General features: G+C 36.3%; 51 protein-coding genes (1 of these 51 running past the window's edge). 33 read left to right on the top strand and 18 right to left on the bottom strand.

Annotated elements, in window-relative coordinates; genetic code table 11:
- From DET49_RS12730 to DET49_RS12665, 14 genes are all read left to right on the top strand, one after another.
- Positions 1–637, top strand: partial view of an NAD(P)/FAD-dependent oxidoreductase gene (locus DET49_RS12730; RefSeq protein ID WP_133548480.1) — the 3' portion only. 719 nt of this gene lie to the left of the window's left edge; only the last 637 of its 1,356 coding nucleotides appear in the window; the start codon falls outside the window, past its left edge; the stop codon is at positions 635–637.
- A gap of 7 nt (positions 638–644) precedes the next feature.
- Complete coding sequence (locus DET49_RS12725) at positions 645–1,991, top strand: APC family permease (protein ID WP_133548479.1); 1,347 nt, start codon at positions 645–647, stop codon at positions 1,989–1,991.
- A 19-nt stretch (positions 1,992–2,010) separates the two neighbouring features.
- Complete coding sequence (locus tag DET49_RS12720; RefSeq protein WP_133548478.1) at positions 2,011–3,024, top strand: type II glyceraldehyde-3-phosphate dehydrogenase; 1,014 nt, start codon at positions 2,011–2,013, stop codon at positions 3,022–3,024.
- A gap of 11 nt (positions 3,025–3,035) precedes the next feature.
- Entirely contained in the window at positions 3,036–4,097 is a 1,062-nt protein-coding gene (locus DET49_RS12715) for a class I fructose-bisphosphate aldolase (RefSeq protein ID WP_133548477.1), read from the top strand.
- Positions 4,098–4,129: 32 nt separating this feature from the next.
- Entirely contained in the window at positions 4,130–4,960 is an 831-nt protein-coding gene (locus DET49_RS12710) for a universal stress protein (protein ID WP_027884447.1), read from the top strand.
- A 2-nt stretch (positions 4,961–4,962) separates the two neighbouring features.
- Positions 4,963–5,805: an ATP cone domain-containing protein gene (locus tag DET49_RS12705; protein WP_013072812.1), complete on the top strand. Its 843-nt coding sequence runs from the start codon at positions 4,963–4,965 to the stop codon at positions 5,803–5,805.
- Between the two features lie 101 nt (positions 5,806–5,906).
- Complete coding sequence (locus tag DET49_RS12700) at positions 5,907–6,122, top strand: hypothetical protein (RefSeq protein WP_223825836.1); 216 nt, start codon at positions 5,907–5,909, stop codon at positions 6,120–6,122.
- Between the two features lie 32 nt (positions 6,123–6,154).
- Positions 6,155–7,531 (top strand): MBL fold metallo-hydrolase RNA specificity domain-containing protein, encoded by a 1,377-nt coding sequence (locus DET49_RS12695; protein WP_133548476.1) that lies wholly within the window; start codon positions 6,155–6,157, stop codon positions 7,529–7,531.
- 28 nt (positions 7,532–7,559) lie between these two features.
- Positions 7,560–9,062 (top strand): thymidine phosphorylase family protein, encoded by a 1,503-nt coding sequence (locus tag DET49_RS12690; protein ID WP_008616398.1) that lies wholly within the window; start codon positions 7,560–7,562, stop codon positions 9,060–9,062.
- Between the two features lie 10 nt (positions 9,063–9,072).
- A complete protein-coding gene (locus DET49_RS12685; protein WP_008616396.1) occupies positions 9,073–9,966 on the top strand; it encodes a ribose-phosphate pyrophosphokinase in 894 nt (297 codons plus the stop codon).
- Entirely contained in the window at positions 9,963–10,607 is a 645-nt protein-coding gene (locus DET49_RS12680; protein WP_041579017.1) for a hypothetical protein, read from the top strand. Before DET49_RS12685 ends, DET49_RS12680 begins: the two co-directional genes overlap by 4 nt.
- Before the next feature lie 6 nt (positions 10,608–10,613).
- A complete protein-coding gene (locus DET49_RS12675) occupies positions 10,614–10,907 on the top strand; it encodes a hypothetical protein (RefSeq protein ID WP_008616393.1) in 294 nt (97 codons plus the stop codon).
- An 18-nt stretch (positions 10,908–10,925) separates the two neighbouring features.
- Positions 10,926–13,043 carry a copper-translocating P-type ATPase gene (locus DET49_RS12670; RefSeq protein ID WP_133548475.1) on the top strand — a complete coding sequence of 706 codons (2,118 nt, stop codon included), beginning with the start codon at positions 10,926–10,928 and terminating at the stop codon, positions 13,041–13,043.
- Positions 13,044–14,297 (top strand): MFS transporter, encoded by a 1,254-nt coding sequence (locus DET49_RS12665; protein WP_133548474.1) that lies wholly within the window; start codon positions 13,044–13,046, stop codon positions 14,295–14,297.
- A gap of 267 nt (positions 14,298–14,564) precedes the next feature.
- On the opposite strand, the gene DET49_RS18495 is transcribed toward DET49_RS12665, so the two are convergent.
- On the bottom strand, positions 14,565–14,777 hold the full coding sequence (locus DET49_RS18495) for a hypothetical protein (protein ID WP_156101176.1): 213 nt from the start codon (positions 14,775–14,777) through the stop codon (positions 14,565–14,567).
- Positions 14,778–15,122: 345 nt separating this feature from the next.
- Positions 15,123–16,454: a site-specific integrase gene (locus DET49_RS12660; protein WP_075327075.1), complete on the bottom strand. Its 1,332-nt coding sequence runs from the start codon at positions 16,452–16,454 to the stop codon at positions 15,123–15,125.
- Positions 16,455–17,344: 890 nt separating this feature from the next.
- Here DET49_RS12660 and rlmF point away from each other — a divergent pair.
- Together rlmF and DET49_RS12650 are read left to right on the top strand one after the other, a co-directional pair.
- A complete protein-coding gene (gene rlmF, locus DET49_RS12655) occupies positions 17,345–18,295 on the top strand; it encodes a 23S rRNA (adenine(1618)-N(6))-methyltransferase RlmF (protein WP_133548473.1) in 951 nt (316 codons plus the stop codon).
- A gap of 698 nt (positions 18,296–18,993) precedes the next feature.
- Positions 18,994–19,413, top strand: coding sequence for a hypothetical protein (locus DET49_RS12650; protein WP_133548472.1), 420 nt, complete (start codon positions 18,994–18,996; stop codon positions 19,411–19,413).
- 71 nt (positions 19,414–19,484) lie between these two features.
- Here the strand turns inward: DET49_RS12650 and DET49_RS12645 are convergent, their stop codons facing one another.
- Both DET49_RS12645 and DET49_RS12640 read right to left on the bottom strand, forming a co-directional pair.
- Positions 19,485–19,928 (bottom strand): hypothetical protein, encoded by a 444-nt coding sequence (locus tag DET49_RS12645; RefSeq protein ID WP_133548471.1) that lies wholly within the window; start codon positions 19,926–19,928, stop codon positions 19,485–19,487.
- Between the two features lie 156 nt (positions 19,929–20,084).
- Positions 20,085–20,507, bottom strand: coding sequence for a CHY zinc finger protein (locus tag DET49_RS12640; protein ID WP_133548470.1), 423 nt, complete (start codon positions 20,505–20,507; stop codon positions 20,085–20,087).
- Between the two features lie 779 nt (positions 20,508–21,286).
- Here DET49_RS12640 and DET49_RS12635 point away from each other — a divergent pair.
- The 9 genes from DET49_RS12635 (at position 21,287) to DET49_RS12595 (ending at position 35,313) form a co-directional block, all read left to right on the top strand.
- A complete protein-coding gene (locus tag DET49_RS12635) occupies positions 21,287–22,741 on the top strand; it encodes a peroxidase family protein (protein ID WP_133548469.1) in 1,455 nt (484 codons plus the stop codon).
- Positions 22,742–23,451: 710 nt separating this feature from the next.
- Entirely contained in the window at positions 23,452–25,743 is a 2,292-nt protein-coding gene (locus DET49_RS12630) for a PAS domain-containing sensor histidine kinase (protein ID WP_133548468.1), read from the top strand.
- A gap of 208 nt (positions 25,744–25,951) precedes the next feature.
- Positions 25,952–27,661: a gamma-glutamyltransferase gene (gene ggt / locus DET49_RS12625; RefSeq protein WP_133548467.1), complete on the top strand. Its 1,710-nt coding sequence runs from the start codon at positions 25,952–25,954 to the stop codon at positions 27,659–27,661.
- A 94-nt stretch (positions 27,662–27,755) separates the two neighbouring features.
- Entirely contained in the window at positions 27,756–30,629 is a 2,874-nt protein-coding gene (locus DET49_RS12620; protein WP_133548466.1) for a TonB-dependent receptor, read from the top strand.
- Between the two features lie 153 nt (positions 30,630–30,782).
- Positions 30,783–31,328 carry an HPP family protein gene (locus DET49_RS12615; RefSeq protein WP_133548465.1) on the top strand — a complete coding sequence of 182 codons (546 nt, stop codon included), beginning with the start codon at positions 30,783–30,785 and terminating at the stop codon, positions 31,326–31,328.
- 15 nt (positions 31,329–31,343) lie between these two features.
- Positions 31,344–32,609 carry a chloride channel protein gene (locus DET49_RS12610; protein WP_133548464.1) on the top strand — a complete coding sequence of 422 codons (1,266 nt, stop codon included), beginning with the start codon at positions 31,344–31,346 and terminating at the stop codon, positions 32,607–32,609.
- 298 nt (positions 32,610–32,907) lie between these two features.
- Positions 32,908–33,570 (top strand): haloacid dehalogenase type II, encoded by a 663-nt coding sequence (locus tag DET49_RS12605; RefSeq protein WP_133548463.1) that lies wholly within the window; start codon positions 32,908–32,910, stop codon positions 33,568–33,570.
- A gap of 440 nt (positions 33,571–34,010) precedes the next feature.
- On the top strand, positions 34,011–34,220 hold the full coding sequence (locus DET49_RS12600) for a hypothetical protein (RefSeq protein ID WP_133548462.1): 210 nt from the start codon (positions 34,011–34,013) through the stop codon (positions 34,218–34,220).
- 121 nt (positions 34,221–34,341) lie between these two features.
- Positions 34,342–35,313, top strand: a complete 972-nt coding sequence (locus tag DET49_RS12595) for an aldo/keto reductase (protein ID WP_133548461.1) — start codon at positions 34,342–34,344, stop codon at positions 35,311–35,313.
- A gap of 144 nt (positions 35,314–35,457) precedes the next feature.
- On the opposite strand, the gene hisS is transcribed toward DET49_RS12595, so the two are convergent.
- A complete protein-coding gene (gene hisS / locus DET49_RS12590) occupies positions 35,458–36,828 on the bottom strand; it encodes a histidine--tRNA ligase (protein ID WP_133548460.1) in 1,371 nt (456 codons plus the stop codon).
- 168 nt (positions 36,829–36,996) lie between these two features.
- Between hisS and DET49_RS12585 the strand changes: the two genes are divergently transcribed.
- Positions 36,997–38,244 carry an ABC transporter permease gene (locus DET49_RS12585; RefSeq protein WP_133548459.1) on the top strand — a complete coding sequence of 416 codons (1,248 nt, stop codon included), beginning with the start codon at positions 36,997–36,999 and terminating at the stop codon, positions 38,242–38,244.
- A gap of 299 nt (positions 38,245–38,543) precedes the next feature.
- On the opposite strand, the gene DET49_RS12580 is transcribed toward DET49_RS12585, so the two are convergent.
- The 4 genes from DET49_RS12580 to rpsF all read right to left on the bottom strand — a co-directional run bounded on the left by DET49_RS12580 (position 38,544) and on the right by rpsF (position 40,273).
- Complete coding sequence (locus DET49_RS12580; protein ID WP_133548458.1) at positions 38,544–39,020, bottom strand: DUF6495 family protein; 477 nt, start codon at positions 39,018–39,020, stop codon at positions 38,544–38,546.
- 147 nt (positions 39,021–39,167) lie between these two features.
- Positions 39,168–39,617: a 50S ribosomal protein L9 gene (gene rplI / locus DET49_RS12575; protein WP_133548457.1), complete on the bottom strand. Its 450-nt coding sequence runs from the start codon at positions 39,615–39,617 to the stop codon at positions 39,168–39,170.
- A gap of 12 nt (positions 39,618–39,629) precedes the next feature.
- Positions 39,630–39,929, bottom strand: a complete 300-nt coding sequence (gene rpsR, locus DET49_RS12570; protein WP_075327082.1) for a 30S ribosomal protein S18 — start codon at positions 39,927–39,929, stop codon at positions 39,630–39,632.
- Between the two features lie 2 nt (positions 39,930–39,931).
- A complete protein-coding gene (gene rpsF, locus DET49_RS12565; RefSeq protein WP_133548456.1) occupies positions 39,932–40,273 on the bottom strand; it encodes a 30S ribosomal protein S6 in 342 nt (113 codons plus the stop codon).
- A 257-nt stretch (positions 40,274–40,530) separates the two neighbouring features.
- On the opposite strand from rpsF, the gene DET49_RS12560 reads away from it, so the two are divergent.
- Positions 40,531–41,244, top strand: coding sequence for a LytR/AlgR family response regulator transcription factor (locus DET49_RS12560; RefSeq protein WP_133548455.1), 714 nt, complete (start codon positions 40,531–40,533; stop codon positions 41,242–41,244).
- A gap of 64 nt (positions 41,245–41,308) precedes the next feature.
- Here DET49_RS12560 and priA read toward each other — a convergent pair whose 3' ends face one another.
- The 5 genes from priA to nadC all read right to left on the bottom strand — a co-directional run bounded on the left by priA (position 41,309) and on the right by nadC (position 46,723).
- Positions 41,309–43,762, bottom strand: a complete 2,454-nt coding sequence (priA, locus tag DET49_RS12555; protein ID WP_133548454.1) for a primosomal protein N' — start codon at positions 43,760–43,762, stop codon at positions 41,309–41,311.
- 140 nt (positions 43,763–43,902) lie between these two features.
- Entirely contained in the window at positions 43,903–44,340 is a 438-nt protein-coding gene (locus DET49_RS12550; protein ID WP_133548453.1) for a DUF2147 domain-containing protein, read from the bottom strand.
- A gap of 12 nt (positions 44,341–44,352) precedes the next feature.
- On the bottom strand, positions 44,353–44,916 hold the full coding sequence (locus tag DET49_RS12545; RefSeq protein WP_133548452.1) for a chalcone isomerase family protein: 564 nt from the start codon (positions 44,914–44,916) through the stop codon (positions 44,353–44,355).
- A 25-nt stretch (positions 44,917–44,941) separates the two neighbouring features.
- Positions 44,942–45,862: a YihY/virulence factor BrkB family protein gene (locus DET49_RS12540; RefSeq protein ID WP_133548451.1), complete on the bottom strand. Its 921-nt coding sequence runs from the start codon at positions 45,860–45,862 to the stop codon at positions 44,942–44,944.
- Between the two features lie 3 nt (positions 45,863–45,865).
- Positions 45,866–46,723: a carboxylating nicotinate-nucleotide diphosphorylase gene (gene nadC / locus DET49_RS12535; RefSeq protein ID WP_133548450.1), complete on the bottom strand. Its 858-nt coding sequence runs from the start codon at positions 46,721–46,723 to the stop codon at positions 45,866–45,868.
- 51 nt (positions 46,724–46,774) lie between these two features.
- Here nadC and rlmH point away from each other — a divergent pair, with 51 nt between their 5' ends.
- From rlmH to DET49_RS12515, 4 genes are all read left to right on the top strand, one after another.
- Entirely contained in the window at positions 46,775–47,248 is a 474-nt protein-coding gene (gene rlmH, locus DET49_RS12530) for a 23S rRNA (pseudouridine(1915)-N(3))-methyltransferase RlmH (protein ID WP_133548449.1), read from the top strand.
- Between the two features lie 10 nt (positions 47,249–47,258).
- Positions 47,259–47,831 (top strand): non-canonical purine NTP diphosphatase, encoded by a 573-nt coding sequence (locus DET49_RS12525; protein ID WP_133548448.1) that lies wholly within the window; start codon positions 47,259–47,261, stop codon positions 47,829–47,831.
- 62 nt (positions 47,832–47,893) lie between these two features.
- Positions 47,894–49,678, top strand: a complete 1,785-nt coding sequence (locus DET49_RS12520) for a DEAD/DEAH box helicase (RefSeq protein WP_133548447.1) — start codon at positions 47,894–47,896, stop codon at positions 49,676–49,678.
- A 76-nt stretch (positions 49,679–49,754) separates the two neighbouring features.
- A complete protein-coding gene (locus DET49_RS12515) occupies positions 49,755–50,510 on the top strand; it encodes a carboxypeptidase-like regulatory domain-containing protein (protein WP_166636576.1) in 756 nt (251 codons plus the stop codon).
- Here DET49_RS12515 and DET49_RS12510 read toward each other — a convergent pair.
- The 4 genes from DET49_RS12510 to DET49_RS12495 all read right to left on the bottom strand — a co-directional run bounded on the left by DET49_RS12510 (position 50,507) and on the right by DET49_RS12495 (position 55,246).
- Positions 50,507–51,049, bottom strand: a complete 543-nt coding sequence (locus DET49_RS12510) for an SRPBCC family protein (RefSeq protein WP_133548446.1) — start codon at positions 51,047–51,049, stop codon at positions 50,507–50,509. The two genes, DET49_RS12515 and DET49_RS12510, sit on opposite strands and share 4 nt — an antisense overlap.
- Positions 51,050–51,074: 25 nt before the next feature.
- Positions 51,075–51,734 (bottom strand): TrmH family RNA methyltransferase, encoded by a 660-nt coding sequence (locus tag DET49_RS12505; RefSeq protein ID WP_133548445.1) that lies wholly within the window; start codon positions 51,732–51,734, stop codon positions 51,075–51,077.
- Between the two features lie 176 nt (positions 51,735–51,910).
- Positions 51,911–53,869, bottom strand: a complete 1,959-nt coding sequence (locus tag DET49_RS18590) for a CHRD domain-containing protein (RefSeq protein ID WP_208109647.1) — start codon at positions 53,867–53,869, stop codon at positions 51,911–51,913.
- A gap of 531 nt (positions 53,870–54,400) precedes the next feature.
- Positions 54,401–55,246 carry a hypothetical protein gene (locus DET49_RS12495; RefSeq protein ID WP_133548444.1) on the bottom strand — a complete coding sequence of 282 codons (846 nt, stop codon included), beginning with the start codon at positions 55,244–55,246 and terminating at the stop codon, positions 54,401–54,403.
- A gap of 210 nt (positions 55,247–55,456) precedes the next feature.
- On the opposite strand from DET49_RS12495, the gene DET49_RS12490 reads away from it, so the two are divergent.
- Together DET49_RS12490 and purB are read left to right on the top strand one after the other, a co-directional pair.
- Complete coding sequence (locus DET49_RS12490) at positions 55,457–56,143, top strand: SIR2 family NAD-dependent protein deacylase (RefSeq protein WP_133548443.1); 687 nt, start codon at positions 55,457–55,459, stop codon at positions 56,141–56,143.
- A 96-nt stretch (positions 56,144–56,239) separates the two neighbouring features.
- On the top strand, positions 56,240–57,577 hold the full coding sequence (purB, locus tag DET49_RS12485) for an adenylosuccinate lyase (RefSeq protein ID WP_133548442.1): 1,338 nt from the start codon (positions 56,240–56,242) through the stop codon (positions 57,575–57,577).
- Positions 57,578–57,671: the final 94 nt, after the last annotated feature.

The raw sequence follows: 57,671 nt of genomic DNA, 5'->3' as shown, positions 1-57,671 counted from the left end.
GAAAACCCTCAAATATTTAGAGGATTTGAATGTAAAGGTATTATTAAATGAAGCTGTAAGCAATTATGACGGCAACGAAGTCACTACCAAAAGTGGTAAGACCATTTTGGCTAAAAATCTTATCTGGACGGCTGGCGTAAAAGGACAATTCCCAAATGGTATTGATGAAAAACACATAGTCAGGGGCAACCGGATTAAAACCGATGCTAATTTAAAAGTAGAAGGCTACGAAAACATTTTTGCCATAGGCGATATAGCTGCGCTTATTTCTGAAGAAAGACCCAAAGGGCATCCACAGGTGGCGCAGGCAGCAATTCAACAAGGAAAATATCTGGGTAATTCTATATTAAACCTCATAAATAATAAACCCACACAACCTTTCGAATATAAAGACAAGGGTTCTTTGGCAACCGTAGGAAAACGTAAAGCAGTAGCCGACTTGGGAAAAATGAAGTTTGCTGGCTATTTCGCCTGGTTACTATGGTCCATAGTACACTTGATGTCCATAAGCGGATTTAGAAATAGATTGATGGTTGGTTTTAATTGGGCGGTTAGTTATTTCACTTATGAAAAGAGCAACCGACTGATTATTAGAAATTTTAATCCGAAATCTTCGATTAAAAACAGGGGAAAATAATTTAAAAATGAAGAATAACAGTGAGAATAAAGATAAGCTTTCCCTAATAGGTTCCATATCCCTTGGTACAGGCGTAATGATTGGTGCTGGCATATTTGTCCTAATGGGTCAAATAGCTGAATTAGTGGGAGATCTATTTCCAATAGCATTTATTGCGGGAGCTATTGTGGTAGGTTTTAGTTCGTATTCTTATGTAAAGTTTTCAAACGCTTTTCCATCGTCTGGAGGTGTGGTTAAATTCCTTAACAAATCCTATGGACCTGGAACAACAACAGGGTTTTATTCTTTGCTGATGTACGTATCAATGGTAGTTTCCGAAAGTCTGGTGGCCGGCACTTTTGGAGCTTATACACTTAGGCTATTTCCCGAGTCTTATGCAGGTTATGCCTCTACCCTGGGTGTTGGGCTAATTGTTGTTGCCTATATAGTGAACATCCTGGGCAATAAGGTTATTGGGGTCACCGCAACATTTACCGCTATTATAAAGGTAGTGGGAATAGCAATTTTAGCTATTGCCGGCCTTGCAATTTCAGGTTTTGCCGATATTACGGGAAACTATATTCCCAAAAATACTGAGACATTACCACAAGGCTTCGGATTTGTGGCCGCTTTGGCGTTATCTATCCTTGCTTATAAAGGCTTTACCACTATCACGAACCAAGGGGCCGATATTAAAAATCCGCATAAAAATCTTGGTAGGTCTATCGTGTTTTCCATACTTATCTGCACACTGATATATGTAGCCTTGGCATTAGCTGTTGCGGGAGGTTTAAGCATTCCTGAAATAATCGAAGCTAAAGATTATGCCCTTGCAGCCGCCGCAAAACCTGTTTTTGGGGAATGGGGTTCCTGGATTACCATTGGCATTGCCATTATTGCCACGGTTTCTGGGGTCATTGCCAGTATCTTTTCCTCTTCACGCTTGTTGGCAATGCTCAGCAATATGAAACAGGTGCCTTCTTTAACCAAACTTGGTAGCTTAAAAAATCCAGCACTAATATTCACGTCTTCCCTCGCCATTTTACTGACCGTGCTTTTCGATTTGACAAGGATAGCATCCATTGGGGCTATTTTTTACCTTATTATGGATATCGCTATCCATTGGGGGCTGTTCCGTCACCTTAAAAACAAAGTGGTTTTTCAGCCTATCATCCCATTAATAGCCATCGTATTGGACATTGCGGTATTGGCAGCTTTTCTTTATATAAAATATCTGAACGATCCTTTGGTGCTTATCGTAGCAGCGATTGGGATTGTTCTAATACTTGTTGCAGAACGCCTTTTTATGATTTCACACACAGACGATGAAGGTAATATGCCAATGGGAATGGAAACTACGAACAATAAAACATAATTAATAAAAATCAATTTATATGAAAAATATAGCAGTTATAGGATACGGAGTCATTGGAAAAAGGGTGGCAGATGCCATCAACTTACAAAACGATATGAAGCTTTCGGGAGTATGTGATATCATTAGCGACTGGCGAATTCAAAATGCCGTAAGAAAGGAATACGACATTTATGCAGCAACTAAAGATGCTGCTGATAAAATGAAATCTGAAGGGATTTCGGTAAAAGGCGATATGCAGGAACTTTTAAAGAAATCAGATCTTGTTGTGGACTGTACACCCAAAAAAATTGCCGCTCAGAATGTCGTTATCTACAAGGAGCAAAACATCAAATTTATTCTACACGGTGGCGAAAAACACGAAACCACAGGGCATTCCTTTAGTGCAGAAAATAATTATGAATCAGCTTTAAATCTAAATGCGACAAGAGTAGTTTCCTGTAATACTACGTCTATTTTAAGAACCTTGACCGCTTTAAAAAGAGCTGACTTACTTGATTATGCCAGAGGTACACTTTTAAGAAGAGCTACAGACCCTTGGGAAAGTCATTTAGGTGGTATTATGAATACAATGGTTCCCGAAAAAGATATCCCAAGCCATCAAGGCCCAGATGCTAAAAGTGTTGACCCAGAACTGGATGTCATCACCGCAGCGGTAAAAGTACCCGAAACATTGAGCCATATGCACTACTGGAATGTGAAATTGAAAAAGCAGGCGACAAAGGAAGAAGTGCTAAATGCTTTCAAAACTTCAAGTCGTATTAAATTAATTCAATATGACCAAGGCTTGGTTTCTAACAACACCATTAAAGAAATGTTTCTGGATATGGGAAGACCTTGGGGCGATATGTATGAAGTAGCCCTATGGGAAGATATGCTGAAAGTAGATGGCGACGAACTTTTCTATGCTTATATAGTCGATAATCAAGCTATTGTAATCCCGGAAACAATTGATGCTATTAGGGCATTAACTGGAATTGAAACAGATGGTACAAAATCCATAGCCAAAACAAATGAAAGTTTAGGAATCCATTAAATACTATCAAGATGAAAACAGACAAGAATATAGTAGAACTTTTAGGAGAAAAAGCAGACTTCTATTTAGAACACGTTTGTGAAAAAATAACAAAGGATGAACTGCAAACCCCCAGTAAAGCAAACATAGATAAGGTATTTGTTCAAAGTAACAGAAATCCACAGGTACTTCGTAGCCTTTCCCAATTATACAATCACGGAAATCTGGCAGGAACTGGTTATTTAAGTATCCTTCCTGTTGACCAAGGTATTGAGCATAGCGCGGCCTTTTCATTCTATAAAAACCCAGATTATTTTGACCCAGAGAACATCATAAAATTGGCAATAGAAGCAGGATGTAATGGTGTGGCATCCACGTTTGGTGTATTGGGATTGAACGCCCGAAAATATGCCCATAAAATCCCTTTTATCGTCAAGATTAACCATAACGAGCTACTTACCTATCCAAATAAATATGACCAAACATTATTTGGTAAGGTAAAAAATGCCTGGGATATGGGAGCAATTGCCGTAGGAGCTACGATTTATTTTGGTTCAGCAGAAAGCAACAGACAGCTAAAAGAAATAGCTGAAGCTTTTGAAGAAGCCCATAGTTTAGGAATGGCTACCATTTTATGGTGCTATACCCGCAATGAAAATTTTAAAACCGAAAAGAAAGATTATCACGCTGCCGCCGACGTTACCGGACAAGCTAATCATATCGGCGTAACGATACAGACAGATATCATCAAACAAAAATTACCTACAAACAATTTTGGATTTAAGGAAATTGGGTTTGGGAAATATGATGATGAAATGTATAAAACCCTTACCACAGAACATCCCATTGACCTTTGTCGATTACAAGTCGCCAATTGCTATATGGGCAAAATAGGATTGATCAATTCCGGCGGTGGCTCTAAAGGTGAATCAGATTTGACCGAAGCGGTAACAACAGCATTAATCAATAAAAGAGCTGGCGCCTCTGGATTGATTATGGGTCGAAAAGCATTTCAAAAGCCTTTTATTAGAGGGATTGAGTTACTGCACTCCGTCCAACAGGTATATCTGGAAGATAGTATAACCATAGCTTAATTATAACGAAAACAATTTAAAAACAATAAATCATGAAAAACATACTCGTACCTACAAACTTTTCAGAAAACTGCAAGAAAGCAGAGGAACTCGGAATTGAAATGGCAAAGCTTTACAATTCAGAAATTCATTTTTTTCACTTAATTAACACCCCCGTAAACTGGGTTGAGCTAGATAAGGAAAAAGAAAAAAGATATCCAGAAACAGTAAAGCAAATAGGCATCGCAAAAGCCTCCTTGAGAGAACTGGAGAAAAAAGCAGAACGACAAGGCCTTGAGTGCAGGACTTTTCTTGAATTTGATGGTGGTCAGGCAAATATCCTTAAACATTCGGGTCATTTTCATCACGATTTTATAGTTACGGGAAGTAGTGGCACCCGAGGCGGTATACGTGAGTTAATGGGAAGCAACGTAGAAAAAATTGTTAGGAAAGCTGATGTACCAGTTGTTGTAGTCAAGGATGAAGAAGTATCCTTTCCTTTTAAGGATATCGTTTTTGTTTCAGATTTTCTTCAAGATGTAAGCGATGCATTTAAGCAGGTTATTTCGATTGCTGAAAAATGCGGCGCACATATCCATTTATTGAGGGTCAATACTCAGACCGATTTTAACAGTATAGAACAAGGGTTGGATCCCATCAAGGAGTTCCTGAAAAAATTCCCCGATTTGGATAACTTCTCAATGAATGTATATAACGAACAAGACGTAGAAACAGGGATAAACAATTTTTTACGATATAAAAATGCCGATTTAATCGCAATGTGTACTCACGGACGTACAGGCTTTTTAACTTTATTCTCTAAAAGCATCGCAGAGGGTGTAACCAATCACTCCGAATTACCAGTAATGACTATTAAAATGTAACAATGAATAAATCAGTCTTAATAAAAAAATACTCTGGTGAGTACGAAGCCTTTGATGTAAACAAACTCATCAACTCCCTGCGGCGTTCACGGGCAGATGAGGATATTATTCAGGATGTAGCCCGGAAAGTACAAGAGCAGATTGAAGAAGGAATGACAACCAAAAAAATCTATCAGTTGGCTTTCAAGATGCTAAAACGAAAATCTAGGGTAAGTGCCTCAAAGTACAAGCTCAAAAAAGCTTTAATGGAACTAGGTCCAACCGGTTTTCCATTTGAAAAGTTAGTAGGCAAACTATTGGCACACGAAGGATTTTCAACACAGGTTGGTGTCATAGTTCAAGGCAATTGCGTTCAGCACGAAGTGGATGTGATAGCGCAAAAAGGAAATAAACATTATATGATTGAATGTAAATACCATAGTGACCAAGGCAGGTTTTGCAATGTAAAAATCCCATTATATATCCATTCACGGTTTTTGGACGTGGAAAAGCAATGGAAACACCAAAAAGGTCACGAGGCTAAACTTCATAAAGGCGGGGTTTACACCAATACGCGTTTCACAACCGATGCCATTCAGTACGGGAAATGTGTTGGAATGCTTATGACCAGTTGGGATTATCCAAGAGGAAATGGTCTCAAGGACAGAATAGATAAATCGGGGCTACATCCCTTAACCGCTTTAACAACACTTACCAAAGCTGAAAAAACAAAATTATTGGATCAAGGCATCATACTCTGCAAGGAGCTACACGAAAATCCAGACTTTTTGGAACAAATGGGTATCAGTAAGCTAAGGCAAAATAAGATACTCGAAGATTCAAGAGAATTATGTAGATCCCATTAATTCAAATAATGAATAATTACTAATTTTTAAAAATAATACAAATGAAAACTGAAGAATTGCAAAAACAGGGCAACATAGATTTAGAACCATTTTACTAGGCATTGGAAGATGACTCAAAACTACTTGAAGAAGCCCTTGAGATATTATTGGAAATGGTTCACTTTGAACCTAAATCAGTAAAGAAATTGGCTCTTTTTATTAAAGAGGATTCTCGTAATCTATATAAAGAAATAGTGGAATTGAGCAAATCAAAACAAGATAAAGGAAATACACCTTCCTGCTGCGGTGGTCACAAATTTGGGGAGCAGCTCTTGTAGTAAATTATGTACAACAACCTAAATAGATACCAATGAAAAAAAATAAAATAAACATCCATTTCTTAGGAGCGGCAGGCACAGTAACCGGCTCAAAATATTTAGTGGATACAGGAGATAAAAAGATACTCATAGACTGCGGACTTTTTCAAGGGGTAAAGGAATTACGCCTTAAAAACTGGGAGTACCCACCTGTTAATGTTGCTGATATTGATGCTGTTTTGCTCACCCACGGCCATATGGACCACACAGGTTATCTGCCGAGATTGGTAAAGCAAGGCTTTAATGGACCCATCTATGGTACCAACCCCACTTTGGATATTGCAAAAATCATTTTGAATGATAGTGCAAAAATTCAGGAACAAGAAGCAGAACGTGCCAATAAAGAAGGCTATTCCAAACATAATCCTGCTGAACCATTGTACGACCTAAAGGATGTAGAAAAAACTATCCCTCATTTTAAAGGAATTCCGCAATCACAATGGATTCCATTGTTTGATGGCATAAGGGCTCGATTTCAATATAATGGACACATTCTGGGAGCAACTTACATTGAGTTGGATGTACACAGGAAACGTTTTGTGTTTTCTGGCGATATAGGCAGAACAAACGATTTATTACTGTTTCCGCCATTAAAGCCAAAAAAGGCAGATGTATTATTTATTGAATCCACCTACGGAGGAAGATTTCATCCTGATGAAGTAGAAGCACTTCCACAGATAGAAAAATTGGTCAATGACACCATCAACAGAGGTGGCAGCCTATTTGTTCCAAGTTTTTCAGTAGAACGTGCCCAATTGATGATGCTGATTTTTTGGAAATTATTGAAAGAGAAGAAAATACCAAAAATACAAATGATAATGGATAGCCCAATGGGAGCAAGTGTATTAGAATTGTTTCATCGCACAAGAGATTGGCACAGGTTGGAAGATAACGAATGTGACGAAATGTGCTCGCACTTTACGGTCGTAAGCAGTTATCGGGAAACAATGGAATTACGAACAGATAATAAACCGAAAATCGTGATTGCAGGAAGCGGAATGCTCACAGGCGGAAGAATGCTAAACTACCTTGAAACACAGGCACAAAACCCCAACAACACCTTGCTTTTTGTGGGTTATCAAGCTGAAGGTACGCGAGGCAGAAAATTATTGGAAGGCGATAAGGAACTTAAAGTGTATGGAAAATGGGTGCCCTTTGATATGGAAGTTGCAGAAATTGAAGGGCTTTCGGCACACGCAGACCACGCAGAACTTATGGACTGGATGGATAAGATAAAAAACAAACCCGAACGTATTTTCATTGTACACGGTGAAAAAGAGAGTGCAGAAGCATTGCAAAAAGGCATCAAGGAAACCTATGGGTGGGATGCAGAAATTCCGCAATTATACACCATCGAAGAAATAGAATAAATCGAAAAATCACAACAACCAATAAAATATGGACACACACTCAAACATATTAAAATATAAACATCTCGGAATCTATACCCAAAACGAAAATGTAGTGTATATGCGCGAAGATTGCCACGTCTGTATTTCAGAAGGGTTTGAGGCACTTACCCGAATAAGAATATCCAATGCAAATACATCAATCGTAGCAAGTCTTAATGTCCTGAATTCTGATATTCTGTTGCCTAATGAAATCGGACTATCAGATGCTGCTGCGAAAAAACTCAATGTTTCCCCAAACGATACATTATATGTTTCCCATTTAGAGCCTATTGAATCCTTAAGCCACGTCAGGGCAAAAATCTATAACAAAAAACTGGATTATAAGGCCTATAACAACATCATAACCGATATCGTGGAAGGCGATTATTCCAACATCCACCTTTCGGCATTTATTACTGCCTGTGCTGGCGACCGAATGGATATTGATGAAATATCCGACCTAACGAAAGCAATGATTGCTTCCGGAAAGCAACTGAACTGGAACAAGGATATCGTGGTCGACAAACATTGTATTGGCGGATTGCCTGGCAATAGGACAACACCATTGGTAGTTGCCATTGTTGCCGCGTATGGGCTTACTATGCCAAAAACATCCTCACGGGCAATCACTTCGCCAGCAGGCACAGCAGATACAATGGAAGTACTGACCAATGTTACGCTCTCTTCCGAGGAAATAAAGACCGTAGTAGAAAAAGAAGGCGGATGTTTTGTTTGGGGCGGTACAGCGCAGTTAAGTCCTGCCGATGATGTGCTCATTAAAATTGAAAAAGCCTTGGATATTGATAGCGAAGGTCAGCTCATCGCTTCAGTACTCTCTAAAAAGGCAGCAGCTGGTTCTACTCACGTGGTCATTGATATTCCCGTGGGAGAAACCGCCAAGGTTCGCAGTACCGAAATGGCAGAAAAACTAAAAAATCATATGGAAACCGTTGGAACTGCTGTTGGGTTGAATGTAAAAGTTGTAGTTACGGATGGCACGCAGCCTGTTGGAAGAGGTATCGGTCCAACTTTAGAAGCCATAGATATATTAAAAGTTTTGAAAAATGAGGAAGATGCACCTAAAGACTTAACAGAAAGAGCATTGCTTTTAGCTACTGAACTATTAGAACTTTCTGGAAAAGTAGAAAAAGGAAAGGGACAGGAAACCGCACATAAAATTCTCAAATCTGGAAAAGCATATGAAAAATTCGTAGCCATTTGTAAGGCGCAAGGTCAATTTTCAAAACCAGTTTTAGCACCTTATAAAATTGAAATTAAAGCTGAAAAGTCAGGCGTTTTGCAACGAATTGATAACCGTAAAATTGCAAAACTGGCGAAGCTTTCTGGAGCACCACAATCTAAATCGGCAGGGATTCTTCTAAATGTGCATTTGGGAGAACAAATCGAAGAGAACCAACTGCTTTATACCATATATGCTGAATCCAAAGGTGAACTTAATTATGCCTTGGAATATGAAAACAACCATAACGACATCATAACTATAAATTAAAGAACATACTATGAAAACAATATTATTCAGTCTTCCCGGAAATGAAGAACTCACAGAACTAATGGCTACAAAAATGGATGCTGAAGTGGGTCAAGCCACATTAAGGAAATTCCCTGACGGGGAATCATACACGCGCATATTGTCTGATGTTAAAGATAAATGTGTGGTACTGGTATGCACCTTGCACGAACCGGACGAAAAACTGTTGTCACTATATTTTTTAAGCCACACAGCCAAATCATTAGGAGCTATGTGTACCTGTTTGGTAGCACCCTATTTGGCGTATATGCGGCAGGACAAAGTATTTAATGAAGGAGAAGGAGTGACTTCCGGTTTCTTCGGAAAATTGATTTCTGGTTTCGCCGATAGCATTACCACAGTTGACCCTCACTTGCACAGAATTAGTTCGTTGGGAGAAGTGTATCAAATTCCAAATAAAGTGATTCACGCTGCCGACGCAATTTCAGAATGGATTAAAGAAAATATCGAAAACCCGGTACTTATCGGACCTGATTCTGAAAGTGAACAATGGGTATCAGAAGTCGCCAAAAATGCAGGAGCACCATTTACGGTATTACAAAAGGTGCGTCACGGTGACCGTGATGTAGAAGTCTCTGTTCCCGATGTGGATATATATAAAGATGCTACACCCATTTTGGTAGATGATATTATTTCCACAGCCCGAACAATGATTGAAACCGTACAACATCTTAAAAAAGCAGGAATGAAACCACCTATTTGTGTAGGCATTCACGCCGTTTTTTCAGGAAACGCCTATCAAGATTTATTGGATTCCGGAGTAGAAAAAATAGTGACTTGTAATACCATCCCACACTCTTCAAATGGAATTGATTTAAGTGATATTATGGCAAAAGAGGTAAAAAAATTAATGCACCATATATGAGAAAACAAGGCTTTATAGTACTAATCACTTTATTCAGCATCACAATGACTGGACAAACTGAAATGCTCATTGGGCAGATTTCAGGCAGAGTTGTTATTCGGGAAAACTTTGATAAAGAAGGTGATTTTCTCAATAAACAAACTTTTGAAGCTGGAGAAACAATAAAGGAAAATGGATATTATGAAATAAAGGTAGTTACAGAATTGTTTGACAAAAACAAACAATCAACCGATAAATACACTACTACCTACCGTTGTGAGCCAGATGACGCCAATGTAATGATAATGGCTTTTCCGTTTTCCAAGCCAAAATCAAAAGAAACCGAAATTAATACCATTTCTGAAAATTTTAAAAAGCTCTACGATTTACAAAACTTGAAAGATATTAAATTGGAAATGAGTTTTGACTCGGGCTTGTTAAACTTTTTTGGTTCCAAAAGCATCATAAAAATTTATGACCGAAAATTAGAGGATGGGAAAAACACTATAAAATCAAAAATTAATATTAAAGCCTATGCCTGGGGAATTCGCATTAAGCAACTCAATTATACCGTTATCGAAAAATTAAATGAAAAAGGTTTATTGACTTTTCAAAAATTTTCAGAAGCAGATAACAGCTATTTTACAATAAACTATAAATAAAGACAGATGAAAAATTACGATACACTTTCTGAAGCCATAAACGATTTACAGGGAAATGGCTATACATATGATTTTAACCTAAAACCAGAATGTTTGGAGTGTGCCTCACTAAAAATTGAAATACACCCAGAAGATTTTAATGTTGACGAGATGCATCGTTTTGAGGGTATGAGCAGTACCGACGATAATAGTGTGCTTTATGCTATTTCATCAAAAAATGGGATTAAAGGACTTTTGGTAGATGCCTATGGCGTCTATGCCGAAAACATTTCGGAAGCTATGAGAAAAAAATTACGATAACACTTAAACAAGACAATAATGGAAAATCACGAACACCACAATCACGATGAAATGGACCATTCTAAAATGGACCATTCTAAAATGGACCATTCGAAGATGAAACACAAAAAAGAAGACCATTCTAAAATGAACCACAAAGGTGGAGACCATTCTGGCCACAATCCAGGGCACGGAGAACACGGGCACGACCATCATAAAATGATGATTGCCGATTTTAGAAAACGGTTTTGGGTAACCCTTGTACTTACTATTCCCATACTGTTCTTCTCGCCGATGATTCAGGACTTTTTTGGATATGAGTTTTTGCTTCCCGGAAATCCATATATCCTTTTTGCACTTTCCACAATCGTATATTTCTATGGTGGTTGGCCATTTTTAAAAGGATTCTGGTCTGAAATCAAAAAAGGTGCACCAGGGATGATGACCCTTATTTCTATGGCCATTACCGTGGCTTACGTTTATAGTTCGGCAACGGTGTTTGGTTTAGAAGGTGTCGATTTTTTCTGGGAACTGGCTACGCTTATTGCTATTATGCTTGTAGGTCATTGGATAGAGATGAAAAGCGTTCTAGGCGCCTCTAAGGCCTTGCAGCTGTTAGTAAGCATGATGCCTGCCGAGGCACATCGTGTTAAAGGAGACACTATTGAAGATATTCCTCTGGAAGATTTACTGAAAGATGACGTAATACTTGTAAAACCAGGTGAAAAAGTTCCTGCTGATGGGATTATAGTAGACGGTTCAAGTTACCTGAACGAATCTATGCTTACAGGCGAATCCAAACCTGTAAAAAAAGATGAAAACGATAAGGTTATTGGTGGTTCGGTAAATGGTAACAGTACCTTAAAAGTAAAGGTTGAGCATACTGGAAAAGATAGCTATCTCAACAAGGTCATCAAAATGGTCGAAGAAGCGCAAAAAACCAAATCAAAAATGCAAAACCTCTCGGATAGAGCTGCAAAATGGCTTACCTATATCGCATTAGGTATTGGTTTTGGAACATTAGCGGTATGGCTGATTTTAGGCTTTCCATTTGTCTATGCTTTAGAAAGAATGGTTACCGTTATGGTCATTGCTTGTCCACACGCATTAGGTCTTGCCATACCACTTGTGGTTGCTATTTCTACTGCTGTTTCAGCTCAAAACGGGTTATTAATTCGAAATAGGACAGCTTTTGAAGAATCCCGAAAAATATCAGCTTTATTGTTTGATAAAACGGGAACATTGACCAAAGGCGATTTTGGCGTTACTCGAATTGAGTCTGTTAGCGAAACTTATTCATCTGAAGAAATTTTAAGGCTTTCGAGTGCATTGGAACAAAGTTCGGAACATCCTATCGCCGTAGGTATTATTAAAAAAGTCAAAGAAGATAATATGACCATCCCAAAGCCTGAAAACTTTAATGCAATTACAGGTAAAGGCGTTGAGGCCAATGTAGAAGGTAAGCAAGTAAAAGTGGTTAGTCCTGGTTTTTTAAGGGATGAAAAAATCACTATTCCCGAAGACGCATACAGTGATGCCGCTGAAACAGTTGTTTTTGTCTTGATTGATGGAAAATTAGCTGGTTACATTGCTCTTGCCGATGAAATACGACCAGAATCTGCCGAAGCCATAAAAGTCTTTAAAAAGAATAATATAAAAGTTTTAATGGCTACCGGTGATAATGAAAGAACTGCCAAAGCTGTTAGCGATAAACTCGGCTTGGATGGATACTACGCCGAAGTTTTGCCACATCAAAAAGTGGAAATAGTAAAAGAATTGGAAAGTAAGGGAGAGTTTGTGGCTATGACTGGCGATGGTGTAAACGATGCGCCTGCACTTGCAAAAGCTGATGTTGGTATTGCCGTTGGTTCAGGTACTGACGTTGCCGCCGAAACAGCAGATATCATTCTGGTCAACAGTAACCCACAGGATATTGCCAACTTAATTCTCTTTGGAAAAGCCACCTACAATAAAATGATTCAGAATTTGATTTGGGCTACAGGATATAATGTAGTGGCTATTCCTTTAGCAGCCGGTGTATTATATTCTTCAGGCTTTGTTTTAGGACCAGCTGTAGGAGCGGTATTTATGAGTTTAAGTACGATTATAGTGGCCATTAATGCGCAACTATTAAAGCGAAAAATCGGTAAAAAATAAATGGACAAAAAAGAAAAACTCAACAGGATATTTTTAATCCTGTTGAGTTTATTTGTAGTGATGTTGGGCTATGGTATATTATTGCCAACCCTTCCTTACTATACCGAAAGGCTTGCTTTAGGAGCTAACCTCGATACTAATTCGATCAATTTTCATATTGGACTGCTTACAAGCATTTATCCATTATTTCAATTAATTTTTGTTGTGGTATGGGGAAAGCTTTCAGATAGATATGGACGTAAACCAATTATATTAATCGGTCTAATTGGGTTTGTTATAATGCAATTGCTTACTGGTCTAGCAACATCTTTGACAATGCTATATATTGCTCGAATATTTGGAGGTATTTTTACGTCTTCAGTTATTCCTGTTAGCAACGCATATTTAAGCGACATTACTTCAGAAAAACGGAGAACCAAAATAATGGCCTGGTCTGGTGTTGCTATTAGCTCTGGTGTTATTTTTGGCCCTGTTTTAGGCAGTTTTCTATCCCAAACTAACCTACACTTTAAATATTCGTTTTGGATATTACATCTGGACCGGTTCTCAGTTCCTTTTATTTTGGTTGCACTTTTAGGTTTTACTGTATTGGTTATTTTGATTAAATCGTTTAGGAATACAAAACCGGTTAGCAGGTTTGTTTCAGGAAAACAAAAATTAAATTTTAGTTTTAGTAGGTTCTTTATTGTCCTATTACTGCTCTCTTTTGTTATGCAGTTTGTAGTGACCCTCTTTGAAACGGTTTTTTCAATTTATGGAAAAAATCAGTTGCTATTTTCAAGTAATCAGATAGGAATTGGTTTTATGGTCTGTGGGATAGTAATGGCTGTATTACAACCTGTATTTGCGACCTATGGAGAGAAAATATTGACAGCAAAACAACAAATTGGAGCCGGATTGTTGATTTCAGGCATTTCACTAATCGCATTTCCTTTTTTCGGCAATGAAATTTATGTCTATGTACTGATTGTAACATTCGCCACTGGTGGAGCAATTGTAACCCCTAACCTACTTTCAGCCGTTTCCTTACTTTCAAAAGAAAAGGCGGGCAGTAATATTTCTGTACAGACCTCGGCAAACAGTGTGGGACAAATTTTAGGTCCGGTTATAGGGACTTGGCTTATTACAGGTGGGTTTTATTTTCCCTTTATTATTGCCGGCATCATTATATTGACCGCCATTGGATTACTTTATTTTTATAAAAGCTTTAATAGTAAAACAACTAAAATAGGACAAGACAACAAAGTATCCTAAGAAAAGCAATAATCTTATTTCTTAAAAATATATTTAAATTTTTATTATCTCATAATCATTTAATTTTTTAAGGCAGTTCCAGAGCACCATCAGCATCACTCTGATTGGTGAAATAAGTCCGTCCATCTGCTAAAAAATGTGATCCTAATTGGTCACCTACGTTTTTTGTGGTACAAACTTTTACTATTCTGATTTTAGCTATTTATTTATATTGTAATATCACCCCAATTTCATAAGAATCAGTTCAATACTACGACGGAAAAGACTTCACAATTCCTCGCGCTCTATATTACGTATAGTAATACTATCCAGACGACCGTCTATAAGTTTCCGACTAATGAGCTGAGTGTCCATCCTGTCATTTGTGGTGTATTGCTCCTTTCCTTTACGGTCTGTATCAGCGGGATTCACTAATAGGGATTTCCCTCTAAAGGTCTCAAAGCTGCGATAGGCACAATAGAATAATCTTAATAATATCAATTAAAATATAAAGTTCATTCTGTAGTCACTTCACCACAATATTTGATAAAACGAAATAACCAAGTCTGGGCTATGGCGACCATATTTATCCCGGTTATCATAAGGTTTTATTCTGAATAATTTTAATTAATATTAAATTTCAGGGAATTCGGACTTTCAAAAAATGTTGTACCCAGTCCAAAAAAAAAGATTTCAATTTCTTGAAACCTTGTCAATGCCAGTAGAGGGACTTGGACTCGAGAGACCTTCTGGTTATAAACTTGGTATTACCAAATGTCAGATATTTATCAACGGTTGATTAACCATCATAAATCATGTTATTACAGACTTTTAATCCATATAAATTTAAAAATTAATAACTTCATCAAGTGCTTCATCAGCATCCCGGTGCATAAAATTAGCTTGATAATTCAAGGTAGTTTTTAAATCACTATGACGATAGAGCTTTTGTAACATTAATGGATGAATTCGATCGCCAGCAATATTACCAAAGCTATGCCTAGCAATGTGATTAGATAAGTTTTTTTCGATTCCACATTCCGTGGCAATTAGCTTTAAGCATTTATTAAAAACCTTCGTAGCACTTTTTGTTTTTATATAAATTTGTTCAGCATCCTTAGGATTGGTATTTCTTAAAAAGGGGAATACAAAACCTTTATTAAGGTGTTTCTCCTTTTTGTAATAATTTAAAATTTTTTCCGCTTTCAAAGGAATTTTAAGGCTGAGTGCTTTTTCATTTTTGTTCATCACATAATAAAGACGATCGTCCTTAAAATCAGACCACTTCATTTTAACCACATCGGAAATACGAATTCCTGCGAAATAAAAAGAAAATAACCATATGTTGTGCGTATGCCAGATAGAAGTATTTTCCTCCAATTTCAACTGTTCAATTTTCTCAACCTCTTCTACGCTAAGTCCTACTTTATTACCAGAACCAATTCTAATTTTTTCCTTATCTCCGGCAAAAGGATAATATTTTTGATCAATAATTCCTTGCTTAATTGCTAAATTAAACAGGGTTCTAATTAAAATAAGCTGATTAGTAATAGTTCTGGTTTTTTGTCCTAAATAAGAATAGCAAAAGGTTTTGTATTTATTAATGAATACTTCATCGATATCTCTAAAAGAAAGAGCTTTACTTTTTTTGAAATGCTCTACCCCATCCATCCATACATATTTATTACGACGAGCATTACTGATACGTTTCAATCTGCGTTCCTTTATATCCTCAATGATCGCTGACTTCCTTTTAGTCCTTTTAAAGTTTAAAAATTCTTCAATATTATACAGTATAGATAAATCACCTTTTGCAACTGAGAATATTCCCCTCTCATATTTTTCCATTATACGTTCAGCCGCTAATTCAAAAAATGATTTTTGCCCCCTGGCTCCCTTTAATTTTTGCTTGATCTGTTTTGGAGTAACACGATCTTCAGAGTGGAAAAATAGGTTATTAGCCTCAACCATTTTCTTCATTAAAAAAATGTTGAGCTGTTGCGAGTTTGGATGACTTTTCTTAGCCATTCCAGCATTGTTATCCCAATCTTTCTCAAAAACATATTGTCCGAGCCACTTGTAATTAGTTTTATAATTCTCACTAATTCTCAGTGCTAAAGGAATTCTTCCATCTTTTCGAATCATATTCTTCCTTAAAACTATCTTTATGCTAGCCATAACTATTTAATTTTGAACTTTATAAAGATAAATAATTAGTTTATAAACTAGTACAGAATAAGTACAGAATAAGTACAGAATCACTTGATTTTAACAGAATTCAATTGATTGCAAAAATTACGTATTTAACTGATAATCATATATTTTAACGGTTTTTAATCTATTTTGAATAACTACTTGTCGATGTTCATAACCCGGAGGTCCCGAGTTCAAATCTCGGTCTCGCTACTAGAAAAAAAAGGGGGTTCGAAAAATCGAAATCCCTTTTTTTTTCAGTTACAACATTGGGACTTTTTTTCATTTTCATTTTTATTTTCATTATTTTTAAAAGATTGCATTTGCAATTAAATCTCTTAAAAAATTTAAAATAAAATATTCCTTTTCTAAAAAAAGTCGCAATTTTCTAATAATTATGTTGCGTAGCAGAAGATATAGTCACTCCTATGATTTCTCAGCTTTTGTAATAGAAGTTTTCGGCAACCGGAAGGGAATTAACTATAAGTGAGCATATCGAATTTTCTGAAAATGGAATCCCGGTTAAGATTATTAGAAGAGTCTCACAAGTATACAAAAGAGTGTAATTTAAAAATAAAAGTCTCGTACCCATAGGGAAAAGTAAAATTTGTCGTAATGGATTTTGGCCGATACCTGGATGATGAACCAGGACCGTCTTTCAAATCAAAATACAAGTAGTCTTAATGGCTTTTTATCCATGAGCCTGAAATGTGAATTAGTTAGAAAAGCATAACTGAAGTTGTAAGGAGAACATTCACCTCATCAAAAATAGCAGCGGAAGATTAGCCAATACTTATATTGAGTATTTTTCATGGAAACTAAACTTTTGCAAATGGAGCCTTCTCTAATGCATATCTAAGAAACCTCAGCATCCTATGCCATCAAAAAATCAACCCCTCAAAACAAGGTTACATATTCGGAATAGAAATCGGGAACCTTATGACTTGAAGTCCTTGGCCGATGCTATTCCAAAATTAAAAAACCATATTAAGCCCAATAAATATGGAGGTGATTCAGTAGATTTTTCTAGTCCAGTTGCTGTAAAACTTCTAAATCAAGCGCTCCTAAAGCATTATTATGGCATAAACAAATGGCAGTTTCCTGATAAGAATTTATGCCCACCCATCCCTGGTAGAGCTGACTACCTTCACTATATTGCTGATTTATTGAGCGAAAGCAATGCCGGAAAAATACAAAAAGGAAATCAAATTTGTGGTCTTGATGTGGGAGTTGGAGCTACTTGCATCTACCCTATTATTGGCGTTACAGAGTACGATTGGAACTTTATAGCTTCTGACATTGATCCCAAGTCAATTGCCTCAGCTCAGCAAATTATTAATTCAAATCCATCTATAAAAGACAAAGTTGATTGTAGATTACAAAAAGATCCGACTGCAATTTTTCAGGGCATAATCAATAAAAAAGATAAAATTGATTTCACAATTTGCAACCCACCCTTTCATGCCTCCATCGAAGAAGCTAAAAGAGGAAGTCGACGAAAATTAAGGAACCTCTCAGGAAAAAAAGCAACTGAAGCTAAACTTAATTTTTCAGGAGCTAAAAATGAACTTATCTACGATGGTGGAGAATATCAATTCATCAAAAACATGATTCGCGAAAGTGAAGAATTTGCTAAAAGCTGTTTCTGGTTTTCAGCTTTGGTATCAAAGCAATCTAACCTTAAGGGTATTTATAATTTACTAGAAAAAGTAAAACCCACTCAGCTTAAAACCATTTCTATGGGAACCGGCAATAAAAGCAGCCGAATTGTAGCTTGGACGTTCCTTTCAAAGGAAGAACAAAAGGTATGGAAAGAAGAGTGGTAAGCTAACTAAGTTATGCATTTCCATCCTAACAGGTGAAGGGCCAACAAATATCATTTTTATCCATGGAAAATTAAATAGCTTATAATACTATAATATGGAGCCTCTTCTCAAACCTATTGAATCTAAATAGTTCACTATATCTATCCTACTAAATATGAACTCGTGCAGGTTTATGCTTATCCCAACTATCTGTACTATGGGTTAACATAATGAAAGTAAAATAATCTACCTATTGCAGCAAAAGCAGCAACCAAACTTCGCAATCATGATCCAAACTTTACCCTGCTCTATGTGTTTTTAATTACCAATCCTTTTAGAACTGACCTTAAGCAGTACCGGGCCAATATGGTGGTTAAACTATCCTCACTAACCAATTCCACCCTGGAAGGCCGTTTTATATGATCTTAGAAAGATTTTTAAACCCGGTTATCAATACAAAAAAGCCGGAGTAATTAACAAAGGGAATTATACCCGCTTCTCAGCGGCAGCAAAACGGAAAAGTAAAATTTTGCGGAATGGATCTTGGCCTTAGCTGGAAGATGAATCAGGAAAGACTTTCAAATCAATAGACAAGCAGGATTGACGAGATTATTCGGGTAAGTTGTAGCTAAAAAAGGGAAACTCCCATTTTTAAATTTATTAAGCTTTTTATGTAAACTGCAAGCTTATAAACAGTTAAATATTATAACTTTAGGAGAATGAAAACTCTTTACCTAATATTTATATTTATACCTTTCTACATTTTTGGGCAAGAAGTTTATTTCTCTCCCTTTACTGAAACTTATCCTAATATTTACAGGTCAGAATTCGAAAAGATTAACCGGAGAATTATTTTTGAACCCAATGAAGTAACCATTGTAACCGAAACTCAAAGAGGCAAAGATATAGAAGTTTTAAATATCAAGGAAATCCGATTTGTAGATAACAGGCTTATATTACAATGTCAAAACAGGAGTAAGAGTAAAGTAACGATTATATTACCGAAGAAACAGGAGCAACTTTTTTATATAGATTATTATTACCGCTCCCCTACAACCAATGAAGAGATCCAACTAAGGTTGTTCCTTGAAGAAATGCAAACTGGCTTTGGAGATCCAGTAAAAATTAAAGTTGGTTAAGATTGAGAAACACAGAAACCGGAAACGCAACAAGGTCAACCTGATTTATCAGAATCTCATATGACCTAACATCAAATCTTTTTGTAAATAGATGCCTTATGCTTATAGCTTATGCCATCCCTTGTGTATGCTCCTCCCGAAATCATCCACATCGTCCTATTATCTGGGAAGGAGATTTCATATTCTGTACCGACACCAGCACTAAATATTTTATAAGTTCCATCAGAAATTTCTTCCCATTGGAGATCATCACTTGTAGCTGCTTCATTTATAATACAATCTCCAGTACCTACGTCCACTGTATATTCCACAGACTTAAAATTTCCATTATTATTAAAGGTGATCATAGAATTTTCCGTACACGTTGCAGGATCTCTTTCAAATGCTTCCCCCCATTCTGTAAATTCTGTTATTCCCTGATACTGCCAGCTACCTAAAATTTGGTTTGAAGGTTCATCTTCAGAAGAACAGGAATAAAATAGAATAACTAAGAGAAGAAGTGAATTTTTTTTCATTGAACAAGTGGTTAATTTTTAATTTTACTTTGATTCATTTCTATTATTGAGAGCAGCGAGGTTAGTAGTTCTCGCTTTGAGAGATGTTGGGCAGCGGAAGTTTGACCAGGTTTAAACAGAAGTACATTAACTGTTCTTTGTTTCCGGGATGCCATCCTAGGTTTCAAAATACAGGTGAAAGTGATTACTGCAACCCGGATTAAAGCTAGCTTCACAATTAGGACAGGTATTGCTGGATACCATATATTCTTTAATACTAAGTTCGTGTCCGCAAACGCCACATAAGATGGCTTTTTGGTCAAACTCGGTTTTAGACCATACTTCGTGATCGTGCTTGGCCTCCTCTTGATGGCAAGAAAAACAGGGGTAGTATTTATCGCAGCATTTAAATTTAATAGCGATTACATCCAGGGCTGAATGCCAATGAACACAGCGAGTTTGTTTATCTATAGACTGCCCATAAACAGTCGTCCCTTCAATTTGAAAAATATTAGTAGATTTTGGCATTTTTTCCTGAGAGTAAGTAAGGTTGAAATAAAACAATAATATGAAGAAACTTATTAGGTGCGTTGGTTTCATATTTTAATAATATCAATTAGTTTTTAATACCCGTAACTTACAAAAATAGGTGATTTTTATGATTCATTTAAAATTGTATTTTTTTCAATTCTTGATCTCTGAAATACTTTTTAATTGAAAATTATCTTCCCATTTGGTAATGAGCTCTAAATCAAAAACATCGTAATTGTCAGTGATTTTTGATTTGGGTTTCTATATCATTTCATAAAATACGTGTTAGCCTGCCTTACTTACCTTAGCAACCTCAACTCATAATGAAGAGTATCTCAAAAAATAAGAATAATCTTACATAATTAAATACTTTTCACACCAAACAATGCATTAATTTGATTTTTACAAAAAAACATTTTGTTTTAAATTTAAAGAATAAATATTTTTTATTAATTTGGTTTCCAGTTGAATAAAAAAATTCCAGGGGTCCCTGATTAATGGTAACCAATGGATTAAATTGTGAAAGTTTTCAACTTTTAATCTTCTAAAAACTACAGAAAATAACCAAAAATAAAAGGTTCTTTTCTGATTATATAGAGCCCCTCAATATATCCCTAAAGTATTTTGGCCTCCTGGGACTTTGTAGATCCCTGTATTAAAGTAATAAACTATTATTTTGATTAATTAAATTGATGATGATATGGCCCATGCTGCATATTTAGAGGATGAGGGTCAGATGAAAAATGGATATGTGAAAATATCTGGCCTAAGAATTTACCTAAGTGCCGTTTTATTTATACAAAATATTTAAATATCAAATTTTATTAACAACTAAATACCAATTAATTATGTCAGATTCAAATCACCATGGAATGCACAGTTTTGAAGGTAAAAATGTGCTTTGTTCGCATCATTCTTTCGAAAAAGAAAGTTTTGGCCGTTTTGGCAGAATGTTTAGAGATTTGCCTCCACTTTATAATACACCATCAGCTCTCTCTGGTCTTGGAAAGAAAGATGGACCGATGAATGGAGGCAATACTCCTAAATTTACTGATTCAGTTCCGTTAGGAATGGTTTTCTTCGGCCAGTTTATTGACCACGATATTACCTTTGATACTACCACCAGTTTTAGTAGTATTAATAATCCTAATGAAATCGAAAACTCTCGTTCTGCTAATTTGGATCTGGATAGCGTATTTGGAGGTGGCCCAGAGGATGATCCTTTTCTATACAGACCAAGAAAGGAAGGTTTTTATTTGTTAACTGCATTGAGCAACAATAATATAGGCCAAAATCAGGCTACAGAAAAGCATGATCTGCAACGCAATGGAAAGGAAACCGCTATAATTGGAGATCCTAGAAACGATGAAAACAGGGTGATTTCTCAAATGCAATTGGCTTTCATTAGATTTTATAATGCCAATTATAAAATGCTGAAGGATGCTAATCCAGGTTATAGTGCTGAGCATTTATATGAAGAAGCAAGAAAAACAACCACCTGGCATTACCAATGGGTGGTAGTTAATGAGTTTCTTCCAATTATGTGTGGAAAATATTTGGTTGCTGATATTTTAGGAAATGGGCGTAAATTTTATGAGCCCCATTATAGTGCATTCATTCCAGTGGAATTTTCTGTAGCAGCGTTTAGGTTCGGACATACAATGATTGCTCAAAATTTAAAACTGCAGCTAGATGGAGATAGTAAAAGTATTTTTTCACCAGAATTTGGAGAAGGCTTTAAAAGAATTACAAGTAGCAAACAAGCAATAGAGTGGGATGCTTTTTTTGATTTTGGCACTGATTTTCAGAAGGCAGAAAAACTGGACACAACATTAGCTCCTATCTTATTAGAATTGCCTTTTGTACCATCTAACGACCCAGATGATAAGTCATTAGCAACAAGAAATTTTAGAAGAGGACAAAGCTTTCTGTTGCCTTCTGGTGAAAATGTAGCAAGATATATGCACAGAGAGGAAAGTGAAATAGAGCAGATTGTAGATTTTGTACACAATAAAGCAAATTCTAATGATATTGATTTATCTGCAGGCATACCGCTATGGTTTTATATTTTGGCAGAAGCAGAAGTAATAGGAAGACAGGATACTGACAATCAGTTTTCTTCGGGTGAGGGTCTTGGTCCTGTAGGAGGTAGAATAGTAGCAGAAGTACTTATAGGAGTTTTAGAGCTGGATAGAGAGTCATTTTTAGGTAACAACCGGGATTGGGTGCCCACACATGGTAAAGATGGAGTCTTTACCATGAAAGATCTAATGGAAAAGGCAGATGAGGCTTATGATCTTTAACCAAAAGAATTATTTTCTACAGAAAGTTGAAAAGATTACATGATAAATTATCACTAGAAATGTATGAATGAAAACATTCTCATTTCGGATGAAATCACTCACCTAGGCATAAAAAGCCCGGTAGACGCAGTTCTTACCGGGTTTTATAACTAAAAGTCTACTATCCTCCCCTTATAACCAAAACGATGCCCTCTCCCCCATTCCAATTTTTTTTACTTTCCAGCTTCCATTCTCTCATATTATTTAAAGGTTTCTCCCATCCTAGGCGCAAGCAAAAAAACAAAAATGAGGCAAAATGGGGTCAAAAGTTTATTTTTCTTACTTGTGTAACCAAGTAACTTAAAAGTTGGAAACTTGTCCAAATTCACCCTCTTACAAAATATTTATATTGATTTTATAGGCTCTCAAGGCTATTTGGTAAATTGCCTTTTATTTAAGAATTAAGGTTCCAACAGTTGAGAATTGAACCTAATTGCACCTCTATGCTGTTCCTTGAGCTTTTGCACTGATCTATTAATAGATCAAGCCTAATTAAATATTAGGTAAAGGTTAAAAGTTATAAAACCCTTTTAGATTCTTTGGTTTTAACATTAATCGCACAATTTTTAGTCATATAGCCATGATTAAAATTCCTATTTCTTAAATGCCTATATTCGTTAAAAACAATTAACAATTGTTTAATTGTTATTTTAGAGAAATAACCCCAATCTATGCAAGAAGACAAAATTGATTTTACAACCTGGCCCTCTAATGATCAGGGTTTCTTGTTATTGGCAGATCTCGAAAATTCTAAAATTGAATATATAAACAATATTGCAGCCTCTTACTGTGGGGTTGAACGCTCGGTATTCAATAATCTTTGCTTTTATAAGGAATTTCTACATCCTGATGATTATCCTGGTTATATAGCTCATTTAAAGTCTATGAAAGAGTTACTTCCAGAACAAGAAATTATGAGCTTTGCCCGTCTAAAGGGTAAGTGTGGAAAATTTAAAAAATTTCGGTTTAAAGATCGTCTTTACAGAGGTTTTACTGATAAAAAGAGACAGATTGTATTAAGTGTAATTAACGAAGTGGATTCCGAAAATAAGAATAAAATTAAAAATACTGAAAATACAATTTTGAAAAATAAAGCTACTGAAAGTGAATACCAACAGTTGCTTTACTCAATGGATGAAGCTTTTTTTATTGCTGAGATAATTTATGACAGTGAGAAAAATCCAATTGACATCTATTTTGAAAAGACAAACCCTGCCTTTGAAAAACAAATTAATCTAAAGAATGTACCTGGTAGGACGATAAGGGAAATATTTAATTCCCCTCGTTTAGAATGGTTAAAAACTTTTGGGGAAGTAGTGAAAAGCGGGAAACCTATTCGTTTCCAAGATACATCGGCCAATTTGAACGATTCTTGGTTAGATTTTTACGTGTTTAAACTGGGAGATCTCAATAGCAGAAGAATTGGGGTGCTTTTTAGAAATATCACTGACCAAAAAATTGAGGAGAAAATCCTGGAGCAAAAGGCGATTAAGCGACAAGAAGATTTAGAAGAGAGCAACGAGTTGCTGCAAAGTGTCTTTGAATCCACCAATCTTGCGATAGTAGTCTTCCAATCTCTATTTAATGATAATGGAGAAGTGCATGATTTTAAATTTCTGAGAATAAATAAAGTTTTACGTGCTTTATATATGGACCAGGATCCAGTAGGAAAAACTTATCTGGAAGTTTCCAAATACGGTGTAGAAATGGGGATGTATGACGCTTTAAAGGAAGTGGTAAAGTCTGGGGAACCCATGGATAAAGAGCTTTATTTTGATAAAGATAGCTATAACCACTGGTTTAGACTCACCGCAAGAAAGCATGGTAAATTATTAATAGCAACTTTGGAAGATATTACTGAACGTAAAATTAAAGACGAACAACTAAAGGAAACTATCAGATTTAAGCAACAATTGGTACGGACCTCTCCTGAGACCATAATTATTTTTAACCTTTCTCAATTCAATGTCAGATACATAAATAAGGATATTTTTAAAAAAGGTGGGCTCACAAGAGAAAAAGTACAGGGCATGTCTTTGGAAAAATTGCTCCCTTTTATTCATCCTCGTGATAGGGAAACAGTCATGAATATGCACAGAAAATTATTAAAATCATCTGATGATGACATTCACGATATAGAAATTCGATTAAAACTTCAACGTACAAGCTGGGAGTGGTTTAACGTTCGTGGAAAAGTATTTCACCGTAAAGATGAATCCTGGGTTGAAGAGTATGTATTGTTAGTTAGAAATATTCATAATTTTAAAAATACTAAAAAAGCACTTCTAAAAGCCGAAAAGCTTTCCATTCAAGGTGAACTTGCTCGTACCTTTGCACACGAATTACGAAATCCACTTGCCAGTATCGGAATGGTTGCGGAAGTAATTGGCGCAAAACTGGCTGGAGAAAAAGATAATTATAACACCTACTTAGAGATTCTTACACGAAGCACAAAAACCCTAAACAACCTTGTAAATAATTTACTGAATTCGGCTAATTATACTCCCGCGGTTTTAAAAAAACAAAACCTGGCTGAAATTTTAGATGAAACTATTAATATGGCTTCAGACAGAATTTATCTTTCTGGTATTAAAGTGATCAAAAACTACAAGGGCCCATATAGTATTTTAGCGGATTCAGCTAAACTTAAAATTGCGCTTCTTAATATAATTGTGAATGCAAGTGAGGCTACTGTTCCTGAAGAAGGTATTATAACAGTGGAAGTAAGGAAACATAAAACCGATTTCCAGTTGAGCATTACCGATAATGGACATGGTCTACAACAGGAGGAAATTGATAGATTATTTGAAGCTTTTTATAGCAAAAAAGAAACAGGCATGGGTGTGGGTTTAAGTTCGGTTAAAAATATTCTAGAGGAACATGATGCTCCCATAAGAGTAGAAAGCAAACCTAAGGAGGGTACCACGTTTAATATTTATTTCCAGAATGTAGCATTATTATAAAACATCTTAAAATGCTTGGGAAGGTGGCAAAAGAGTAGACCCATTTCCTTTTAGGTTACCAGGAATTCTCTTTAACTGGTATTGCGTTGTCGTTCCACCTTAAATTTGCTTAGTTAGATTTTACTGAATTCTTTGATTACCCAAATAAGCCATTTACATTTGCTACTTATTACAAATCAATTCTAAGTAAGATCCTAACACTACCTTTATGAGAATATACATTCTTCTTTTTTTAACCGTACTTTCATTTTCTTGTGATGATTCCAGTAAGAAAGCGACCTTACAAACTCAAACAGAATCATCAAAAGCTTTAACCACTGCCGATGCAATGGTAGTCTCTGCCAGAGCTGAAGCCTCCGAGATCGGTGTTTCAATTATGAAAAAAGGAGGGAATGCTTTTGATGCTATGGTAGCTACCGAGATGGCGCTAGCAGTAACTTATCCTTTTGCCGGGAATCTCGGCGGAGGGGGATTTATGGTGTATCGTGAGACCAATGGAAATACTGGAACCCTAGATTTTAGAGAAAAAGCTCCTTTAGCAGCTACCAAGAAGATGTATCAAAATGAAAATGGAGAGGTGGATAAAAGAGCCAGCCGGTATGGTGGTTTGGCCGTAGGTGTACCGGGTACTGTAGCAGGGATATTTGCAGTTCATCAGAAATTTGGATCATTGCCTATGGATACCATTTTAAAACCTGTCATTGATTTGGCTAGAAAGGGTTTTATCGTGACAGAAAATCAACAAACCAGATTAGAAAAATATCGTGATGAATTTCTGCAACAGAATAAGGATAGTATCTTGTTTTCCTATCCTCACCAAACAGGTGATACTATAAAGAACAAAGCTCTTGCCGCTACCTTGGAAAGGATTATTAAAAATGGAAGAGACGAATTCTATAATGGTCGGACCGGAGATAAGCTTATTAGATTCCTGGAAAACAACGGTGGTATTATGACCAAAGAAGATTTAAAGAATTACGAGGTACGCTGGAGAGATCCAATTGAGGTTCAATATAAGGATCTAAAGATAATTTCAATGCCGCCTCCATCGAGCGGAGGTATTGTTCTGGGTCAAATCCTTAAAATGATAGAACCCTATCCCCTTGTTGAATATGGACATAACAAATTAGCATACATTCAATTACTAACGGAAGCCGAACGAAGAGCATATGCGGACAGGAGCTTTTATTTAGGTGATCCTGATTTTGTTGAAATTCCTACTGACAGTCTTCTCTCAGATAGATATTTAAAAAAAAGAATGAAAAACTTCAATCTAAACAAGGCAACATCTTCCAGTGAAATTAATTACGGGAAGATTAGTGGATTTGAAAGCATGGAAACCACCCATTATTCAATTGTCGATTCCCTCGGAAATGCTGTTTCTGTTACTACCACTTTAAATGGAGCCTATGGTTCAAAAATGTATATCGAAGAGCTTGGTTTCTTCTTAAATAATGAAATGAATGATTTCAGTGCTAAACCCGGTGTGCCAAATATGTTCGGATTAATCGGCGCCGAAGCTAATTCAATTGCTCCTGAAAAAAGAATGTTAAGTTCTATGACCCCTACTATTGTAGAAAAGGATAATGAGCTCTTTATGGTGGTGGGAAGTCCCGGGGGATCTACTATAATTACTTCAGTTCTACAAACAATTCTCAATGTTCATAGTTTTGAAATGAGTATGCAAGAAGCGGTTGACGCTCCCAGATTCCATCATCAATGGCTACCAGATGAAGTCTTATTTGAACCAAATGCATTTGATCAGGAATTATTAGATTCACTTCAGCAGCGAGGTTATAACGTTAACCAAAAGGATTCTCAGATTATCGGAAAGGTTAATGCCATCAAAGTACTTCCAAATGGAATGTTGGAAGGAGGCGCTGACCGAAGAGGGGATGAAGCTGCAAGGGGCTATTGAGCGAAAACGTTTTAAGTTAAAATTTAATTATTAATAACATATAGGATAACTAGGTTATTGGTTTTGGTATCTTTGTTTCTTAAACAAGATACTTATGATAAAATATTACTTACTGATCTGTTTTCTATTTTTTGGATCACTTGCATTTTCACAGCAACAAGAAATTAGCGGGACAGTTGTAGATGATCAGTCCCAACCTTTACCGGGTGTTTCGGTTGCAATTAAAGGAACCAACCAGGGAACCATAACTGATTTTGATGGAAATTATTCCATCAATGCTTCTCTTGGGCAGACCTTGGTATTTTCCTTCGTGGGTTTTGATGCCAGGGAAGTCTTAATTGATCAAATCGACATTGATGTTCAGATGGTAGCGGGTACTGCATTGGGAGAGGTCGTTTTGGTTGGATCCAGGAGTCGAAGTCGTACCGTTACAGAATCAGCGGTACCAGTTGATGTACTGGATATGGAGGAAATACAAACCGCAGTGCCTCAGGTTAACCTTAACCAAATGCTTAATTATGTCGCACCTTCATTTTCATCAAATACACAAACTATTGCCGATGGTACAGATCATATTGATCCCGCCTCTTTACGCGGGCTTGGTCCGGACCAGGTTTTGGTGCTCATAAATGGTAAAAGAAGACATAATTCTTCTTTAATAAATGTAAATGGTTCATTTGGACGAGGTAGTGTCGGAACCGATTTAAACGCTATCCCCGTTGCCGCTATTCAAAGAATTGAGGTACTAAGAGATGGTGCCGCAGCACAGTACGGTTCTGATGCAATAGCAGGGGTGATCAATATTGTTTTAAATGAAGACGTAGGCGAGTTAGAACTAAATATAACTTCGGGAGCTAATTTCTCTAAAAATGCGAATAAACAAACCGGAGGAATAGATGGGGAAACAGTAAACGTGGCTGCCAGCTATGGGATTGCACTAGGAGAGCATGGTGGTTTCGTAAATTTTTCAGGAGATTTTGATTATCGTGAACCCTATAACCGGATGGCGGAATGGGAAGGATCTATTTTCAATGCTTACAATGCCATAGAACGCGTGGCAGTTAATAATGGTGCCGACATATCCAATCTCAGTAATAGTCAGATTCAAGAGTTTGCACAACAAGTTTCATATTTCGATGCTGATTTTCAAAATGATATCGCTACAGCAGAAGATAGATCTATCCTTCAGGAACTTCTAAGTATGAATGTTACAGAAGCTGAGCTTGATGCACGCGGACAGCAGCGAAGCGATTATAATATGAGAGTAGGACAGTCTGCACTTCGTGGGGGTCGTTTCTTCGCAAACTTTTCACTTCCATTAGATAATACGGGTACTGAAATTTATTCTTTTGCAGGTATAAGTTCTCGAACTGGTGAATCTGCTGGATTCTACAGATTACCAAATCAAAGTAGAACATATACTCCAATCTATATCAACGGCTTTCTTCCACGGATCAATTCAAAAATTAAAGATCAATCATTAGCTGTCGGAATAAAAGGCATGATAGGTGACTGGAGCGTAGATTTCAGTAACACCTACGGTAAAAATGAATTTGACTATTTAATTTCAAATACTTCCAATGCTTCCTTGGAGGGAGCTTCACCAACAAGTTTTGATGCCGGTGGATTTTCATTTGCTCAAAACACAACAAATCTTGATATTTCTCAATTTTTTGACGATATTTTTGAAGGCTTAAACATAGCCTTTGGAGCAGAACATCGATGGGAAAATTACCAAATCGTGGCTGGAGAAAAAGCCTCGTATGAACAGTATACAGAAAATGGGGAGGTAATTACCAGTGCTTCTCAAATGCCGGCTCAGGATTTCTTTGGAAATTCGAGAGCTGGAGGTTCCCAGGTTTTTCCAGGATTTAGCCCACAAAATGAAATTTCACGCGAACGTACAAGTGTCGCTGGATATTTTGATGTAGAAGCTGACTTCTCCGAAAAATTTTTAATGACATTTGCAACGAGATTTGAAAATTATTCAGATTTTGGTTCTACAATAAATTTCAAGCTAGCTTCCCGTTATAAGCTTTCTGAAAATGTAAATCTCAGAGGTGCGGTCAATTCAGGTTTTAGAGCTCCTTCTCTACACCAATTATATTTTAATTCAACCTCCACAATTTTTAACGATGAAGGAATCCCTGTAGAAGTAGGAACTTTTTCAAACGATAGCCGGGCAGCACAATTACTTGGTATACCCGAACTAAAAGAAGAAACATCTCGTAGTGTAAGTATAGGACTTACCTCCAAAATTCCAGATGCTAATCTTACCTTTACCGTGGATGGATATTTTGTAGCAATTGATGATAGAGTAGTTTACACTGGGCAGTTTAGAGGACCAGGTACAGGTACAGAGTTAGATCAGTTGCTTTCTCAGGCCAATGCTACAGCTGCATCATTTTTTGCTAACGCAATAGATACTGAATCTAAGGGAATAGACGCGGTCCTCACACATAGCGCTATATTTAGTGAAAATTTACAGTTAAAATCAGATCTAGCTGCTACTCTTTCTAAGACCCAACAAGTTGGCGATATTCAAGCTTCTCCAGAATTAGAACGCGCCGGTTTAGTAGACACATACTTTCCTGAAGATAGCCGTATCTATTTAGAAGAAGCAGTACCAAGAACGAAAGTTAATTTAAGTAACAGTCTTGTGGCTGGTAAATTCAATTTTTTTCTTAGAAATGTTTATTTCGGAAAAGTGACTGAAGCGGCATCAGATCCTTTAAGACAACAAGAATTTGGTGGAAAAGTTATTACTGATTTATCTGTTGGTTATAAAGCTACTGATGCCTTGACCCTGACAATTGGATCAAATAACCTTTTTGATATTTATCCAGACGCAGCTGATCCGGCCTTTGGAAACCGGAGTGATGGAAGATTCGATTGGTCAAGATCTGCACAGCAGTTTGGATTTTCTGGAAGATTTTTGTTCGCTAGAATAAGTATTAACCTGAAATAAGACGGCCTTTATTAAAATGAATAATCCTCGGATATGCTCCGGGGATTATTCGTTTTAATGTTTTTTTATTCAATGTTTTTTTAGGCTTCATTTTAATTGAATTCTAAATTATGGAAACTCAAAGCCTTTTTTATTTAGCTATAAAGTATTAGTATGAGAAAAAGCAGAACATACAGAAAGGCTAAATATATAATTTACCGGCAAACCGTCCTGGACCCAGTAGACCATTTATGGACTTTTTTAGGTGGTTTTGTTGGAATTGGTATTATTGGATTCCTTCAAAGCTTTCAGTTTTCTCAGACTGACAATATTTTTCTTATAGGTTCCTTCGGTGCCTCGGCGGTTCTAATATATGGTGCATCTAATAGTCCACTAGCCCAACCCCGTAACCTGGTCGGAGGTCATCTTATTAGTGCCTTTATTGGAATTTGTTGTACCTATTTAATTTCCGCACCCCAATTACTATGGTTGGCCTCTGCCCTGGCGGTTTCTTTTTCAATCGTAGCTATGCAAATTACTAAAACTATGCATCCTCCTGGAGGAGCTACCGCGCTTATTGCTGTAATTGGGAGCGATACAATAAAAGATTTAGGATTTTTCTATATACTTAGCCCGGTCCTTTCAGGCGTTTTTGTATTATTGCTGACCGGACTTTTTTTTAATAACCTGTCCAGGAATCGAAATTACCCATATCGATAAGCTTTTTACTTTAAGATGAAAAAAAAGAAAAAATATCTCCAATATATTAACATGTTGGATCAACCTATCAAGTTCCAAGCCTTTTTATTCAGCAGGTCTTTTTTATTGTGGGCATTCCTTGGGATTCTTGGGGGAGTTATGGCTGGAATTTACTGGATAGTCTTGAGTTTTCTAACTCACCAACTTGAATTCTTTGAAGGATGGCTGGTTATACCAGTTATGGCAATTTGTGGATTACTAGCTGGACTTATAATACATTTCATAGGGGATCCTGGAGAAATTCACTTAATCGTTAATAATATAAGATTTAATAAAGGTAAACTGGACCCTGGGAATAATCCTTCCATGATCTTATCCTCCTTACTATGTGTGGCTTCTGGGGGTAGTTTAGGTCCGGAGGCCCCTTTAGTTCAGGTTACGGGTTCAACAGGCACCTGGCTTGGTAAAATGCTTAGAATTAAAGGAGAAGACCTTAGAAGCTTAAGTATTGCAGGAATGGCCTCCGGCTTTACTGCTCTATTCGGAGCTCCTTTAGGGGGAAGCCTTTTTTCTTTAGAAATCCTTCATCATAGGCACGCGGTAGAATATTATAGAGCAATTATACCGGCATTGGTGGCCAGCTGCTTTAGTTACCTAATCTTTGCCATTATTATTCATTTAGGCCTGGGACCTATTTGGGATATACCAACCTATGAGTATGAAGGAATGTATGATTATCTGTTTGCAGTTCTCTTTGCTGCAGCCGGAGCTTTGACAGGCTGGGTTTTTATTTATGCTACCAAATATTGTAAAAACATTTTTGAAAAAATTAATCTGCCCATTTATGCAAAAACGTTTCTGGGAGGAATATTATTGGGAATAATTGCCTTTTACTTTCCATTAACAAGATATTTTGGTCATCATGAAATTAATGAATTATTGATTGGTGATATAAATTTGGAATTATTATTTGCCCTATTAATTTTTAAAATACTTGCCATCGCCATTACAGTGACCTCCGGTTGGCGTGGGGGATTCATTATACCTCTATTTTTTGTAGGAACCAGTTTGGGTCTGATAATTCACCAAATATTTCCGAGTATTAACCCGGCTCTTGCTGTAGTAAGCTGTATGGCCGCTATAAATGCATGTGTTACACGCACACCGATGAGTACCACCATTTTACTTTCCACCTTAACCGGTTTCCATTATTTCATACCTATATTATTCGCAAGTCTTACTGGATATTTTTTAGCACCGAGAATCCCATTCATTGGATCACAAAAGGAAGTTGTAAAATGAATGTAAATAAATTTCATCTTTGGATAAACCTAGCCTTTTTGATGCAAGTGACAAGGTCTTATCACAAACCCCACTTCTATATAACTTAAAGGTAGCGTTTGTCATCTACATTTAACTAAGGCTAAAGCCATAAATTGGTATTATCGACAGAAATTTAAAGGAGATAAGATTTCCAAAATTAAACTTAATACTGTAACAAAATTTCGATATCGCTATACGATATCCTATTTCAGAAAGGATAATTTTATGTTTTGTTTCTAAAGAAAACTTATCTTTCATATTTTAAACCCTATTTCCCATGAAACCTGAAATCATAATTTTTGATGTAAATGAAACCTTACTCAATCTTATCCCATTAAAAGAGGAAATTAATGCTGCGTTGGAAAACGAAATGGGGTTTGATGTTTGGTTTCCAAAATTGTTGCACTTTTCTCTTGTTGAAACTGTAACTGGAAACTTTAGTAGTTTTAGTGAAATTGCTGCCGCCACTTTTAAAATGATTTCAATCAAATTTGAGAAAGAGTTTTCTGATACTGAAATCAAGAATATTCTTGAAGAGATCATGAAACTTCCGCCTTATCCCGATGTGAAACCAGGATTGGAACAATTAAAAAGTCATGATTTTAAACTTATCGCTTTTAGCAATGGTAGAACCGATATTTTAAAAACTCAGCTACAATTTGCCGGAATTCTTTCCTATTTTGACGGAATTCATAGTATTGAAGAAATAAAAAAATACAAACCGCATCCGGATTGCTATAAACATATTCTCAAAACCTATAAGGTAACTCCTAAAAAGGCCATGATGGTTGCTGCTCACCCTTGGGATATAATGGGGGCGAAAAGTGCTAAAATTCAAACCTGTTTTCTTAACAGACCTGGAAAGGTTCTTTATGATCTAGCTGAAAAACCTGATTTTCAAGTTTCTGAAATCAAAGAGATTTTAGCGAAAATCAATTAGAAATAAAATAGGACCAGTTACTAGCAAAAGATTCTATCGTTTAAAATATATTTATGGCAGACTGGGATTAGACCTAAACTTACTAGCCAAACTTAAAATTGGATTTTTGAAACCAAAATACCATAAAAAACTTCCATAAGTTATTTCATCAAAAAAAAAAGATTGTATCCACTTTCAGGGTTAAAATAAAAAATAATAGTTACTAGGGTTATTCAATTACTAAATGAAAATAAAGCTACGGGATATGATTTAAATCTACATCAGTAATCAATAGCACTTCTTAGTTAAGAAATGAAGATTTAACTATTAATTGATCTTAAGTTAACTTTTAGGCTATTTTTAGTATTTAAATTAAATCTTATGGTTTATAAAAAATTTATTCCATTTGAACAAAGAAATTTCAAATCTTCTTTAACCAGGATTATTAAAACTGAAGATCAATGAAGCTTATAGGAAAAATTTTAATGACCCTCGGTGTTTTGTTGGGAAGTTTTATATTAATAGGCTTTACTTTTGAACAAGAAGACACCCTAAATACACCTCCAAAATTTTTTGCACTTGTTTTGGGCTTGGGGACGATCGCTTCTATTTTTGCAATCTGGCGAAAGGAAAAAAGTTCTACCGGAAAAGAAAATAATCCAGATTTTTAAACCGCCCTATTCCATTTTAGTAAACTCTATCCATTTTTTTCAATGTTAAAACTATCTAAAAGAACGGGAAGAATTCGCACTTCTCTATAGTGATCCTTAAATTTAAGATAAAAGCTATTATATGAAAAAGGTTAAATTAGGAAAATCCAGTTTAAAAACATCCCCAATTATATTTGGAGGCAATGTTTTTGGTTGGACTTTAAATGAAGAAGAATCGTTCAAAATGCTCGATGAGCTTTTTGAACTTGGATTTAATACCATTGATACAGCAGATGTTTATTCCCGTTGGGCAGATGGAGTCCCGCATGGAACTTCTGAAAGGATCATAGGAAAATGGATGAAAGCTCGTAAGCTTCGCGATAAAATAACTGTAATAACTAAAGGTGGCTCTGGTTTACAGCCCGGAGGACCAAAGGATAATTCCAGAGATTATCTTACCGGTGCGGTAGAAGATTCGCTTTTAAGATTGCAAACCGATTATATTGATCTTTATTTCACTCATTTTGATGATGGGGAAACCCCGGTAGAAGAAGCCTTGGAAGCATATCAAAAGTTTATAGATACCGGTAAAATAAAGCACATTGGTGCTTCAAATTTTTCTGCGGAAAGATTACAAAAATCATTAGAAATAGCCAATAGAAAAGACTTACCTCCTTATGAAGTATTTCAACCTGAATATAATTTAATGGTTCGCGATAAATATGAAGGAAAAATCGAGAAAATTTGTAGTCAAAATAATTTGGGAGTAATTCCATATTTTTCACTTGCTAGTGGTTTCTTAACTGGAAAATACCGGAGTAAGGAAGATTTTCAGGGGCAGGAAAGAAAGATTTTTACAGAGAAGTTTTTAAATGATCGAGGCAAAAAAGTTCTAAAATCTCTTGATGAAATTTCCGAAAAATACAATACTTCACAAGCCGGTATTGCCCTGGCCTGGTTAATAAACCGCCCGGGAGTAAGCGCGCCAATTGCCAGTGCCACAAAATCTTCACACCTAAAGTCTTTCACACAAGCGGCTGAAATTTCACTATCTCAGGACGATATGGAGGTTTTGAATAAAGCCAGTAAACCAGAAGAGGATACCAAAAAATAAAACAAGTGGGTAAAACTTCGGTCTTATCGGTTTTAATAGACCTGATATAGGTCGCTAAGTAAAATTCGTTTCTTACTTCAGGGTCGGCAATTTAATCCCGATCTAAAAATTTTGGTTATAATTAAGTTCAGCCAGGGGTTTCAACTAACTCAAGAATTTTACCAGTTCAGCGAAATCTACTTGTTGTTGCTCCCCGGATTTCATATTTTTCAGAGTGAATTCTTCAGCTTGTATTTCCTTATCTCCTGCCAGAATTACAAATGGAATCTCCCGCTTATTAGCATAATTCATTTGTTTTTTCATCTTGGTGTCATCAGGAAATAATTCCGCAATAATATTCTCCGCCCTTAAACGGTTTACGGCTTTCAAAGCGTAGAGAGCTTCCTGATCACCAAAGTTAATAAAGAGTGCTTTGGTATTATGGGTCACTGCTTCGGGAAAAAGATTCAATTCTTCCAACACAAGATAAATTCGATCCAATCCGAAGGAAATCCCTACACCACTCATATCTTTTAAACCGAAAATTCCTGTTAGATCATCGTAGCGACCTCCCCCCCCAATAGATCCCATTTTTACGTTTTTTGGAGCTGAAACTTCAAAAATTGCTCCTGTATAATAATTGAGTCCACGGGCCAGTGTAACATCCAGATCCAAGGTTGCCGTTTTCAGAGGTATTTCTGCGATTGCTCTTTCTACAAATTCCAGTTCTTTAATTCCCTCTTTTCCGATTTCGGAATCCCTTAGAATTTCCTTGATTCCCGCTATTTTTTCAGTAAAATTTCCTTTTAAATTAAAAATTGGTTGTATCCTTTTAATTGCATTTTCAGAAATACCCTTAGTAAGCATTTCCTGAATTACGCCCTCTTCTCCAATTTTATCAAGTTTATCAAGGGCGATAGTAAAATCAATAATTTTATCTTTTTCCCCAATAACTTCTGCAAAGCCGGAAAGTACCTTCCTATTATTGATTTTAATACTAACTTCCTTTAATTTTAATGCAGAAAAAACCGCATCATACAATTGAATAAATTCCACCTCCTGCCATTTGCTTTTACTTCCTACCACATCAGCATCACATTGAAAAAATTCCCTGAACCGTCCTTTTTGAGGTCTGTCAGCACGCCAAACCGGTTGAATCTGATATCGCTTAAACGGAAAGTCAATTTCATTCTGATGCTGCACCACATAACGTGCAAAGGGCACGGTAAGATCATATCGAAGTGCCTTTTCACTAATAGAGGGAGTAATCTTTAAACTGTCTTTAGTTTCGTAAGCCTGGGAATTTGCTTTTTTCAGGAAGTCACCGGAATTCAGAATCTTAAAGATTAACCGGTCACCCTCTTCCCCGTATTTTCCCATCAAGGTATCAGAATTCTCAAAGCTTGGGGTTTCAATAGGTTGAAATCCAAACTTTTTAAATTCGGTTCTAATTTTATCAAAAATATAATTTCTCTTGGCGACTTCAGCCGGATTAAAATCTCGAGTTCCTTTTGGGATAGAAGGTTTTTGTGCCATAGAATCTTTTGGAATTAATGCTGTTATGGATTTAAAGTTAGGGCCGAAAACCGGCTAAAACAATGCTGCAAATATCTTAAATTTTAATCGATCCCAAACAAATTTCGGTTTTTAAGTAACATTCTTGGATATAGGAAGTCTAATTATATAGCACTGAAAAAACTTTCTATGTTCGGGATGTTTAAAGAAAATGTAAGTATTGCTTTTAATTCGATTAAAAGTCAGTTACTTAGAACGATATTAACCGTATTGATTATCGCTATCGGGATAACTGCGTTAGTGGGAATTTTGAGCGCGGTTACGGCGCTAGAAAATACTATAAGCAGCGATTTTGCTTCTATGGGCGCAAACACCTTTAATATCCAACGCTATGATTTCAATTCTCAACGCCAAGGTGGCGGCGAAGTCGAAAAAATAAATCCGGTAATAAGTTATCGAGAAGTTCGAGAATTTGAAGATAATTATACGTATCCGCAGGCTCAAACTGCAGTATCCTTTATTGGAACTACCCTTGCTGAAGTGAAATACATTAATGAAAAAACCGATCCCGAGGTGCGTGTATTAGGTGTAAACGAAAACTTTCTGGAAAACTCAGGTTTAAAGGTAGAAAAGGGTAGGGAATTTAACATTTTTGATATACAGAACAATAATAATGTGGTGGTTCTTGGAGCTGATTTCGCAAAAGCTGAAGGGCTTTTTGAAGGCAATAACCCTATAGACAAAACAATTAGTATAAGAGGTCGTAAATTTAAGGTAATTGGAGTCTTAGAGTCTGAAGGTTCTACATTTGGAAATAACCAGGATTTAAGGGTTTTAATGCCTATACAAGTTGCACGCTCGATGTTTACCCAACCTCAAATAAATTATTCTGTCAGCGTTAAAGTGGACGATAAAGAACTGCTGGAAGGTGCACAAGATGAAGCTATACTAACTTTTAGAAACATAAGGAGACTCAATCCCATGGAAGAAAATAATTTCGGACTGGAACGCAGTGATGACCTTATTAATAGAATTTTCTCAATTACCAGTTATCTCAATTATGCGGCCTGGATTATTTCTATTATTACTATTTTCGGTTCTTCCATTGCTTTAATGAATATAATGCTGGTAAGTGTGACCGAAAGAACCCGCGAAATTGGAGTTAGAAAAGCACTTGGTGCAAAACGGAAAACCATTGCTACCCAGTTTTTTATGGAAACACTTATTATTGGTCAGATTGGTGGTTTAGTAGGTATTATTTTCGGAATACTTATTGGATTGGGAGTTTCTGCAGCAGCTGATTTTGATTTCACCACCCCCTGGATTGCGATGATATGGGCAACAGCTATTACTATTTTGGTAGCTATTCTAGCCGGAAGTTATCCCGCAGCTAAAGCTGCCAAACAAGATCCTATTGAGTCGCTAAGATATGAGTAGTTATGACTTTTATAACCAAATGAAAAATCGTTTTCAAATTTTCAGGTTCTCCTAGAGATTCTGTGCTTTTCTTATCTGTACAATTTTGAACCTCTACGCAAAAGATCAATTGAATTCGGGGTTTCTAGCAAGCGTATAAAGCAATAATTTTTTGGTGCTGTTAGACATAATTATTGGCTAGGTGGACATCATCCAGACTCAGTAAGGCACAGGACAATTGAATCCATTTTGTTTACACCAGCATTTTCAATAGAGAAATCATAGGGAGGACAACTGGAATTTCAAAATTCCTGCAACAATTATTTACGTTCTACCATTTTATCAAAATATTGATAGAGGTCTCCCTTTGTGATGTTTGCACCTTGCTTGATGAGGGCAAAAACGTCCTTGTTCCTATCCTCACTTAATGCCTTAGAAGATGTGTAAATATTCACCGATTCGTCCAGCAGGTTGGTTTGCAACCAGCTGTAACCTTTGCGAGTAGTTAAATCAACGCCCTGATGTTCTACTTTTATAGCAATAAGATGAATTGTAACTTCGGAAATATGAAATAAATAAATTTGATTAGCCGAGAAATGCTCTAGAAACTCCACTTTATTTAAAACTCCTTCCCAAATAAGGTCACTGAAAACATCAAGCTCCTCTTCAGCAGCTTTCGGGTTGTTCTTTTTAATATCGTCCCACTCTTCAGCCGTTATGGACTGGGCAGCCAGGAAATTGATAAATTCCTGTTTCATTTCTTCAAACTGTTCTTTTGTTAACCTGGAATATTTCATTTTTGATAAAATTAAAAAGAATATTTTCTGTGGAAATTAGCCTGAAAGAATAATGTATCTTTTGGCGCAACCATCATAAATTAGATGGCATTTGAAATAAGAAAAGCCCACTACTGGAGCGGGCTTTTAACATTACAATAAAATAAATTAAGCTTCAGCTACAACATCAAAATTGTAAGTAGAAATTACTTCACGATGAAAACGTAAAGTCGCTTCATACTGTCCCAATCTCTTGATGTTTCCACCAGCTATAGTAATATATTTTTTATCGATTTCAACGCCTTCTTTAGCTAGAGCATTTGCTAGATCACCATTGGTAATAGAACCAAATAGTTTATCTCCGGCACCAGCTTTGGCAGTTAACTTAATCTCTACGTTATTAAGTTTTTCAGCCTGCTTTTTAGCCTCATCGATATGTTTCTGTTCTTTATAGGCTCTTTGTTTCAAGGTTTCAGCTAACACCTTTTTAGCTGAAGGAGTTGCAAGATGTGCAAATCCCTGAGGTATAAGATAGTTTCTGCCGTAACCGTTCTTCACGTTTACCACATCATCTTTAAAGCCTAAATTATCTACGTCTTGTTTAAGTATCAATTCCATAATTGCCTCTTTTTATTTTAGTAAATCACCAACATATGGCATTAATGCAAGATGGCGTGCCCTTTTCACGGCAACAGCCACTTTTCTTTGGTATTTTAAAGAAGTCCCTGTTAAGCGACGAGGCAATAATTTTCCCTGTTCGTTCACGAAACTCATTAACCAATCTGGATCCTTATAATCGATATACTTAATTCCAGACCTTTTAAAACGACAATATTTTTTCGTTTTACTGGTCTCTATATTAAGAGGTGTAAGATACCTGATCTCACCATCTTTTTTTCCTTTTGCTTGTTGCTCAATAGATGTAGCCATACTTACGCTTTTTCTTGTTGTCTTCTATTTCTTCTTTTCTCAGCCCAGGCGATTGCGTGTTTATCTAACCTTACAGTTAAATAACGCATCATACGCTCGTCTCTTCTAAAAGCAAGTTCCAATGGCTCTATGGCCTCTCCTGGAGCCTTGAATTCAAACAGGTGGTAAAACCCGCTTTTTTTGTGTTGAACTGGGTAGGCTAATTTTCTAAGCCCCCAATTTTCTTTCGATACCATCTCGGCCCCTTTAGAAACAAGAAATTCTTCGTATTTCTGAACTGTCTCCTTTATCTGTTCATCAGATAAAACGGGATTCAAGATGAAAACAGTTTCATAAGTGTTCATAAAAATTTACTTTAAATTAAATTGGCTGCAAAAGTAACTCTTTTATTTCTATTTTCAAAGCTTAAACATAAACTCCAATTGGGGGGGTACAGAAACTTTCATGGAAGAAAAACCAAAAGAATTTCGACATATTCAATTAAATATATAAAACACATTTAATAAGAAAAGATAAACTTCAATTTATTCAACGAATTTAAAGTTTATCTTGTAATTATAAGATATTATGTTTAATATTGTTATTACTTAACCTAACTACTGTGGAAGAAATTTTACTCAAATGTATTGTTGTTGATGATTCCAGCTTACAGCGTTTATCTATCGTGAAGCTTATCAAGGATCATGCAAATCTTAAACTGGTTGCTGAGTATAATAACGCCATTGAGACAAAAAATGGTCTTCTCGATAATGAAATCGATTTAATATTTCTGGATATTGAAATGCCGGTATTAACCGGTTTTGAACTTTTAGACGATCTGCCAAATAAGCCTCAAATTATTTTTGTTACCGGGAAAACGCAATATGCTTTTAAAGCTTTTGATTATGATGCGGTAGATTATATTCATAAGCCGGTAACAAAAGAACGTTTCAACAATGCGGTTAATAAGGCGGTAAACCTGTATAAATTAAAACACCAAATCACAGCGGTGCCTGAGGATGACGATTATATTTTCGTAAAAAGCAATCTCAAAAACCGAAAAGTTTTTCTGAATAAACTTAAGTATATTCAGGCATTAGGAGATTATGTAAAATTTGTTACGGAAAAAGAAAACTTCGTGGTACTGGCTACAATGAAATCCTTTGAGGAACAACTTCCCAACGATAAATTTCTCAGAACCCATAAATCTTATATTGTAAACCTGGATAAAATCGAGAGATATAATTCTAAGAACATTGAAATAGACAAGCAAAAATTACCCCTTAGCAGGCACAAAAAAAACAACCTTGTTGAAGCTTTAAGTGCCATACAATAAATTCCTTGTTAATATCCGAATGATTGTCTTCGTATTAGGTAGAAAAATTACATCTACCAACCCGTTAAATGGGATCAACGTTGATCACCACTTTTACACTTCTATAAGCTCCGATAGCATTAAAACTTCCCATAATTTTGTTAAGAACTTCTTTGGTTTTACCTAAAGATTGTTGTTGCGGAATTTTAAGCAGGATATTTTTGTAATATTCATTCCTAATTCTTGCCACAGGGGGAAATTCGGGACCTAGTACATTTTCTTTAAAAACATTTTTCATACCTAACGCCAGCCAATCTGCAGCTTCATTGGTTTTCGAGTAATCACGACACTTCAGTGTAAGCCTGATCAATCTATAAAAAGGTGGATATTTATAATTATAGCGCTCTTCTAACTGATCCTTATACATTCCAAGATAATCACCCATTGAAACTTGTTGAATAATTTGATGATGTGGATTATAACTTTGAATTAAAACCTTTCCTTGTTTTTTAGTTCTTCCTGCCCTACCCGCAACCTGAAGCATGAGATGAAAACTTCGCTCATGAGCCCTGAAATCGGGAAAATTCAGTAAATTATCCGCATTCATAATACCTACGAGGTTTACCTTTCGAAAATCAAGGCCCTTGGAAAGCATTTGGGTCCCAATCAGAATATCTATTTCCTGTTGTTCAAAAGCATTAATTAGTTTTTCATAGGCATATTTTCCTCGAGTGGTATCCTGATCCATTCTTGCGGTTTTATAATCAGGAAAAATAGCTTTCAACTCAGTTTCAATTTGTTCGGTCCCAAACCCTTTGGTGGTAATCTCCGAACTATCGCAGGCCATACATTTTTTTTGCATTGCTATATGATATCCACAATAATGACAGCGCAGCTGATTATTATGGCTATGATAGGTCAAACTAACATCACAATTTGGACATTGGGGAGAATGACCGCATGTATTACATTCAAGGACCGGTGAAAAACCTCTACGATTTTGAAATAAAATCACCTGTTCTCCTAGATTCAAAGTTTCATGAATTTCAGCAAGCATTTTATCGGAAAAATGCCCTTTCATTTCCTTTTTTTTGTATTTGCTTTTTATATCTACAATTTCTATTGCAGGCTCCTGTACGTCACCAAATCTTCGGTTTAATTCCACAAAAGCATATTTATGATGCTGAGCGTTAAAATAGGATTCCAGTGAAGGTGTAGCAGATCCTAAAATAGTTTTTGCCTTAAAGAAATTCGCCAGTACTACCGCGGCGTCTCTTGCGTGGTAACGAGGAGCAGGATCAAATTGCTTGAAAGAAGTTTCGTGTTCTTCATCTACTACGATTAGGCCTAAATTTGCAAATGGTAGAAAAATAGAAGAACGTGCACCAATTACAATTCTAGCTTTTTCTGAATTTTCCAGAATATGCTGATACACTTCTACTCTTTCGTTTACTGAATATTTACTGTGATAAACCAATACCTTATCTCCAAAATAAGATCGCAGGCGCTCGATTAACTGAGTAGTTAATGCAATTTCCGGCAATACATAAAGTGCCTGCTGGCCACCATTAATAACTTTTTCAATAAGCTTGATGTAGATTTCTGTTTTTCCGGAAGAAGTAATTCCGTGCAATAAACAAACAGCATGTTCCTTTAGTCCGGTTTCAATTTCTATAAAGGCCTTACCTTGCGTTTCACTTAAGTGAATTCCTGTTTCAGAGGATACTCCATTAAAGTTAACTCTATCAGTCTTCACATAATATTCTTCGAAAATATCCTTATTAATTAGGCTTTTAATAATGCCTGCAGAAACACCGGACTTCTCGCATAGTTCTTTTAGCCTTAAAAGTTTTTTAACTTGTGCCGTAACGCTGAAATAACTTAATAAAGCTTCCTTCTGTTTGGGCGCTTTTTCCAGTTCATCTAAAAGCCGATGCATTTCAGTCTCATTCTCATATACCGGATTCAATTTTACAAAACGAACTTTTTTAGGTTTATACTGCTCATAAATTTCCTGATTCAGAACGATCAAACCCTTTTCTACTAAAGCATTTATAACAGGCAAAACAGCTTTTTTGTCCAGGATTTTCATCACTTCCTGGATTTTCACTGAAGATTGTCGCTGTAAAGCCTCAATAACTAAATACTCATCATCTTTGAGCTCATTTTCATCAATTTTAGCATTTTTAATAAGCTGAACGATGCTTTCGCTTTCCAACAAAAATGCACCAGGTAATGCCGCTTTTAACACGTCCCCTTCGGCGCACATATAATAGGAGGCAATCCATGACCAGAATTTTAGCTGATGTTGTGTCACCAGAGGTCTTTTATCCAAAATTTGATTTATAGGTTTTGCCTCATAAACCAAGGGTGGATTTTGGTGGATTTTAGCCACGATAGCAGTATAAACCTTTGACTTACCAAACGGCACCGCGACCCGCATTCCTTCTTCCAAAAAGTCGGCTTCTTCTTGAGTTATTACATAAGTGAAGCGTCTTTGTAAAGGAAGTGGTAAAATTACATCTATAAAATACGACATATGGACGAATCTACTCTGGGAAAATTCCCTGGATGTTTAGTTGAAAAAAAAATCGTAGTGCAAAAGCCTAGGTATTTGTATTCAAAAATAAAAACCATCCTTTAAAAAAGAATGGTTTTAATATTTAAATTTTAAAAGTTTTATTCTAATCTTTCCCAAACTTTTGTTTTATAGAAAAAAGCAATGTATCCCCTAACGTTTAGCTCATCAGGGTTATCTTCATCAACCCAAATTTTACCTTCATATTCTTTCCCTGACTTTGGGTCTATCAAAGTGCCATCCACATACTCGTCACCTTCCTTTACAAAATCACGAATTACGTTTAAGCCTTCGATAGGTTTATTTTTTAATTCTCCCGGACACTCGGTACATTTACGGTCGCGGTGTTCTTCTTTGGTGATCCGTATTACCTTTCCGTGAACAGCACCATCTTTTTTATAAATCTCCACTATAGAATTTACACGTCCCTCATCGTTAACTACCTTCCATTTCCCAAATACACCTTGTGCAAGGAGTCCAGGAGAAACCAGGATAAATCCAAAAAGCAATAAGTTAAATAAGTTGAATTTGGTTCTCATTATATTCATATTTTATTGTTTACCCAACAGACCTTCTTTCAGATCTTCATCCGCTGGTCGATTAGAAAGCCATATTCCAAATAAAGCTTTTTTAAATTCCATTCCCTGAATTGAGCCCAATTCTTTTCCATTTTTATAGACTACCGAACCCCTGCTAGGTAAGTATACGATATCAAAAACATCTCCTTTATTAATTTCATCTTCAAAAAAGCTGATGAATTTTTTAATTTCAGTGAAAATTGGTGCGGTATTTCCGTCTGTTGCATTTTTAAAACCTTCATTGACAGCTTCCATCATTCTCTCGCTAGTAATCATTTTTGAAACGATATGCAGTCTTATTGCCATCGCTTCATCTTTAGTCAATATTTCTAAAGCATTCTCCGACTTATTCGTAAGATAAAGGCCGCCGGCATACATATCCATCCAGAACTTTTCTCTTACTCCGGCTCCGTTAAGTTCTATCTCCTGAGAACCATATTCTAACACATCGGGCAAAGTAACACCTCCAATTTCGGTCTGTGCGAAAGTTAAATTTAAGCCGAAAACAACCATTAATAGGATTAATACATTTTTCATTTTAGAACGATTTTAGATTGGTAAATTATTTATTTTTTTTCTTCATTTTTATTAATGATGCATTTAATTCAAAGCCTAAAAGCAATATATTAGAATTTAACCAGATATACACCATTAATATTAATAATGCACCAATCGAGCCATAAAGCTCATTATATGTAGAAAAATTTTCAATATATAAACCAAAGAGATAAGTAAAGATTACTATAAGAATAGTGGTAAAAAAAGCTCCAATAGAAAAAAAGCGTGCCTGTCTTGCTTCTTTAGTTCCAAAATAATATAAAGTTGCTACCGCAATATAGATTAGTAAAATAAACACCAGGTATTTTACAAAGGCCGTACTAAGATCAGAGAATCCTATTCCTAATTCATTAAAATCACTCACTGCATAGGTTAAATACACTGCCAGAATTACCGTAAGTAATAATAACAAAGACATAATTAGAGATACACCGACTGCAACCAGGTATTGTCTTACTATAGAACGATTAGCATTAGTGTGATAAGAAAATTCAAAACCCGTAAAAATAGCATTGATACCGTTAGTCATTAAAAAAATAGAAATTATAAAGGCTAATGAAAGCAAGCCTCCACGAGGAGTGTTGGCAATATCGAGAAATATATCGTTAAAAAAATCTGAGGTGTTGGGCGGAAGAAGCGAATCCATAAAAATAAGGAATTGCAGCTGAAAATCATCTATAAAATCAATATATGGAATCAGGTTAAGCATAAATAGCAAAAATGGAAACAAGGCCATAAAAAAACTAAATGCAATGGCACTAGCTCTTGTAGAGAAAGTTCCTTTTATAATCCCGCCAGAATAAATTTCCCAAAGATCATAAAGCGATAAACCATCGAATCCGGGCAAAATTACTCCCTTGGTTTTTCTTTCCCACCAGTTTGAAAATTGCTCTAATTTAGATATAAAGGCTTTCTTTGGAGCCATAAATTACATTGCTTTTAAACTGAGGTCTAGATTATAAACCGAATGGGTTAAGGCACCACTGGAAATATAATCCACACCGCATTCTGCATATTTTCGCACAGTATCCAAATTAATTCCACCACTAGACTCTGTTAAGCACTTTCCATCAATAAGTTTGACTGCCTGCCGAGTATCTTCGTAATTAAAATTATCTATTAGGATACGAAAAACACCTTCGTTTTCTAATATTTCTTCAATTTCTTTTAAATTTCTGGCCTCTACAATGATTTTAAGATCAAGTTTATTTGATTTAAGGTAATTTTGGGTTTTATTTATAGCTTTGGTAATTCCACCTGCAAAATCTATATGATTGTCCTTTAACATTATCATATCGTATAAAGCAAACCTATGGTTTTCTCCTCCCCCTATTTTTACCGCCCATTTCTCTAAAGCACGTATACCAGGAGTAGTCTTACGCGTATCTAAAATTTTTGTTTCAGTCCCCTCAAGCTTTTTAACGAAAGTGTTGGTTTTAGTTGCAATAGCACTCATACGTTGCATCGCATTTAAAACTAATCTTTCAGCTTTTAAGATAGATTGAGAACTTCCATCGACATAAAATGCAATTTGACCGGATTCTATGGCTTCCCCATCCTGAGTTAAAACTTCCACCTTTAGTTTAGGATCTATTTTTTCAAAAACTTTTAACGCAAAATCTACTCCGGCTAAAATTCCCTTGTCCTTAACCAGAAGTTTAGCTTTTCCATTGACTCCGGCAGGAATGCAAGCTAAAGAACTGTGATCACCTTCTCCAACATCCTCTCTTATTGCATTTTCTATGATAATATCTATTTCTTTTTCAAATTGTTCTTTTGAGATCATTTGCAATACTTATTTTTGTAAATGTAGCAAAGTCTGTGTTAAATCTACCGTATGACCATAAAATTACTCTGTATAGGAAAGACCGATAATCGGGAGCTTAAACAACTTGTTGAAATTTATAAAAAGCGGCTACAGTTTTATAATAAATTTGAGATCGAAATAATCCCCGATCTTAAAAAATCAAAAAAACTAGATGAAGGTCAGCAAAAAGAAAAAGAAGGAGAATTGATACTGAATAAAGTGCAGAATTCAGATTTTATCATACTTTTAGATGAAAATGGAAAAGAATTTTCATCTGAAAAATTTTCGGTGTTTATTCAGAAGCGATTAAACAGCGGCCTTAAACAACTTATCTTTATAATCGGTGGTCCTTATGGTTTTTCTGAAATGGTTTACAATAGAGCTGATACTAAAATCTCGCTTTCACAAATGACATTTTCTCACCAAATGGTACGCTTGTTTTTCACAGAACAATTATACCGCGCTTTCACCATTCTAAAAAACGAACCATACCATCACCGCTAAAACACAACCTATGGAGCTTGTATTTGCCACTCATAATAAAAACAAACTGGAAGAAATTAAATTCCTTCTTCCCCACTATATCAAACTTTTATCCTTGGATGATATCGGGTGTGATGAAGAAATTCCGGAAACTGCTGATACTATAGAAGGAAATGCCATTTTAAAAGCAGAACATGTTAAACATCGGTATGGCTATAATTGCTTTGCTGATGATACAGGTCTTGAAGTTGAAGCGCTTAACGGGGAACCTGGGGTTCTTTCTGCTCGATATGCCGGTAATGATAAAAATGATCTAGCTAATGTAAGAAAATTACTAAGCCTTTTAGAGAATAAAAACAACCGAAAGGCGCAATTTAAAACCGCTATCGCTTTAAATTTAAATGATAATCAAAACCTATTTACAGGTATTTGTAAAGGAGAGATAACAAAAGAGTCACATGGTGACAAAGGTTTTGGATACGATCCTGTTTTCAGGCCTAACAATTTTAAAATAACCTTTGCCGAAATGAGTCTGACAGAAAAATCTGAAATCAGCCATCGCGGAAAAGCTTTTAGGGAGCTAATCACCTATCTTTCAAAATAAAGAAAGTTGATGGTAATATATTGCTATCTAAGCCGTACCTTTGCCGCTTATTTAATTTTTATATGAACAAATTTGAACAATTAGGTTTAAACCCTTCTATTCTTAAAGCAGTCGAAGAAATGGGTTTTACAGACCCGAGTGAAATACAGGAAAAAGCGATTCCTGTATTATTAAACGAAGATACCGATATGGTAGCATTAGCCCAAACCGGTACAGGAAAGACAGCTGCTTTTGGATTCCCGCTTATCCAGAAAATAAACGTAAGTAAAAAACATACCCAGGCATTAATTCTTTCGCCAACGCGCGAACTTTGCCTACAAATTACCAACGAATTAAAAAATTACTCGAAATTTGAGAAAGGTCTTAATCCTGTTGCTATATATGGTGGCGCCAGTATCACAGACCAGGCTCGCCAAATTGAACGGGGTGCGCAAATTATCGTAGCTACGCCAGGTCGTATGCAAGATATGATTAATCGTAACTTAGTAGATATTTCTAAAATAGAATACTGTGTTTTAGATGAAGCCGATGAAATGCTAAATATGGGCTTTTTTGAAGACATTAAAGCCATACTTTCGCATACTCCCAAAGAAAAGCATACCTGGTTATTTTCTGCAACTATGCCAAAAGAAGTTGCAACTATTGCCAAAAAATTTATGCGTACGCCTATTGAAATTACCGTAGGATCTAAAAATCAGGGAACATCTAATGTTTCCCACGAATTTTACCTTGTTAATTCCAGACAACGCTACGAAGCTTTAAAGAGACTGGCAGATGCCAATCCGGATATCTTTTCGGTAATTTTCTGTCGAACAAAAAGAGATACTCAAAAAGTAGCAGAAAAGCTTATTGAAGACGGGTACAGCGCTGCAGCATTGCACGGTGACCTTAGTCAAAACCAGCGTGATTTGGTGATGAAAAGCTTTAGAAGCAAACAAATCCAAATGTTAGTGGCTACAGATGTTGCAGCCCGCGGAATTGATGTAGATGATATTACGCACGTAATTAACTATCAGCTACCCGATGAGATCGAAACTTATACCCACCGAAGTGGTCGTACTGGTCGTGCAGGGAAAAGTGGAGTTTCTATGGTTATTGTTACCAAAAGCGAAATGCGTAAAATCAAAAGTATTGAGCGTATTATCCAACAGAAGTTCGAACAAAAAGATATTCCAGACGGCATGGAAATTTGCCGTGTCCAGTTGTTTCACCTGGCCAATGATATTAAGGAAACTAAAATCAATCCAGAAATTGAAGCATATTTACCTGGCATCAATGAAGTTTTGGAAGATTTCACCAAAGAGGAGCTGATTAAGAAGTTCTTTTCTGTAGAGTTTACCAGATTCTTCAACTATTATAAAAATTCTGAAGGCCTGAGTTCTCCTTCAGCTCCTGCAGAAGGTGGCAGCTATGGAGATTCTACAAGATACTTTATTAATGTTGGTTCTAAAGACGGATTCGATTGGATGAGCTTGAAGGATTTCCTTAAAGCAACTCTTGATCTTGGACGAGACGATGTCTACAAAGTGGATGTTAAAGATAGTTTCTCTTTCTTTAACACGGATTCAAAACATACCGAAACTGTTTTAAGTACCTTTAAGGACTTCAAACATCAAGGTAGGTTTATAAATGTTGAAGAAACTACAGATACTGGAGGCCGTGGAAAACGCGGTGGCGGTGGCGGCCGAAAAGGTGGAAAATTTAACAAAGGTGGAGGAAAATCAGACTTTAAAGGTGGGGGTCGTAGACGTTCAGATAGTTCTGGTGATTCGGGAAAAGGAAAAAGAACCGGGAACCGAAATAAAAACATTGAAAGCTCCATTAAAAGAAGACGCAGCAAAAATTAATTTCACATCTGGCGCCTAAATTTTAAATTATGGCATTGTTTTTTATACGTATTTTATAATTTAGGCGCCAATTGTTATGAAGAAATCTTTTTTTACCCTTTTCCTACTTTTTTTATCACTGCAGGCATTTTCCCAGGATGTTGTATCAGGAACCGTTATGAATGCGGCAAACGACAAACCCATTGAGAAGGTCCATATCGTAAACCTCAACCAGGTTAAAGGCGCCGTTAGTGAAGAAGACGGGACTTTTGAATTGCAAGCTACAGTTAATGATACATTATATTTCTCTTACCTCGGATTCAGGCCTATAAAAGTGAGAGTTACTAATGACTGGCTTAAATATGGAAGTGTAAAAGTAAAAATGACAGAATTAGGTATTGCCTTGGAAGAGGTAGTTTTAAAACCAGTAACCCTTACTGGATATCTCGAAATAGATGCTAAAAATATTCCTATTTATGAGAATAACAGATATAGCATTTCTGGATTAAATGCAGGGTACGAAAGTGGCGGTAATTCTCCAAGTGCTGTATCCCGTACTTTAGGGGCGATTTTTAATCCTGCTGATTTAATGCACAATATTTTTGGTGACAAACCTAAAGAAATGCGAAAATTAAGGCAAATGAAGGAGGAGGATGAGATAAGAGATCTTCTAAGAACTAAATTTGACAGGGAAACTCTTATTGCATTACTTCCGATCAATGAAGTAGAACTCAATGAGATTTTGCAGCGATGCAGTTACTCTGAGGCATTTTTAAAATCAGCGAATGATCTACAAATTTTGGATGCATTGAGTGGCTGTTACGAAGAATATCGCGTTTTACAACGAAATTAAACTTTTGCCCTGTTTTCCATTTTAATTTTCAAATTCATAAGGCCTTTTTCCAGATCTTGCCCCATTAATTTTTCTGGGCTATAAAAAAGACTTATTACTGAAAGTGGAAAAGGTAAATTTCCTCTAATTCCCCAGACTACTTTGGATTTTCCGGGTTCAAGTTCTTTTGCCGCAAAATACGTGAGCAAACTAACCTTAACTGGTTTAACAAATAATACCCTGGTTTCAAAAACACGAGGGTGTTTCACTTTAATTATCTTTTGAGTTCCTTCTCCAACTTCTTTATTGTTGCCTTTCCAATAAATAGTGGCTCCGAGTTTACCGTCTTCACCCTTATGTTTTAGTAAAGTTTTGGGATATTTATAAAACCAAGGAACCCAAATAGGATGGTTTTTCAATTGCCTTACAAAGCTAAAAACAACGTCACGCGGAGAGTTAATCACCATGGTTCGGCTTATATCATATTTTTTCTTTGCCCAGGCATGAAGAAAGGCAATAAAAGTAATAAATGCGATAAGTAGGTAAAAGAAGAGGGTCATTCTTATAAATAATTATTTATCTAAATTAGGGATTTTCTGTTTGGTACTGCGCTATTATTGAATCTGAATTTTTAATACACTTTTTCAACCATTTATATTTAAGGTTTTCTTTCTCTACTTTCGAAAGCCGCCAGGCAATTTCGCTGTTTTTCAAGCGAGAAGTAATGCTCTGCAAAATAATAGCTGCAGAAACCGAAATATTAAGACTTTCAGTAAAACCCACCATGGGTATATTCAAGCTACAATCGGCCTCTTTTAAAATTTCATCACTTAAACCATCTTTTTCGGTTCCGAAGAAAATAGCTGAGGCCTTTTCGATATCAAAATTTTCAAGTGCTGTACTTTTGCCGTATGGAGTCGTGGCAACAATTTGATATCCTTTACTTCGTAATTCCCTTATACATTCTTTCGAAGTAGAATACCGGTTAACATCTACCCATTTTTGTGCACCCATCGCAATTTCTCGATCTATTCGTTTAGGTTTGCGTTCTTCTATGACGTGAATATTTTGAATTCCAAATACCTCACAACTTCTTATTACAGCACTGGTGTTATGTAATTGATAAACATCTTGTGTAACCACTGTAAAATGGTTAGTACGTTGTCCAATGACCTGATCAAATAAAGCAATACGCCTTGGGGTTAGAAAAGATTGAAGATGGTCTAGAAGCTTCTTTTTTTGCATAGGTTAAAATTAAAAAACCCGAGACTAAGTCGGGTAGTTTCGTAAGAAAATTTTAAAATTTTTCTACTTAATAATTTAGCAACCTATCATTCTACTTAGTTTTCAAAGGATTTAAAAACAAGAAAAACCCGGCCTCAAAGAAACCGGGTTATCAGTTTTATATAAATTTAAAAGTTCTAAGAATTAGAACCAACATTCCCCTGAGCCACAAGTGTAGCTAATTCCTCTGCACTCAAATGAACATTTAAATAACCATCGTACTCTAAAAGCCCATTATAATCTATCATTTCTCCATCCTCTCCGTCAAAAGAAGCTACGTTTGTCATACTCATACCTGTGCTGCCATTAACTGAATTCAACGAAATAGCGATATCTCCGGGAGCATTTGCAACGGAACCTATATGGATATGGGCGGGATGCTCCGCACCCTCCTGGGTCCCTTCAAGCATTATGGTAACCAAAGTTTCTCCATTAACGCGTTCTTCAAACATGGCTGTTCCCATAATTCCTTCAATATCTACACTATTAAGATCATAAGAAGCTGACTCTCCTGTAAGTTCATTTTGACCGATGTCACCTTGAGCAACAATAACCCCGAGCTCTTCTGCACTCAAGTGGACGTTTATATAACCATCATAATTCAGTACATCTTCATATCCAAATTCAGTACCATCATCAAGCATCGCAACGTGTGTCATACTCATACCGGTGGCTCCATTTACGGAATTAAAAGTAAACGCAATATCGCCAGGGCCTTCAGCCGCGGTTCCCATATGAATATGAGCTGGGTGCATCCCTCCTGCCGGAGTTCCCTCTAACATAATAGTTGCTAAGGCCTCTCCACTCATTCTTTCTTCAAAAATTACGGAACCATTAATTCCTTCAACCTCTTTCTCTCCTAATTGGTAAGTTTTACTTTCACCGGTTAACTCATTGGCTCCAATATCTCCCTGGGCAACCACCGTACCAAGAGCATCTGCACTAAGATGAACGTTTACATACCCATCATAATTTAGCACTTCTTCATAACCAAATTCCGTATCATCGTCAAACATCTCTACCTGAGTCATACTCATCCCAGTAGCACCATTTACAGGATTAAATGTGAATGCTATATCTCCAGGGCCTTCCACAAAAGATCCCATATGAATATGTGCTGGGTGCATTCCTTCTTCCGGAGTTCCATTAAGCATAATAGTAGCAAGGGCAGCACCGCTCATACGTTCCTCAAATGTAACAGTTCCGCTTATTCCTGCTACAGCTCTTTCATCAAGCTCATAAGTTTTAGTTTCACCGGTTAGTTCGTTAGCTCCTATATCATTCTGGGCTACAATAGTTCCTAATTCATCAGCACTCAAGTGAACATTTACATAGCCATCATAGTTGAGTACGTCGGTGTACATAAATTCAGTACCATCGTCTAGTGTAGCAACATTAGTTTTACTCATTCCTGTTGCGCCATTGACCGGAGTAAATGTAAATGCAATATTTCCCGGAGCTTCAGCAACAGATCCCATATGTATGTGTGCCGGGTGCTCCCCATCTTCCGGGGTTCCTTCCAGCATAATAGTTGCTAAGGCTTCACCATTTACTCGCTCCTGAAACATTATATTTCCTGAAATTCCCTCGACAGCTCTCTCTTCTAGCATGTAATTTTTAGATTCCCCGGTAAGTTCGTTTACTCCGATATCGCCTTGCGCTACTAAAGTACCAAGATCGTCTGCACTTAAGTGTACATTGATATATCCATCAAAATTAATAGCTTCATCATAAGTGATATTTGTTCCATCATCTAATGTAGAGAAAGTTGTGCTACTCATTCCGGTAGATCCCTCTACAGGCTCAAAAGATACGGCAATATCACCACCTTCCGCAGCTGTATTATAATGAATGTGGGCAGGGTGCATTCCTCCATCCGGAGTTCCCTGTAATTCGAGTTCTACAGTCGTGCTATTATCTTCATTTTCAATAAAGGTAGCGGTACCAGAAATGGAAGGATCAGCAACTGAATACAATTCAAAAGATTTTGTTTCTCCTTCGAAGTCATCTTCAGGGTCGACTGCATCATCATCACTACTACAGCTCATAAGCATAAATGGAAGTGCTATAAAAATAGCAAGTAAAAATTTTTTCATAAGATTAAAAATTTTAGTTATTAGTAAATTTAGAGTTGAGAAAACATCTTTATTTTTGTTTTCGCTATCAAATCTATCTAGAGATACGAGCTAGAGGGTTTTAACGGATGTTAAGCTTTATAAAAAGGATTCACAAACAATGTTAATATGAGGAAATGGAAATTTTTAACGCCACAGAATCAAAACCTACAGGGGATAATAAAGCTATAGAATTTTTGGTTTTGGAGGGATTAGCAGAGATTTAAAAGAGAGTTATATAAGAGCTATTTTAACTTAGACTTTTATTGCAATACCTCTTTAGAACTGGTAGGGAAAGATTGAATTATTACATAAATATATTATATACCAAAACTTTAAAATCAATATGGCATATTTTTTTGGATGTTTTTAAAAGTCAGAGACCTGCAATACAAGTCAATAACAGACTTTAAAATAAACTTGATGATTTAACAACAGCGGTAGGCTGAAAGTAAAAAATGCCCGACCTATAAGTTATAAGTCGAGCATTCGTAAAAACAAATCTTAATATTATTACTCGTTAGCGTTAGCTCCCATATTTCCCTGGGCTACAAGAGTTTCCAGGTCATCTGCACTGGCATGCACATTTATATACCCATCATAGGTTAACAATTCCTCATAGGTAATTACTTCCTCTTCTTCCTCTTCGGATCCATCGGTCATAACTATATTGGTCATACTCATACCGGTAGTACCATTCACAGGGTTAAAAGTGATCACAATTTCTCCGGGTGCCTCTTCCACAGATCCTGCATGGATATGAGCGGGATACATATTACCTTCTTCAGCTCCATCCAGCATAAGGGTAACTAAAGTTTCACCGTTTGCACGCTCTTCAAAAAGAGCAGAACCACTTACTCCGGGCACATCTACTTCGTTTAAATCGTATGTTACAGATTCTCCGGTAAGGACGTTTTCACCAATATCGGTTTGAGCGACAATTGTTTCCAAATCTTCTGCACTTTTATGGACATTGATGTAACCATCAAATTCAATTAATTCCTCATAGCTAATATCTGTACCATCCTCTAAAGCAGAAACTTCCGTGATACTGATTCCTGTAGTCCCATCAATAGGTTCTAAAGGAATAGCAATTTCGCCACCATCGGCAGCATTATCATAGTGAATGTGTGTGGGATACAACTCACCATCCTCGGTGCCTTCCAGATCAAACGCTACCGTTGCCGAGCCATCTTCATTTTCCGTAAAGATTACGGTTCCGGTTATGCCAGAATCACTCATTTCATTCAGCGTGTATTCTTCAGTATCGCCTTCAAAAGGAATGTCTACCGAATCATCGTCACTCTCACAACTTGTGAATCCCGCGATCATCATTAATGTAAATGCTAATTTTTTCATGTCGAATTTTAATTTTTTAGGTTATTAATCATTCTCTTTAGAGATGCATATAACCCCGAATAGTTGCGTGATATTTTACCCTTTATCAACAATTTAACAACATGAAAACCTTAAAAAACTGAATAAGAGGTAACAGCAAAATTGCATTTAACGTTTTAAATTGAATGAGATTAACATTATATTACCATCTGCATTTCTTAAAAGTAAAGTATGAGGAAGAAAATAGTAATTCTTACAGGCGCAGGTATAAGTGCTGAAAGTGGCATAAAAACCTTTAGAGACGCAGATGGTTTATGGGAAGGGCACGATGTTATGGAGGTTGCATCCCCTATGGGTTGGGAAAGCAACCAGCAGTTGGTTTTAGATTTTTACAATAAGAGACGAAGGCAATTATTAACTGTAGAGCCAAATGCTGCGCATAAAGCATTAGTTGATTTGGAAAAAAATTATGATGTTGAAATAATTACCCAAAATATAGATGATCTCCACGAAAGAGCCGGAAGTACGAGAGTCACCCATTTACACGGGGAGCTTTTAAAAGCCAGAAGTACCTTTAATGAAAACCTGATAATGGATTGGAAGCGAGATATTAATCCTGGTGATTTCTGCGAATTCAACTATCAACTCAGGCCCCATGTGGTTTGGTTTGGTGAAGCAGTGCCAATGTTTGAAAAAGCCATGGAAATTGTGTCTGGAGCCCAAATGCTCCTCATAATAGGAACTTCCATGCAGGTTTATCCTGCGGCGGGGCTGTTAGATTTTGCACCGGATGGAATCCCTGTTTATTTCATAGATCCAAAACCAAGTATTTCAGAAAAACGTAACCTCCATATTATAGCTGAAAACGCTACAATAGGGGTCCCCAAATTAGTACATGATTTAAAAAATAGGGAATAAATGCTTGAAAGATTATTGAGAAAAGAAATGCGGTAGCGGTTTTAAAGATTATCTGGAAGCAGTATCTTTGCGACTTTCAATTCCTAAATCAAATACATGACACCGCTAACTGCAATTTCCCCCATAGACGGAAGATATCATTCCAAAACGAAAAAACTTTCAGCCTATTTTAGCGAAGAAGCCCTAATAAAATATAGGGTAAAAGTTGAAGTTGAATATTTTATAGCTCTTTGCGAATTGCCACTGCCTCAGCTAAAAGATATAGATCATTCGGTTTTTAGTGACTTGCGTGCGATCTATGAAAATTTCACCACCCTGGATGCACAGGCTGTAAAAGAAATTGAAAAAACTACTAATCACGATGTAAAAGCTGTAGAATATCTATTGAAGAATAAATTTGATGAGTTGGGTCTGGAAGCCCATAAAGAATTTATTCACTTTGGATTGACTTCTCAGGACATAAATAATACTGCGGTTCCATTAAGTCTAAAGGATGCAATTAATGCCGAGTATCTACCCGAGATAGAACAAATTATCACAAAATTAACCCAGCTTTCACAAGATTGGGCCAATGTACCTTTACTGGCAAGAACACATGGGCAACCAGCTTCCCCTACTCGATTGGGTAAAGAAATAGAAGTTTTTATTACTCGTTTGGAGTCTCAACTGGACCTTTTAAATAAAGTCCCGCATGCAGCCAAATTTGGCGGTGCAACTGGGAATTTCAACGCTCACAAGGTGGCCTATCCCAATACTGACTGGAAAGAATTTGGGACAAATTTTGTACAGAAAAAACTGAGATTACATCATTCTTTTCCAACGACCCAAATTGAGCATTACGACCATATGGCCGCTTTATTTGATGGATTGAAAAGGATTAATACCATTTTAATCGATTTAGATCGTGATATATGGACTTATGTTTCTATGGATTATTTCAAACAGAAGATTAAAAAAGGAGAAATAGGTTCTTCGGCAATGCCGCATAAAGTGAACCCTATAGATTTTGAAAACAGCGAAGGAAATTTAGGAATTGCCAATGCGATTTTCGAACATCTCTCTGCAAAGTTACCGCTTAGCCGTCTACAGCGAGATCTCACCGATAGTACAGTTTTAAGAAATATTGGCGTTCCGATGGGGCACACCAGTATTGCATTTAAAAGCACTTTAAAAGGATTAGATAAATTATTACTGAATAAGGAAAAACTTAATGAAGATTTAGAAGCTAACTGGGCAGTAGTGGCTGAAGCCATACAAACTATTTTACGTCGTGAAGGTTTTAAAAATCCGTATGAAGCATTGAAAGGCCTAACCCGAACAAACGAAAAAATAAATAAAAAAAGCATCGCTGATTTTATTGAAACTTTGGCTGTATCCGAATCAGTAAAAGAAGAACTTAAAAAAATAACCCCTCAGAATTATACAGGGATTTAAATAGAGTAGGAAGATAGGGATTAATTCCCTATCTGTCCTCTCACACCACGCGTACGTACGGTTCTCGTATACGGCGGTTCCTTAGTTTACCCTG

This window comes from Salegentibacter sp. 24 (assembly GCF_004362395.1).
In the GTDB taxonomy this organism is placed as follows: domain Bacteria; phylum Bacteroidota; class Bacteroidia; order Flavobacteriales; family Flavobacteriaceae; genus Salegentibacter.
This window is presented reverse-complemented; position numbering and strand designations above follow the sequence as displayed.

Excerpts from the sequence above, each read along its gene's own strand:
- DET49_RS12545 (WP_133548452.1), bottom strand. The coding sequence starts at position 44,916 with ATGAAAAATGTATTAATCCTATTAATGGTTGTTTTCGGCTTAAATTTA.
- DET49_RS12720 (WP_133548478.1), top strand. The coding sequence starts at position 2,011 with ATGAAAAATATAGCAGTTATAGGATACGGAGTCATTGGAAAAAGGGTG.
- DET49_RS12615 (WP_133548465.1), top strand. The coding sequence starts at position 30,783 with ATGAGAAAAAGCAGAACATACAGAAAGGCTAAATATATAATTTACCGG.
- DET49_RS12690 (WP_008616398.1), top strand. The coding sequence starts at position 7,560 with ATGGACACACACTCAAACATATTAAAATATAAACATCTCGGAATCTAT.
- priA (WP_133548454.1), bottom strand. The coding sequence starts at position 43,762 with ATGTCGTATTTTATAGATGTAATTTTACCACTTCCTTTACAAAGACGC.
- rplI (WP_133548457.1), bottom strand. The coding sequence starts at position 39,617 with ATGGAATTGATACTTAAACAAGACGTAGATAATTTAGGCTTTAAAGAT.
- rpsF (WP_133548456.1), bottom strand. The coding sequence starts at position 40,273 with ATGAACACTTATGAAACTGTTTTCATCTTGAATCCCGTTTTATCTGAT.
- DET49_RS12550 (WP_133548453.1), bottom strand. The coding sequence starts at position 44,340 with ATGAGAACCAAATTCAACTTATTTAACTTATTGCTTTTTGGATTTATC.
- DET49_RS12540 (WP_133548451.1), bottom strand. The coding sequence starts at position 45,862 with ATGGCTCCAAAGAAAGCCTTTATATCTAAATTAGAGCAATTTTCAAAC.
- DET49_RS12635 (WP_133548469.1), top strand. The coding sequence starts at position 21,287 with ATGTCAGATTCAAATCACCATGGAATGCACAGTTTTGAAGGTAAAAAT.
- purB (WP_133548442.1), top strand. The coding sequence starts at position 56,240 with ATGACACCGCTAACTGCAATTTCCCCCATAGACGGAAGATATCATTCC.
- DET49_RS12650 (WP_133548472.1), top strand. The coding sequence starts at position 18,994 with ATGAAAACTCTTTACCTAATATTTATATTTATACCTTTCTACATTTTT.
- DET49_RS12680 (WP_041579017.1), top strand. The coding sequence starts at position 9,963 with ATGAGAAAACAAGGCTTTATAGTACTAATCACTTTATTCAGCATCACA.
- DET49_RS12660 (WP_075327075.1), bottom strand. The coding sequence starts at position 16,454 with ATGGCTAGCATAAAGATAGTTTTAAGGAAGAATATGATTCGAAAAGAT.
- DET49_RS12640 (WP_133548470.1), bottom strand. The coding sequence starts at position 20,507 with ATGAAACCAACGCACCTAATAAGTTTCTTCATATTATTGTTTTATTTC.
- DET49_RS12705 (WP_013072812.1), top strand. The coding sequence starts at position 4,963 with ATGAATAAATCAGTCTTAATAAAAAAATACTCTGGTGAGTACGAAGCC.
- DET49_RS12600 (WP_133548462.1), top strand. The coding sequence starts at position 34,011 with ATGAAGCTTATAGGAAAAATTTTAATGACCCTCGGTGTTTTGTTGGGA.
- DET49_RS12620 (WP_133548466.1), top strand. The coding sequence starts at position 27,756 with ATGATAAAATATTACTTACTGATCTGTTTTCTATTTTTTGGATCACTT.
- DET49_RS12670 (WP_133548475.1), top strand. The coding sequence starts at position 10,926 with ATGGAAAATCACGAACACCACAATCACGATGAAATGGACCATTCTAAA.
- DET49_RS12495 (WP_133548444.1), bottom strand. The coding sequence starts at position 55,246 with ATGAAAAAATTAGCATTTACATTAATGATGATCGCGGGATTCACAAGT.
- ggt (WP_133548467.1), top strand. The coding sequence starts at position 25,952 with ATGAGAATATACATTCTTCTTTTTTTAACCGTACTTTCATTTTCTTGT.
- DET49_RS12515 (WP_166636576.1), top strand. The coding sequence starts at position 49,755 with ATGAAGAAATCTTTTTTTACCCTTTTCCTACTTTTTTTATCACTGCAG.
- DET49_RS12585 (WP_133548459.1), top strand. The coding sequence starts at position 36,997 with ATGTTCGGGATGTTTAAAGAAAATGTAAGTATTGCTTTTAATTCGATT.
- hisS (WP_133548460.1), bottom strand. The coding sequence starts at position 36,828 with ATGGCACAAAAACCTTCTATCCCAAAAGGAACTCGAGATTTTAATCCG.
- DET49_RS12710 (WP_027884447.1), top strand. The coding sequence starts at position 4,130 with ATGAAAAACATACTCGTACCTACAAACTTTTCAGAAAACTGCAAGAAA.
- DET49_RS12505 (WP_133548445.1), bottom strand. The coding sequence starts at position 51,734 with ATGCAAAAAAAGAAGCTTCTAGACCATCTTCAATCTTTTCTAACCCCA.
- DET49_RS12675 (WP_008616393.1), top strand. The coding sequence starts at position 10,614 with ATGAAAAATTACGATACACTTTCTGAAGCCATAAACGATTTACAGGGA.
- DET49_RS12685 (WP_008616396.1), top strand. The coding sequence starts at position 9,073 with ATGAAAACAATATTATTCAGTCTTCCCGGAAATGAAGAACTCACAGAA.
- DET49_RS12510 (WP_133548446.1), bottom strand. The coding sequence starts at position 51,049 with ATGACCCTCTTCTTTTACCTACTTATCGCATTTATTACTTTTATTGCC.
- DET49_RS12725 (WP_133548479.1), top strand. The coding sequence starts at position 645 with ATGAAGAATAACAGTGAGAATAAAGATAAGCTTTCCCTAATAGGTTCC.
- DET49_RS12715 (WP_133548477.1), top strand. The coding sequence starts at position 3,036 with ATGAAAACAGACAAGAATATAGTAGAACTTTTAGGAGAAAAAGCAGAC.
- DET49_RS12695 (WP_133548476.1), top strand. The coding sequence starts at position 6,155 with ATGAAAAAAAATAAAATAAACATCCATTTCTTAGGAGCGGCAGGCACA.
- DET49_RS12645 (WP_133548471.1), bottom strand. The coding sequence starts at position 19,928 with ATGAAAAAAAATTCACTTCTTCTCTTAGTTATTCTATTTTATTCCTGT.
- DET49_RS12580 (WP_133548458.1), bottom strand. The coding sequence starts at position 39,020 with ATGAAATATTCCAGGTTAACAAAAGAACAGTTTGAAGAAATGAAACAG.
- DET49_RS12595 (WP_133548461.1), top strand. The coding sequence starts at position 34,342 with ATGAAAAAGGTTAAATTAGGAAAATCCAGTTTAAAAACATCCCCAATT.
- rpsR (WP_075327082.1), bottom strand. The coding sequence starts at position 39,929 with ATGGCTACATCTATTGAGCAACAAGCAAAAGGAAAAAAAGATGGTGAG.
- DET49_RS12520 (WP_133548447.1), top strand. The coding sequence starts at position 47,894 with ATGAACAAATTTGAACAATTAGGTTTAAACCCTTCTATTCTTAAAGCA.
- DET49_RS12490 (WP_133548443.1), top strand. The coding sequence starts at position 55,457 with ATGAGGAAGAAAATAGTAATTCTTACAGGCGCAGGTATAAGTGCTGAA.
- nadC (WP_133548450.1), bottom strand. The coding sequence starts at position 46,723 with ATGATCTCAAAAGAACAATTTGAAAAAGAAATAGATATTATCATAGAA.
- DET49_RS12610 (WP_133548464.1), top strand. The coding sequence starts at position 31,344 with ATGAAAAAAAAGAAAAAATATCTCCAATATATTAACATGTTGGATCAA.
- DET49_RS12605 (WP_133548463.1), top strand. The coding sequence starts at position 32,908 with ATGAAACCTGAAATCATAATTTTTGATGTAAATGAAACCTTACTCAAT.
- rlmF (WP_133548473.1), top strand. The coding sequence starts at position 17,345 with ATGCCATCAAAAAATCAACCCCTCAAAACAAGGTTACATATTCGGAAT.
- DET49_RS12665 (WP_133548474.1), top strand. The coding sequence starts at position 13,044 with ATGGACAAAAAAGAAAAACTCAACAGGATATTTTTAATCCTGTTGAGT.
- DET49_RS12525 (WP_133548448.1), top strand. The coding sequence starts at position 47,259 with ATGGAGCTTGTATTTGCCACTCATAATAAAAACAAACTGGAAGAAATT.
- rlmH (WP_133548449.1), top strand. The coding sequence starts at position 46,775 with ATGACCATAAAATTACTCTGTATAGGAAAGACCGATAATCGGGAGCTT.
- DET49_RS12630 (WP_133548468.1), top strand. The coding sequence starts at position 23,452 with ATGCAAGAAGACAAAATTGATTTTACAACCTGGCCCTCTAATGATCAG.
- DET49_RS18590 (WP_208109647.1), bottom strand. The coding sequence starts at position 53,869 with ATGAAAAAATTTTTACTTGCTATTTTTATAGCACTTCCATTTATGCTT.